Source organism: Pseudomonas sp. HLG18 (assembly GCF_051903985.1).
In the GTDB taxonomy this organism is placed as follows: domain Bacteria; phylum Pseudomonadota; class Gammaproteobacteria; order Pseudomonadales; family Pseudomonadaceae; genus Aquipseudomonas; species Aquipseudomonas fluorescens_BT.
Genome location: NZ_CP195831.1, coordinates 3291203 through 3348873 on the forward strand (window position 1 = coordinate 3291203; position 57671 = coordinate 3348873).

General features: G+C 57.4%; 53 protein-coding genes (2 of these 53 running past the window's edge). 11 read left to right on the top strand and 42 right to left on the bottom strand.

Features of this window, described 5'->3' with window-relative positions:
* The 3 genes in view from ACSPX5_RS15090 to greB are tightly spaced (at most 34 nt apart) and all read left to right on the top strand, a layout consistent with a single transcriptional unit that may run on beyond the window.
* Positions 1 to 180 carry the end of an ABC transporter ATP-binding protein gene (locus ACSPX5_RS15090; RefSeq protein WP_169431334.1) on the top strand. 504 nt of this gene lie to the left of the window's left edge, so 180 of the gene's 684 nt are visible here — the last part of the coding sequence; the start codon falls outside the window, past its left edge; its stop codon occupies positions 178 to 180.
* Entirely contained in the window at positions 180 to 2684 is a 2505-nt protein-coding gene (locus ACSPX5_RS15095; RefSeq protein ID WP_169431335.1) for an ABC transporter permease, read from the top strand. The genes ACSPX5_RS15090 and ACSPX5_RS15095 overlap by 1 nt, the downstream gene beginning before the upstream one ends.
* 34 nt (positions 2685 to 2718) lie before the next feature.
* The gene (gene greB / locus ACSPX5_RS15100) at positions 2719 to 3216 is read left to right on the top strand and encodes a transcription elongation factor GreB (RefSeq protein WP_003226818.1); all 498 of its coding nucleotides are present in this window, start codon (positions 2719 to 2721) and stop codon (positions 3214 to 3216) included.
* Positions 3217 to 3219: 3 nt separating this feature from the next.
* Here greB and ACSPX5_RS15105 read toward each other — a convergent pair whose 3' ends face one another.
* From ACSPX5_RS15105 to ACSPX5_RS15115, 3 genes are all read right to left on the bottom strand, one after another.
* The gene (locus ACSPX5_RS15105; protein ID WP_169431336.1) at positions 3220 to 3528 is read right to left on the bottom strand and encodes a class I SAM-dependent methyltransferase; all 309 of its coding nucleotides are present in this window, start codon (positions 3526 to 3528) and stop codon (positions 3220 to 3222) included.
* Between the two features lie 250 nt (positions 3529 to 3778).
* The gene (locus tag ACSPX5_RS15110) at positions 3779 to 4213 is read right to left on the bottom strand and encodes a DoxX family protein (protein WP_007950955.1); all 435 of its coding nucleotides are present in this window, start codon (positions 4211 to 4213) and stop codon (positions 3779 to 3781) included.
* A gap of 107 nt (positions 4214 to 4320) precedes the next feature.
* Entirely contained in the window at positions 4321 to 5742 is a 1422-nt protein-coding gene (locus tag ACSPX5_RS15115; RefSeq protein ID WP_169431337.1) for a transglycosylase SLT domain-containing protein, read from the bottom strand.
* 236 nt (positions 5743 to 5978) lie between these two features.
* Here ACSPX5_RS15115 and ACSPX5_RS15120 point away from each other — a divergent pair, with 236 nt between their 5' ends.
* From ACSPX5_RS15120 to ACSPX5_RS15130, 3 genes are all read left to right on the top strand, one after another.
* On the top strand, positions 5979 to 6785 hold the full coding sequence (locus tag ACSPX5_RS15120) for a TatD family hydrolase (protein WP_207865488.1): 807 nt from the start codon (positions 5979 to 5981) through the stop codon (positions 6783 to 6785).
* 106 nt (positions 6786 to 6891) lie between these two features.
* Complete coding sequence (locus ACSPX5_RS15125) at positions 6892 to 8373, top strand: methyl-accepting chemotaxis protein (protein ID WP_169431339.1); 1482 nt, start codon at positions 6892 to 6894, stop codon at positions 8371 to 8373.
* A 144-nt stretch (positions 8374 to 8517) separates the two neighbouring features.
* Positions 8518 to 8883, top strand: coding sequence for an Mpo1-like protein (locus ACSPX5_RS15130; protein WP_207865490.1), 366 nt, complete (start codon positions 8518 to 8520; stop codon positions 8881 to 8883).
* A 1-nt stretch (position 8884) separates the two neighbouring features.
* Here the strand turns inward: ACSPX5_RS15130 and ACSPX5_RS15135 are convergent, their stop codons facing one another.
* The 3 genes from ACSPX5_RS15135 to ACSPX5_RS15145 form a co-directional block, all read right to left on the bottom strand.
* On the bottom strand, positions 8885 to 9679 hold the full coding sequence (locus tag ACSPX5_RS15135; protein ID WP_439819843.1) for an acyl-CoA thioesterase: 795 nt from the start codon (positions 9677 to 9679) through the stop codon (positions 8885 to 8887).
* A 171-nt stretch (positions 9680 to 9850) separates the two neighbouring features.
* Positions 9851 to 10621 (bottom strand): CHAD domain-containing protein, encoded by a 771-nt coding sequence (locus tag ACSPX5_RS15140; protein ID WP_439819844.1) that lies wholly within the window; start codon positions 10619 to 10621, stop codon positions 9851 to 9853.
* A gap of 77 nt (positions 10622 to 10698) precedes the next feature.
* Positions 10699 to 10977, bottom strand: a complete 279-nt coding sequence (locus ACSPX5_RS15145) for a hypothetical protein (protein WP_041069470.1) — start codon at positions 10975 to 10977, stop codon at positions 10699 to 10701.
* 219 nt (positions 10978 to 11196) lie between these two features.
* On the opposite strand from ACSPX5_RS15145, the gene ACSPX5_RS15150 reads away from it, so the two are divergent.
* Entirely contained in the window at positions 11197 to 12234 is a 1038-nt protein-coding gene (locus ACSPX5_RS15150; protein ID WP_169431343.1) for a patatin-like phospholipase family protein, read from the top strand.
* Here ACSPX5_RS15150 and ACSPX5_RS15155 read toward each other — a convergent pair.
* The 6 genes from ACSPX5_RS15155 to kdpF all read right to left on the bottom strand — a co-directional run bounded on the left by ACSPX5_RS15155 (position 12231) and on the right by kdpF (position 20304).
* A complete protein-coding gene (locus tag ACSPX5_RS15155) occupies positions 12231 to 12929 on the bottom strand; it encodes a response regulator (RefSeq protein ID WP_439819845.1) in 699 nt (232 codons plus the stop codon). The genes ACSPX5_RS15150 and ACSPX5_RS15155 overlap by 4 nt on opposite strands.
* A gap of 48 nt (positions 12930 to 12977) precedes the next feature.
* Positions 12978 to 15629 carry a sensor histidine kinase gene (locus ACSPX5_RS15160; protein WP_169431345.1) on the bottom strand — a complete coding sequence of 884 codons (2652 nt, stop codon included), beginning with the start codon at positions 15627 to 15629 and terminating at the stop codon, positions 12978 to 12980.
* A 34-nt stretch (positions 15630 to 15663) separates the two neighbouring features.
* The gene (gene kdpC / locus ACSPX5_RS15165) at positions 15664 to 16209 is read right to left on the bottom strand and encodes a potassium-transporting ATPase subunit KdpC (RefSeq protein ID WP_169431346.1); all 546 of its coding nucleotides are present in this window, start codon (positions 16207 to 16209) and stop codon (positions 15664 to 15666) included.
* Between the two features lie 234 nt (positions 16210 to 16443).
* Positions 16444 to 18501 (bottom strand): potassium-transporting ATPase subunit KdpB, encoded by a 2058-nt coding sequence (gene kdpB, locus ACSPX5_RS15170; protein WP_207865494.1) that lies wholly within the window; start codon positions 18499 to 18501, stop codon positions 16444 to 16446.
* A gap of 10 nt (positions 18502 to 18511) precedes the next feature.
* Complete coding sequence (gene kdpA, locus ACSPX5_RS15175; protein WP_439819846.1) at positions 18512 to 20206, bottom strand: potassium-transporting ATPase subunit KdpA; 1695 nt, start codon at positions 20204 to 20206, stop codon at positions 18512 to 18514.
* Positions 20207 to 20214: 8 nt separating this feature from the next.
* On the bottom strand, positions 20215 to 20304 hold the full coding sequence (gene kdpF / locus ACSPX5_RS15180; protein ID WP_007899818.1) for a K(+)-transporting ATPase subunit F: 90 nt from the start codon (positions 20302 to 20304) through the stop codon (positions 20215 to 20217).
* 421 nt (positions 20305 to 20725) lie between these two features.
* Between kdpF and eat the strand changes: the two genes are divergently transcribed.
* The gene (eat, locus tag ACSPX5_RS15185; RefSeq protein WP_085710789.1) at positions 20726 to 22090 is read left to right on the top strand and encodes an ethanolamine permease; all 1365 of its coding nucleotides are present in this window, start codon (positions 20726 to 20728) and stop codon (positions 22088 to 22090) included.
* 118 nt (positions 22091 to 22208) lie between these two features.
* Positions 22209 to 22376, top strand: a complete 168-nt coding sequence (locus ACSPX5_RS15190) for a DUF2897 family protein (protein WP_065257130.1) — start codon at positions 22209 to 22211, stop codon at positions 22374 to 22376.
* Between the two features lie 45 nt (positions 22377 to 22421).
* On the opposite strand, the gene ACSPX5_RS15195 is transcribed toward ACSPX5_RS15190, so the two are convergent.
* Positions 22422 to 23273 carry an urea carboxylase-associated family protein gene (locus tag ACSPX5_RS15195; RefSeq protein WP_169431350.1) on the bottom strand — a complete coding sequence of 284 codons (852 nt, stop codon included), beginning with the start codon at positions 23271 to 23273 and terminating at the stop codon, positions 22422 to 22424.
* Positions 23274 to 23448: 175 nt separating this feature from the next.
* On the opposite strand from ACSPX5_RS15195, the gene ACSPX5_RS15200 reads away from it, so the two are divergent.
* Positions 23449 to 24006: a TetR/AcrR family transcriptional regulator gene (locus tag ACSPX5_RS15200; protein WP_169431351.1), complete on the top strand. Its 558-nt coding sequence runs from the start codon at positions 23449 to 23451 to the stop codon at positions 24004 to 24006.
* On the opposite strand, the gene fabF is transcribed toward ACSPX5_RS15200, so the two are convergent.
* The 4 genes from fabF to ACSPX5_RS15220 form a co-directional block, all read right to left on the bottom strand.
* Positions 24003 to 25277: a beta-ketoacyl-ACP synthase II gene (gene fabF, locus ACSPX5_RS15205; protein WP_439819847.1), complete on the bottom strand. Its 1275-nt coding sequence runs from the start codon at positions 25275 to 25277 to the stop codon at positions 24003 to 24005. The genes ACSPX5_RS15200 and fabF overlap by 4 nt on opposite strands.
* 32 nt (positions 25278 to 25309) lie before the next feature.
* Positions 25310 to 26104: an SDR family NAD(P)-dependent oxidoreductase gene (locus tag ACSPX5_RS15210; protein ID WP_169431353.1), complete on the bottom strand. Its 795-nt coding sequence runs from the start codon at positions 26102 to 26104 to the stop codon at positions 25310 to 25312.
* 217 nt (positions 26105 to 26321) lie between these two features.
* A complete protein-coding gene (locus ACSPX5_RS15215) occupies positions 26322 to 26660 on the bottom strand; it encodes a ComEA family DNA-binding protein (protein WP_439819848.1) in 339 nt (112 codons plus the stop codon).
* A 112-nt stretch (positions 26661 to 26772) separates the two neighbouring features.
* Positions 26773 to 28767, bottom strand: a complete 1995-nt coding sequence (locus tag ACSPX5_RS15220; RefSeq protein WP_169431355.1) for a polysaccharide biosynthesis protein — start codon at positions 28765 to 28767, stop codon at positions 26773 to 26775.
* 393 nt (positions 28768 to 29160) lie between these two features.
* On the opposite strand from ACSPX5_RS15220, the gene ACSPX5_RS15225 reads away from it, so the two are divergent.
* Positions 29161 to 29925, top strand: coding sequence for an SGNH/GDSL hydrolase family protein (locus tag ACSPX5_RS15225; RefSeq protein ID WP_439819849.1), 765 nt, complete (start codon positions 29161 to 29163; stop codon positions 29923 to 29925).
* A gap of 8 nt (positions 29926 to 29933) precedes the next feature.
* Here ACSPX5_RS15225 and ACSPX5_RS15230 read toward each other — a convergent pair whose 3' ends face one another.
* The 25 genes from ACSPX5_RS15230 to ACSPX5_RS15350 all read right to left on the bottom strand — a co-directional run.
* A complete protein-coding gene (locus ACSPX5_RS15230) occupies positions 29934 to 31673 on the bottom strand; it encodes a glycosyltransferase (protein WP_439819850.1) in 1740 nt (579 codons plus the stop codon).
* Between the two features lie 396 nt (positions 31674 to 32069).
* Entirely contained in the window at positions 32070 to 33086 is a 1017-nt protein-coding gene (locus tag ACSPX5_RS15235; protein WP_439819851.1) for an MraY family glycosyltransferase, read from the bottom strand.
* Positions 33083 to 34054 (bottom strand): UDP-glucose 4-epimerase family protein, encoded by a 972-nt coding sequence (locus tag ACSPX5_RS15240; protein WP_439819852.1) that lies wholly within the window; start codon positions 34052 to 34054, stop codon positions 33083 to 33085. The genes ACSPX5_RS15235 and ACSPX5_RS15240 overlap by 4 nt, the downstream gene beginning before the upstream one ends.
* Before the next feature lie 199 nt (positions 34055 to 34253).
* Positions 34254 to 35633: an FAD/NAD(P)-binding protein gene (locus ACSPX5_RS15245; RefSeq protein WP_323161293.1), complete on the bottom strand. Its 1380-nt coding sequence runs from the start codon at positions 35631 to 35633 to the stop codon at positions 34254 to 34256.
* Positions 35630 to 36223, bottom strand: a complete 594-nt coding sequence (gene cysC, locus ACSPX5_RS15250) for an adenylyl-sulfate kinase (RefSeq protein ID WP_169431360.1) — start codon at positions 36221 to 36223, stop codon at positions 35630 to 35632. Before cysC ends, ACSPX5_RS15245 begins: the two co-directional genes overlap by 4 nt.
* A gap of 169 nt (positions 36224 to 36392) precedes the next feature.
* Entirely contained in the window at positions 36393 to 37739 is a 1347-nt protein-coding gene (locus ACSPX5_RS15255; protein WP_439819853.1) for a glycosyltransferase, read from the bottom strand.
* Positions 37740 to 37793: 54 nt separating this feature from the next.
* Entirely contained in the window at positions 37794 to 38726 is a 933-nt protein-coding gene (locus ACSPX5_RS15260) for an NAD-dependent epimerase/dehydratase family protein (RefSeq protein WP_169431362.1), read from the bottom strand.
* Positions 38727 to 38820: 94 nt separating this feature from the next.
* Positions 38821 to 41028 (bottom strand): glycosyltransferase family 4 protein, encoded by a 2208-nt coding sequence (locus ACSPX5_RS15265; protein ID WP_439819854.1) that lies wholly within the window; start codon positions 41026 to 41028, stop codon positions 38821 to 38823.
* Positions 41029 to 41036: 8 nt separating this feature from the next.
* Positions 41037 to 42185 (bottom strand): acyltransferase family protein, encoded by a 1149-nt coding sequence (locus ACSPX5_RS15270; protein ID WP_169431363.1) that lies wholly within the window; start codon positions 42183 to 42185, stop codon positions 41037 to 41039.
* A 19-nt stretch (positions 42186 to 42204) separates the two neighbouring features.
* The gene (locus ACSPX5_RS15275; protein WP_169431364.1) at positions 42205 to 42660 is read right to left on the bottom strand and encodes a hypothetical protein; all 456 of its coding nucleotides are present in this window, start codon (positions 42658 to 42660) and stop codon (positions 42205 to 42207) included.
* Between the two features lie 107 nt (positions 42661 to 42767).
* Positions 42768 to 43826, bottom strand: a complete 1059-nt coding sequence (locus ACSPX5_RS15280; protein ID WP_439819855.1) for a glycosyltransferase family 2 protein — start codon at positions 43824 to 43826, stop codon at positions 42768 to 42770.
* 1 nt (position 43827) lies between these two features.
* Positions 43828 to 45522: a sulfotransferase family 2 domain-containing protein gene (locus tag ACSPX5_RS15285; RefSeq protein ID WP_169431366.1), complete on the bottom strand. Its 1695-nt coding sequence runs from the start codon at positions 45520 to 45522 to the stop codon at positions 43828 to 43830.
* A 160-nt stretch (positions 45523 to 45682) separates the two neighbouring features.
* Positions 45683 to 47008: an ABC transporter ATP-binding protein gene (locus tag ACSPX5_RS15290; RefSeq protein ID WP_439819856.1), complete on the bottom strand. Its 1326-nt coding sequence runs from the start codon at positions 47006 to 47008 to the stop codon at positions 45683 to 45685.
* On the bottom strand, positions 46998 to 47816 hold the full coding sequence (locus ACSPX5_RS15295) for an ABC transporter permease (RefSeq protein WP_439819857.1): 819 nt from the start codon (positions 47814 to 47816) through the stop codon (positions 46998 to 47000). The genes ACSPX5_RS15290 and ACSPX5_RS15295 overlap by 11 nt, the downstream gene beginning before the upstream one ends.
* A 54-nt stretch (positions 47817 to 47870) precedes the next feature.
* Positions 47871 to 48860: a glycosyltransferase family 2 protein gene (locus ACSPX5_RS15300; RefSeq protein ID WP_169431369.1), complete on the bottom strand. Its 990-nt coding sequence runs from the start codon at positions 48858 to 48860 to the stop codon at positions 47871 to 47873.
* A gap of 176 nt (positions 48861 to 49036) precedes the next feature.
* A complete protein-coding gene (locus ACSPX5_RS15305; RefSeq protein ID WP_323161299.1) occupies positions 49037 to 49957 on the bottom strand; it encodes a glycosyltransferase in 921 nt (306 codons plus the stop codon).
* A 55-nt stretch (positions 49958 to 50012) separates the two neighbouring features.
* On the bottom strand, positions 50013 to 50903 hold the full coding sequence (rfbA, locus tag ACSPX5_RS15310; protein WP_169431371.1) for a glucose-1-phosphate thymidylyltransferase RfbA: 891 nt from the start codon (positions 50901 to 50903) through the stop codon (positions 50013 to 50015).
* A complete protein-coding gene (gene rfbD / locus ACSPX5_RS15315) occupies positions 50900 to 51793 on the bottom strand; it encodes a dTDP-4-dehydrorhamnose reductase (RefSeq protein ID WP_439819858.1) in 894 nt (297 codons plus the stop codon). The genes rfbA and rfbD overlap by 4 nt, the downstream gene beginning before the upstream one ends.
* Entirely contained in the window at positions 51790 to 52866 is a 1077-nt protein-coding gene (rfbB, locus tag ACSPX5_RS15320; protein WP_207865509.1) for a dTDP-glucose 4,6-dehydratase, read from the bottom strand. The genes rfbD and rfbB overlap by 4 nt, the downstream gene beginning before the upstream one ends.
* Before the next feature lie 225 nt (positions 52867 to 53091).
* Positions 53092 to 53331, bottom strand: coding sequence for a LapA family protein (locus ACSPX5_RS15325; RefSeq protein WP_207865510.1), 240 nt, complete (start codon positions 53329 to 53331; stop codon positions 53092 to 53094).
* A gap of 27 nt (positions 53332 to 53358) precedes the next feature.
* Positions 53359 to 53655 (bottom strand): integration host factor subunit beta, encoded by a 297-nt coding sequence (gene ihfB / locus ACSPX5_RS15330; RefSeq protein WP_169431375.1) that lies wholly within the window; start codon positions 53653 to 53655, stop codon positions 53359 to 53361.
* Positions 53656 to 53809: 154 nt separating this feature from the next.
* Positions 53810 to 54088 carry a hypothetical protein gene (locus ACSPX5_RS15335; RefSeq protein ID WP_439819859.1) on the bottom strand — a complete coding sequence of 93 codons (279 nt, stop codon included), beginning with the start codon at positions 54086 to 54088 and terminating at the stop codon, positions 53810 to 53812.
* A 204-nt stretch (positions 54089 to 54292) separates the two neighbouring features.
* Positions 54293 to 55978, bottom strand: coding sequence for a 30S ribosomal protein S1 (gene rpsA, locus ACSPX5_RS15340; RefSeq protein ID WP_007950918.1), 1686 nt, complete (start codon positions 55976 to 55978; stop codon positions 54293 to 54295).
* Between the two features lie 120 nt (positions 55979 to 56098).
* Positions 56099 to 56788, bottom strand: a complete 690-nt coding sequence (cmk, locus tag ACSPX5_RS15345; protein WP_439819860.1) for a (d)CMP kinase — start codon at positions 56786 to 56788, stop codon at positions 56099 to 56101.
* Positions 56785 to 57671: the 3' end of a bifunctional prephenate dehydrogenase/3-phosphoshikimate 1-carboxyvinyltransferase gene (locus ACSPX5_RS15350; protein WP_439822033.1), read on the bottom strand. The gene runs 1321 nt beyond the window's last position; only the last 887 of its 2208 coding nucleotides appear in the window; its start codon lies off the right edge, out of view; its stop codon occupies positions 56785 to 56787. The genes cmk and ACSPX5_RS15350 overlap by 4 nt, the downstream gene beginning before the upstream one ends.

Genomic DNA, 57671 nt, shown 5'->3' on the forward strand with positions numbered 1-57671 from the left:
GAGCCCACCGGCAACCTTGACAGCCATACCGGCGAGCGCATCAGCGACTTGCTGTTCGAACTGAACAAGGAACGCGGCACCACGCTGGTGCTGGTGACCCACGACGAACGCCTGGCCCATCGGTGCCGGCGCCTGATCCGACTTGAAGCCGGCCTGCTGGTCGCCCCCCTGGAGCCTTGATGGCACGTCTGCCGCTGTTGCGCCTGTTCAGCCTTGCCCTGCGCCAGCTCCTGCGCGATGCCCGCGCCGGGGAGTTGCGGGTGTTGTTCTTCGCCTTGCTGGTGGCCGTGGCGGCAAGTACCGCCATCGGCTACTTCGGCGCCCGCCTGAATGGCGCAATGACGTTGCGCGCCACCGAGTTTCTCGGCGCGGATCTGGTACTCGAAGGCAGCTCACCGGCGCGACCGGAACAAATCAGGAGCGGTACCGATCTGCGCCTCGACCACGCGCAGATCGTCGAATTCTCCAGCGTCATCGCCACCGACAACGGCATTCAGTTATCGAGCATCAAGGCCGTCGACCGTGCCTATCCGCTGCGCGGCGAGCTGAAAAGCGCCCCCTCCCCTTTCGCTGCCGAAGAAGCCGGTGGCGAACCGCAGCCGGGCGAAGCCTGGGTCGAATCGCGCCTGCTCACCGCACTGGACCTGAAGATCGGCGACAGCATCGACGTCGGCATGAAAACGTTGAAACTGACGCGAGTGCTGACTTACGAACCGGATCGCGCCGGCAACTTTTACAGCCTGACGCCACGCGTGCTGATCAACCTCGACGACCTCGCCGCGACCGGCGTCGTCCAGCCCGGCAGCCGGGTGAGCTATCGCGAGCTGTGGCGCGGCGAACCCAAAGCGCTGGAAACCTATCGCCAACTGATCAAGCCGGGACTTGCCGCCAACCAGCGGATTCAGGATGCCCGGGACGGCAACCGGCAGATCGGTGGCGCCTTGGGCAAGGCCGAGCGCTATCTGAACATGGCCAGTCTGGTCGCCGTGCTGTTGGCCGGTGTGGCCGTGGCGCTGTCGGCAAACCGCTTCGCCAGCCGTCGTTTCGATGCCAGCGCCCTGCTCCGTTGCCTGGGACTGTCACGCCGGGAAACCATGGTGCTGTTCAGCCTGCAACTGGCGGTACTGGGTCTGCTCGCCAGCCTCGGCGGCGCCCTGCTTGGCTGGCTTGCTCAATTGGGTTTGTTCGCGCTGCTGCATGATCTGTTACCGACCGACGTACCGCCGGGTGGCTTGCTGCCGGCGCTGGCGGGGATCGGCACCGGACTCGTGGCACTGGCCGGTTTCGCCCTGCCACCGCTCGCTGCGCTGGGCCGCGTGCCGCCGCTACGGGTTTTGCGCCGGGACATGCTGCCGATTCCGTCGAGCACCTGGATGGTCTACGGCGCTGCACTCGGTGCACTCGGATTGATCATGTGGCGCCTGAGCCTGGATCTGCTGCTGACCTTTGCTTTGCTCGGCGGTGGTGTGGTCGCCGCCCTGGTGCTCGGTGGTTTGCTGTTGCTACTGCTCAACAGCCTGCGTCGCCTGCTGGCTCGCGCCTCGCTGCCATGGCGCCTCGGCCTGGGTCAGTTGCTGCGTCATCCGCTCGCAGCAGCAGGACAGTCCCTGGCATTCGGTCTGATCCTGCTGTCCATGGCACTGATCGCTTTGCTGCGCGGCGAACTGCTCGACACCTGGCAAAACCAGTTGCCGAAGAATGCTCCGAACTATTTCGCCCTGAACATCCTGCCGGCGGACAAACAGGCCTTCACCGATCACCTGATCAATGTCTCGGCCCAGGCCGCGCCGTTGTATCCGGTGGTGCCGGGACGGCTGATCAGCATCAACGGTGAAGCAGTGCAGCAAATCGTCAGCAAGGATTCGGCCGGTGATCGGGCGATCCAGCGCGACCTGAGCCTGACCTGGGCTGCCGATTTGCCGGCGGGCAACAAGATCACCGCAGGTTCGTGGTGGAGCGGGCAACCCTCGGACGAGGTTCCGGGTGTGTCGGTGGAGGGTAAGGTCGCCGAAAGCCTCAAGCTCAAACTTGGCGATCACCTGGTGTTTACCGTTGGCGGAGTGAACCGCGAAGCGAAAGTCACCAGCCTGCGAGAGATCAACTGGGACAACTTCCAGCCGAACTTCTTCATGATCTTCCAGCCCGGCACCCTGAAGGATCTGCCGGCGACCTACCTGACCAGCTTCTATCTGGCGCCCGGTCACGACCAGCAGATCGTCGAGCTGTCGCGAGCATTCCCGGCGGTGACCATCCTGCAGGTCGAAGCCTTGCTCGAACAGCTGCGCAGCATCCTCGCCCAGGTCACCCTGGCGGTGGAGTACGTATTGTTGTTTGTGTTGGCGGCCGGGATGGCGGTGCTGTTTTCCGGGTTGCAGGCGACGCTGGATGAACGCATCCGTCAGGGCGCGCTGTTGCGTGCGCTGGGGGCGGAACGGCAGTTGCTGGTCAAGGCGCGGAGGATCGAGTTCGGCCTGCTGGGCGCAGTCAGCGGGTTGCTGGCGGCCCTCGGTTCGGAAGTGGTGAGTCTGGTGTTGTATCGCTTTGCGTTCGACCTGCCCTGGCACCCGCACCCTTGGTTGCTGTTGTTGCCGTTGATCGGTGCGGCGCTGATCGGTGGCGCCGGCGTGTTCGGCACCCGTCGGGCACTGAACGCGAGCCCGCTGACAGTGCTGCGCGAGGGTTGATAGACTCCAGCCCTCAATACCACAAGAAGTAGCCATGAGCCGTTATCGCCCTCCCCGCACTGCCGGCACCGCGCTGATCACCCCCGAAGGTGAAGCGCGGATGCGCGCCGAATTCCATGAGTTGTGGCACGTACGCCGTCCGCAGGTGACGCAATCGGTCAGCGAAGCCGCGGCTCAGGGCGATCGGTCGGAAAATGCCGAGTACACCTACGGCAAGAAGATGCTGCGCGAGATCGACAGCCGCGTGCGTTTTCTCACCAAGCGACTGGAGGCGTTGAAAGTCGTCAGCGAAAAACCGAGCGATCCGAACAAAGTCTACTTCGGCGCCTGGGTGACCATCGAGGATGAGGACGGCAAACAGTCGCGCTACCGCATCGTCGGCCCGGACGAACTGGACCTGAAACTGGGCCTGATCAGCATCGACTCACCGCTGGCCCGCGCCCTGATCGGCAAGGCGCTGGACGCCGAAGTACGGGTCCAGACGCCAACCGGCGAGCAATTCGTTTACATCGTGGCAATCGACTATCCCTGACGCTCAACGCCGTGCAATCAGTCCCTGACGGGCAACGCGGGTCAGTTGACGGATCATTTCCGGAGCGTCTTCAGCGCTGGGCGACTGGATCACTGCGAGGTCGAAACTGTCATTGGCAAAACGCGCCAGCGACTCGCCGTCTTCGACAAACTGGATCAGGAATGCGGCAGGACCGCCGCTGCGACGTGGCCAGCCATCGAGATAACGCAACAGCGTCGGCTGATGTTTACCGCCAAGCAGGATTTTTGGGTTGCGCTGAGTGACATGTGCCGTGATTGGCGCGGGGCGTGCTGGAGGGCGAAGTGCATTCATCGTGTCGTGTCTCTGCCTCAAAAGTCTGCATGGCAGGTGAGAGGCAACACCGAACCAGCGCTTTAGCGGTATTTCGAAGCCCTGTTCCGGCTTCTGACGGCAACTGAAGAATAGTCACCTGGCGCCCCGCAAGTAGCTGTTTAAATCGGCGCATGAGCGGCATCCTAGAGAACGTGACCGGCCAGTGTCAAGAATCAGCCGCAACAAAAAAGGCCCGCACAATGCGGGCCTTTTGCTTGAGCCAGAGCGGTCAACCGGCGATGGCGCGATCCACCGAAAGCTTGCCGGCACCTTCGATCAGCACCGCAAGGCTGCCACCGAGCAGGGCCAGGGCGAACTCGTAACCGTTGTTGGCCATGAACAGACCGTTGCTGATGTGCACGGTGAAGATGGCCACCAGCGACAGGAAGGTCAGACCCAGTGCCGCCGGACGTACCAGCAGACCGATGATCAGCGCCAGACCAGCGAAAAACTCAGTGCCGCCTGCCAGGGTCGCCATCAGATAACCAGGCGTCAGACCGATGCTTTCCATGTATTGCGCGGTGCCGGCCAGGCCGTAGCCACCGAACAGACCGAAGAGTTTCTGCGAGCCGTGGGCGGCGAAGATCACGCCGACAGCAATGCGCAGAATGGTCAGACCGTAGCCGGCGCGGGTGAACAGGACTTTGTTGATCAGAGAGCTCATGTTGCGTTTCCTTGTTGTCAGAAGGGCTTGTTGGTTGGTCGCCATATTAATCAGTTAAATTTATGTTAAAAGCGCAAATATTCCGCCATAACAATCAATTTATTAGATCATTTGCGTGAGACAACTTTCTGTCCCCCGGGCTCCAACGACTCCCGCTCCCGGTCGAACGCCAAGTAATACTTGTTCACACTATTAACATAGCTGACGGCGCCCATCCCGACCTGCTCCATGGCAATGCGCTCGACCTGGAAGAACCACTGATTAGGGTTCAGACCACGACGCCGGGCCTCGGCGCGCATGCCCTGCACGCGCTCCGGGCCGATGTTGTAGGCGGCCAGGGTAAACGCCATGCGCTCGCGCTCATTGAGCTTCGGACTGTTGAAGAACTTGCGGCGGATCATCGCCAGATACTTGGCCCCGGCCTGCACATTCGCATCGAGATTCTGGATGTTATTGACGCCGACCCGCTGCGCGGCGGACGGCGTGATCTGCATCAGCCCGGTAGGCCCGCCACCGCTGCGCGCAGCGGGTTGCAGCGCCGATTCCTTGAACGCCAGCGCGGCCAGATTGAGCCAGTCCATGTTCTGCGCTTCGGCATGCTTTTGCAGGGTTGGACGCAGTTTTTCCAGACGCTGGCGGTCAGCCTTGGCCAATGGATAGTGGACTTGATAGAGGCGACGGTAGATCCGCAGAAACGCTGCGTCTTCGTTCGACGGCGTCTTGTAGCCGGTCAGGAAACGGTCGATGCTCGCTCGCAGCATCGAAGCATCTCGCCGCACGAACCAGTACTCCTCGCCCGGCTCGCTGATCATCAACTGCCGGTCAACACGCAACTTCGGCAGGATCTTGCCCCAGCGCTCGGCAATCGGTTGCTCGACGATGGTCAGGTGGAAGATGCCGCCCTGGACCATCTCCAGCACGTCCTCGACGGCCAACGTAGGATCGACCCATTCGATCTTGATCGGCGCCAGTTTGTGCAGCGCCAGTTTCTGGTTGAGTTGACTGACCGCCTCCCCCGCCGCACTGCCGGTGGGCAGTGCCAGGGTTTTGCCGGCCAGCTGCTCGACTTTGGTGTAGCGTTTCTCGCCCTTGATGCCGACCAGCACCAGCGGCACATTACTGGCGATCGGTTCGCTGCTGGCGACCGCATGGCCCGGTTGCAGATCGAGCAATTCGCCCGGCGCCACCAGATCGCCCTCGCCACGCTGTAGCGCGCCGAGCAATTGATCCTTGGCTTTGGGAATGATCTTGAGGGTGATTTCCTGACCGTCGCGGGCATGGCCATTGAGGTACTGCTCGAAGGCGCGCAAACGGTGATATTCGACGCCAATGGTCTGGCCCTGGACTTCGCCGGAGCTGTTGCGGCTTTGATTGACGAGCACCCGCAACACACGGCTGCTGCGGATCTCGGTCAGGTCGCGAACCTTGGCAGCCGGCACGGCTTGCAGCGGCCCGGGCAAGCGCGCAACCGCCGTCATCGGCAGCAGCAGCGAACCACACAGCAGGAGCAAAACCGAGGGACGAACCATCCACTCTCCGGAAAGAATACGGGGCGTTTTCACCGCTGAACGGTCGCAAAACACCGACGAAAACAGAGCGCCAGGAGCGCTGATAAAGTGCGAGAGACTGGCACAGTGATGGCAATTCTGCCAACCCGTGTTGCCTCGCGGCCTCAACAGACAGTCATAAGCCGTTGTAGTTCTTGGCTTTTCTGATAAATCTACAGCTCTGATATGCTTTCCGGCCTTCGGCCCGAGGTAGCACCATGCAACTCATCGATATCGGCGTCAACCTGACCAACCCCAGTTTCGCCGACAAACATCAGGTCGTGCTCGATCGCGCCTACGCTGCCGGGGTCTGCCAACTGGTGCTGACCGGCACCAGCATCGAGGGAAGCGAACAGGCGCTGGAGTTGTGCCAGCAACTGGATGCGGACGGCCAGCGACTGTTCGCCACCGCCGGCATTCACCCGCATTCGGCCAGTGACTGGAACGCCGACAGCGCACGGCGTCTGCGCAGTCTGCTGAAGGAATCGAACGTGGTGGCAGTGGGCGAATGCGGGCTGGATTTCAACCGTGATTTCTCGCCACGACCGCAACAGGAAAAAGTCCTCGAAGAACATCTGGCCCTGGCCGTGGAGCTGCAACTGCCGGTGTTCCTCCATGAGCGCGACGCGAGCCCGCGTCTGCTGGAGATTCTCCGTGACTTTCGCGACCAGTTGCCGGCCGCCGTAGTGCATTGTTTCACCGGCGAGCAGAAAGCGTTGTTCAGTTACCTCGACCTGGATCTGCACATCGGCATCACCGGCTGGATCTGCGACGAGCGTCGCGGCACCCATTTGCATCCGTTGGTGAAGGAGATCAAACGCGGGCGTCTGATGCTGGAAAGCGATGCACCGTATCTGCTGCCGCGCACACTACGACCGAAGCCGAAGAACGGACGAAACGAGCCGGCCTATTTAACCGAAGTGTTGCGTGAAGTGGCGCTGCATCGAGGTGAGACCGAGGAAGATCTGGCGAGCCACACCACCGCTTGCGCCCGGGCGTTCTACGGTTTGCCTGCCCTGCCCTGAGCCGGGAACTCATTACTTGTTGATGCACATCAAGATCCGGGCACCTGCGTAGCGGCACAATAATGGCACCTTGCCAAAACTGTTTCCGCTATCAGAGAAGACCTCCATGGGTGCCTGGCTTAGCAATATCTCGCTGAAATACAAATTCTGGGCGGTCAACGCGGTCGCCTTCGTCACCACCTTGCTGTTAGTGCTGTACGCGGTGCAGCTCGAACAGCAGGCACGCAGCCACGCCGCACAGGCGTCGGCACAGGCGCAAGCGCAATTGCTCAAAGCCTGGCCCGCAGGTCAGGCCCTGCCCAAGAGTGATCAGGTGCTGACGTTCAAACGCGGTGAAGCGCCTCGCCTCAACGATCAACCGCTGCTGGAAATCACCGACAGCAACGGCTGGATCGACATCAGTCACTTGCCGTTTTTCGGCGAAAACCCGCTGCTCGGCGCCGAGGTATTCAGCCGTGCCGATGGCCAGCAGGTCGCCGTGATCGCCTACGCCCCCAGCCTCAGTCAAGTGTTCAGCGAACGGTTCGCCAACTACGCGGTAGCGGTGTTCATCCTGATGCTGGCGATGCTCGGTGCCTCGCAGTTGCTGATCCGCTTCTTGCTCAGCCAGCTCAACACGCTCAAGGACGTAATGCTGCACGTCGAAAAAACCGGCGATCTTTCCGCCCGGGTGCCACTGGCCTGCAAAGACGAAGTCGGGCAGATGGCCAATGCCTTCAACGCGATGCAGGCCGGCTACCAGCGCGTGGTCACCACCGTGGCCAACACTGCACGACAACTGGACGTCGGCGCGGCACGGCTGGCGTCGAGCATGAACGAGGTGCGTCACGGCATGCTTGGCCAGCAAAGTGAAACCGATCAGGCCGCCACGGCGATCAACGAAATGACCGCCACCGTCTACCACATCGCCCAGCACGCTGGTGCCACTCGCGATCTGTCGCAGACTGCCGACGGCCTGGCCGGCAGCGGCCAACAAGTGGTCACCCGCGTCCAGCATTCGATCGCCGGCCTGTCCAGCGGCGTACAGCAGACTGCCGAGATGATCCAGCGCCTGGCCGAAGACAGCCAGAAGATCAACGGCGTGGTCAGCGTGATCCACAGCATCGCCGAGCAGACCAATCTGCTGGCCCTCAATGCAGCCATCGAAGCAGCCCGCGCCGGGGAAATGGGCCGCGGGTTCGCGGTGGTCGCCGATGAAGTGCGCAACCTCGCCAAACGCGTGCAGACGTCCACCGACGAAATCACCACCATGGTGTCGGCGCTGCAGGCCGGGACCCGCGATGCGGTGGACTTCATGCAGGAAAGTTCGTACAAGGCTGACGATTGCGTGCAGCAGGCCCAGGAGGCCGGTGAAGCGCTGGCAGAAATCACCGGCGCGGTGGCGCAGATGCGCGAGAGCAACACGCAGATTGCGGTGGCGGCAGAACAGCAGAGTCAGGTTGCCGAAGAGATGAACCGCGCGGTGGTGAGCATTCGCGACGTGACCGAGAACACCGTGCAGCAGACGGTGGACTCAGCGACCACCAGCAATGAGCTGGCGACGCTGGCCGGTGAACTCAACAAGGCAATTGGTCAGCTTAAACTTTGAGGGACTGCTGGCGATGGCGTCAGGCCGGGAACATCGAATCCGGCGATGACGCCTATCGCGGCAATAGCCAACCTTGATTCGCCGCCCTCCCTGCCCGGGCCTATTCTTCAACCATGAACCAAACATGGAATGAGGAGCAGCAACATGGGCAAACGTCACCCCAACCTTCCCGCCTGGCAATGGCGCGCCTACCCGAATAATCACCAGCATCCGACCAATCTGGTGCTGCATCTGATTGCCGTACCGCTGTTCATCGTTGCGTTTCTGTTGATCGTCTCGGGGGTGTTCAGCCTGAGCCTGGCGAGCGTGGCCATCGGCGTGATCGGGATTGTCGCAGCGCTGGGTCTGCAGCGTCACGGCCACCGTCTGGAGGCGCAAGCCTCCGAGCCGTTCAGTGATCGCATGGACGCCGTTTCGCGTCTGCTGGTCGAGCAGTTTCTGACCTTCCCGCGCTTTCTGCTCAGCGGCGGCTGGTACCGTGCCTGGCGTGAACGCCACCGCCGTCATTGAGTCAGGCGAAGATCGTCACCGTCTGCCGGCTCATGGCGATCAGTTCGCCCTCGGCGCTCCACAGTTTGGCGGCAACATGACCATAACCGTCGGCGGCGTACTCGATGTCCGCCAGATATTGGCACCAATCCAGCGTGCTCAGCGTCCGTAACGGCTGAACGAATTCGATGGTCCAGGTCAGCGTGCTGCCCGGCGCCGGCTTCTTCAGATACGGCAACAGCGCAGGCGGCCAGGCATCGACCAGCGCCAGCAGATGCGCTTCGTTGACCGGTTCCTCTTTCACATCCCCACGCAAGCGCACCCAGCCGCCCATCAACCGTGATTGAATGCCGGTGAACGGCATGCCGCCGACACTCCAGCGCATCGCCAGATGACGCATGAACTCCGGGGTGACACCTTTGATGTACGGCAGCTCCTGGCAGTCGTCCCAGTGTTTCATCTCCGGTGCCGGGTACGCTTCAACGGCCACTTCCGACGGACGTGAAGCACCGAAGCTGCCTTGCACCATCGTCACCACCTGACCGTTCTGTACGGCGCGCCCCAGCACCTGAATGACCGCTTTGCCTTCGCGCAGGATTTGCACCTCAAAGCTCACCGGCACTTCGGGCTCGACCGGACCGACGAAGGTGATTGCCAGCGAACGCACCGGACGCTCCGACGGCACCCGCGCACGCATCACTTCGTATTGCAACGCCGCCACCAGCCCGCCGAAGCTGGCGCGCCCCTGGCCCCACTCGGCCGGAATGACGACCTCCGGTTGACGACGGACTGCATCGATCAGATCGCAAAAGCGCATGGGAACCTCGGACACGAAAAAGACAATGACCGGATCTTAACCAGCGCGGCAGAGCGGCGCAGCGTCCATTCCGGTCAAACAGGCTGACAGATAGGCCTTGCGCCGGTTTAAGACACAATAAAAAACCTGTGGAAGTCAGACTGCTGGCTTCTACCGGTTTTGAAGTGCGTTTCAGGACTTTTTAAAACAAGTCGTGCTGAGTTTTTCCAGCACCCGGTCAGCCTTGATTTCGGCCTCGACCATGGTCGCCTGCCAGGTGGCGACGCAGGGTTGCAGATCCGCTTCCAGTTCGGCCTTCGCCAGCCATTGCCAGCAATCGTGCCAGTCACCCAGTGCGCCTTGTGCGGACTTCAGACGTGGCAACGCGACCTTCGGCAGACGATCGAGCTCGGGGTAGGCTTCGATCCCGTAGCGCACCCGTTTGATCAACAGGCGCAGACGATGACGATCGTGTGCCGGATCGTGCAGCGCCACGTCGAGGTTCTTCCATTGCTTGCCCAGACGCTTTTCGATGCGCTTGTCCAGGTCATCGAGCAAGCCCTGACGCTGGGACGCTCGCAGGAAACGTGGAAACGCATCGAGGATCATCAGCAGCGAGGCCACCTGCGCACTGGCCGCCAATGCCGGATAGGCCTCGGCCATCTGCGCCATGCGCCGCTGCGCGGCCTCAGGCTGGCCATGTTCGGTCAGCCAGGCCGCCAGCACCTCGCGGTCACGCCACGGCGTGGTCAGTTGCCCCACCGACGCCGCCGCGTCTTCCAGTTGCTCGACGCCAGGCAAGCCACGCAGCGGCCTCAGCAGACTGCGCAAGCGACGCACCGTGGTCCGCAGATCGTGCAGCGCCTCCGGGTCGGTACGTGCGGTCAGACGTGCCTGACAGGCCAGCAGCCTGACCTCCAGGCTCAGGACATGAGCCACCAACCGGTCAACCAACGCAGACATCGCTTGCTCCTGACTTCAATCCCATTGCATGAGTGTGCACCGGTGTGGCTGATCCGCCGTTGCGCTAAGTCAGCAGCTTAGCGTCCGGCGCGGGATTCGCGAATGTAGAAACGCGCCTTCTCGGCTTTTTTGCTGCAACCCTCGAAGCCTTCGAATTGCTGCTGGGTCTTGGCCGCCGTCAGCAACGACAGGGCCTTGGAGTAGCTCACCGTACCGGCAAAACCCTCGGCCTTGGCCAGATCCAGCTCATGCCACGCCGCATCGAGCTGGCTGCCGCAGCTGTCGCGGTAGGCGGTCTTGCCGGCGCAACCGGCCAATGCCAGGGCAATCAAGGGCACACAGATCCAGGCTTTCATCACTTACACCTCAAAGATAGGTCAACAGTCGTGCAATTAAGACGTTGGGGCGGTGAAAAAGTGCCTTGTGCCCCATGAATCCAACGCACGGCAAAAGATAACGCCAGCGGGTCAAGAAGTATCGAAAAAACGACGCCAGTGCCGCCCCGAACGACCCCGGCGATTGTAGCCCGGCCCTCGATGGGTGCATTGTGGAAACCTGTCGGGGGAGGAAGTCTGATGAAAAAGCGTGTCGCACTGGTACTGGGTTCCGGAGGCGCCCGGGGCTATGCCCATATCGGGGTCATCGAAGAGCTCGAACGGCGGGGTTACGACATTGCCTGCATCGCCGGTTGTTCGATGGGCGCAGTGGTCGGCGGGATCTACGCCGCAGGGAAGCTGGACGAGTACCGACGCTGGATCGAAAGCCTGGATTACCTCGATGTGTTGCGACTGGTGGACGTGAGTTTTCGCCTCGGGGCGATCCGTGGCGAAAAGGTCTTTGGCCAGATCCGCAAGATCGTCGGCGAAATCAATATCGAAGAGCTGCGCATCCCTTATACGGCGGTCGCCGCCGACCTTACCAACCAGCAGGAAATCTGGTTTCAGGAAGGCTGCCTGCACCAGGCGATGCGCGCCTCGGCAGCGATTCCCAGCCTGTTCACGCCAGTGATGCAAGGCAACCGGATGCTGGTGGACGGCGGCATTCTCAATCCGTTGCCGATCGTGCCGGTGGTGTCGAGCCACTGCGATCTGATCATCGCGGTCAATCTCAACTCGACCAACCAGCGCCATTACAAATTGCCGGTGATCCAGCGCCCCGCCGCGTTCCGTACGCGCTTTGACAGCCTGATCAGTTCACTGGGTTCGAAGATGCCGTTCCGCCGCAAACAGGCCGAGCAACTTCTGTTATTGGAACAGGAAGCGCTGCGCGCCGAAGCCGCAGACATCAATCCGTGGGTCGAAGGCGCCGAGCCGCAAGCCCAGCAACCGGCCGCCGCCCCTGAACACGATGGCGCGCCGAAATCCGCCACCGGTTCGTTCATCATCGATAATGTCGGGCCGGCATCATTGCTCGACCTGATCAACCAGAGTTTCGAGGTGATGCAGACCTCGCTGGCCCAGTACAAGATCGCCGGGTATCCGCCGGACATCCTGATCAACGTGCCGAAACGCGTCTGCCGGTTCTTCGAGTTCTACAAGGCGCCGGAGCTGATCGCGCTGGGTCGCGAGATTGCCCGGGATACGCTGGATCGCTACGAGAGCGAACAGAACTAAAGGCTGCTCTCGCTCAACAAGCGATAACCGACGCCCGCCTCGGTCACGATAAACCGGGGCCGGGTCGGATCGTCCGCCAGTTTCTGTCGCAGATGGCCGACCACGATCCGCAAATAATGGCTGTCCTCGGTGTGAGTCGGGCCCCAGATGTCCTTGAGCAATTGCTGCTGGGTGATCACCCGCCCCGGATGCCGCGCCAGTTGCGCCAGCACGGCGTATTCCTTGCGGGTCAGGGCCACTTCAACGCCGTCGAGCAGCACTCGGCGATAGGCGAGATCCACCGTCAGCGGGCCGAAGGCCAGCGCCGCTTGTTGCGCCTCTCCGGCCGGGGCCTGGCGCAACAATGCACGGACCCGAGCGAGAAACTCCTGAATGCCAAACGGTTTGGTCACGTAGTCATTGGCGCCGCCATCCAGCGCCTGGACTTTCTGTCCTTCGCTGGCGCGCACCGACAGGACCAGCACCGGCGCCGTGGCCCACTCGCGAAACTCGCGCAGCACTTGCTGGCCATCCATGTCCGGCAGGCCGAGGTCGAGCACCAGCAGATCGGGTTTGTTCAGCGCCGCCTGGGCCAGGCCCTCGGCCCCGGTGCCGGCCTCCAGCACTTTGTAGCCTTGTGAGGCGAGGCTGATACGCAGGAATTTGCGGATCTGCGGTTCATCGTCGATAACCAAAATGGTCGCGGTCTGGCTCATGGGTTCACATCAATACAAAAGATTGGCAAGAGAGTAGCGCAGGCGGATTCAGGCTTCACCGTCCATCCCCGGTTGCGTCTGCAAGGGCAGGTGCAGAGTGATGCAGGTGCCGCGTCCGTCGATGCCGTCACCGACACTGATCCGCCCGCCATGGGCGCCGACCATGCCCTGACAGATCGCCAACCCAAGGCCGGTGCCCTGACCACCACGATCACCCCGGGCAGCGGTGTAGAACATGTCGAAAATCTTCGCCCGCTCATCGACCGGAATCCCCGGCCCTTCATCGCTCACCGAGAAAAACACTTCGCTGTCATCCGCTCCGGCGCGCAATTGCAGACGGCCGTGGGATGGCGAGAATCGGGCGGCGTTTTCCAGCACGTTCACCAGCGCTTGCTCGATCAACGCGGCATGCACGTACAACAGCGGCAACTCGGCCGGCACATCGGTGCTGACTTGCAACGACGACAGCACGGCGCGCAGACGATTGAGCGCACTGCCGACGATGTCCGCCGGCGATACCCAGTCCCGCGCCAGTTTCAGGGCGCCGTGGCCGAGTCGGGTCATGTCCAGCAGGTTCTGGATGTAACGGTCCAGACGCTCGGCCTCATCGCGAGTGCCTTCGAGCAACTCACGACGATCCTCCAGCGGGATCGCTTCGCCGAGTGCCAGCAGGCTGTCGATGCTGCCGCGCATCGAGGTCAGCGGCGTGCGCAGATCGTGAGACACCGAGGCCAGCAAGGCGCTGCGCAGTTGCTCGGTTTCGCCATGCAGACGCGCGGCCTCCAGGTCATCGGCCAGTTGCGCACGGGCCAGTGCCTGCGCCAGCGGCTGGCTCAGCGCGGTCAGCAAGCGACGACGCTGGCCGCTCAATGTCTGACCTTCTTTGGCACACACCCCAAGCAGTGCCAGCGGCCCGTCTTCCACCGACAGCGGCCACCACCACCAGCGCCCGAATGGCAACGTGCCGGTCCCCATTCCCGCCGGTTGGTCGTGTTGCCAGGCCCAGTCGGCAGCGGCGCGTTCGGATTCAGTGAACTGCAACGGCCCGCCGGTTTCGACTTTCCAGCCGCCCTGCCCATCACGATTGAGCAGGCACAATTGCAGATCGCTCCAGCCATTGAGGTGCTGCGCGGCGGCACTGACCACGGCCTGACGGTCGGTGGCTGCAGTGAGTTTGCGCGACAGGTCGAGCAACTCGGTGGTCTCTTCCTGGGTATCGCGCAACGCCTGCAATTGCCGCCGCTGACGCGCCGCCAGATTGCCGGTGAGCGCTGCCATCAACAGGAAGAACAGCAAAGTCAGTACGTCTTCTTCACGCTGGATGGCGAAGGAAAAATTCGGCGGGATGAACAGAAAGTCGTAAGTCAGGAACGACAGCGCCGCACAGGCCAGCGCAGGTCCCAGGCTGCTGCGCACCGCCACCAGCAACACCGCCGCGAGGAACACCAGCGAAATGTTCGGCAGCGGCAATACGCTGGACACCGCCCACGCCAGCGCACTGGCCAACACCGTGGCCACCAGCGCCAGTGCATAGTCGAACCACACCAGCGTTGGCGCCGTCCGCAGGCGCGGTGGATGCTGTTCGTGATCGCTGTCCAGCACGTTGATTTCCAGTCCGTGGGACTGACGCAGCAAACGCGCCGCCAGACCACCACCGAACAGGCGCCGTCGCAGGCTCGGGCGCGACTGGCCGACCAGCACCAGACTGGCCCGGCGCTCGGTGGCGTGCTGGATCAGGGTCTTGGCCACTTCGCCGGCCCGCAACAGCACCACTTCCCCGCCAAGCCGTTCGGCCAGTTGCTGGGCGCTTTGCAGGCGCAGCCGCGATTGCTCATCGCGCACACTGCCGTTGTCGACGTGCACCAGGCTCCACGGCAAATGCCGACGCTGGGCGACACGGCTGGCGTGACGCACCAGACGTTCGGCATCGGCATTGCCATCGACGCCGACCAGCAAGCGTCCGCGTACTGCCGGCGCAGCTTGACCGAGCTTGCGGTAGCCCTGCGCCAGATCGTTGTCGACCTGCGCCGCCGCAGTCTGCATCGCCAGTTCCCGCAACGCGGTGAGATTGGTCTGGGTGAAAAACGCATCGATCGCGGCCCGGGCCTGCTCCGGCACGTAGACCTTGCCTTCGCGCAAGCGCTCGAGCAATTCCCGGGGCGGCAGGTCGATCAGCAGCAGTTCGTAGGCTTCCTGCAGCACCCAGTCCGGCAGGGTTTCGCGTACCTGCACACCGGTGATGCCGCGCACCTGATCGTTGAGACTTTCCAGGTGCTGGACGTTGACCGTGGTGTAGACGTCGATGCCGGCGGCGAGCAGTTCCTGAATATCCTGCCAGCGTTTGGCATGGCGACTGCCGGGGGCGTTGCTGTGGGCGAGTTCGTCGACCAGCACAAGCTTCGGTTTGGCGGCGAGAAGGCCGTCGAGGTCCATTTCTTCGAGCGTCACGCCACGGTATTCCGATCGCACCAGCGGCAGTTGCGGCAAGCCGCCGAGCAGCGCTTCGGTTTCGGCGCGGCCGTGGGTTTCGACCACGCCTGCAATGACTTTCACGCCCTGACGCAGTTGGCTGTGAGCTGCCTGCAACATCGCGTAGGTCTTGCCCACGCCCGGCGCCGCGCCAAGAAAAACCTTGAGCCGGCCGCGTCCGTCGCGGGGCAGTTCTGCTAACAGCGCGTCGGCGCGGCCGGAGTCACTCATGCTTGAAGCTCTCTCTTCCTGATGTCATCGCGATTTACAGCTTTTCCAGCGCCATGTTCAACGCCAGCACATTTACCACCGGCGGGCCCACCAGTGGCTGTTCGATATGCGCGTCGAGCAACTGCTGCAAGGTCGCCACCGGCACATTACGCGCTGCCGCGACACGCGCCAGTTGATAGGCAATCGCGGCCGGTGGCAAGTGCGGATCGAGACCGCTGCCGGACGTAGTCAGCAGCGCCAGCGGCACGGGCCCCTGCCCGGGCACCAGCAGCTTGTTGGCGTCATCGATCACTCGAGTGGCCAGCGCCGGATTGCTCGGCGCCAGGTTGCTCGCGCTACTCGAAACGGTGGCAAAGGCACCGGCTGAAGGACGTGGATGGAACCAGGCATCGCCGACAAAATCCTGCGCGATCAGCGACGAGCCGCGCACCTTGCCTTCGGCATCGCGCACCAGGCTGCCGTTGGCCTGCTCGGGGAAGGCGACCTGTGCGACGCCGGTGACGACCAGTGGATAGGCAACGCCGGTGACCAGGGTCATCAACACCAGCAGGCTCAGGGCCGGACGTAACATTGTGGACATTTCAAAATCCTCGAATTCATTGGGCTTACAGACTTGGGGTGTCAGGGACATCTTTCCCCTCACCCCAGCCCTCTCCCGGAGGGAGAGGGAGCCGATCTCTATGCTTTTCAAAACCGGAGTCCGACTCGATATCTCAGGTCGATGTATCTCCAGAAAACACCTCGGTCAGTCCCCTCTCCCTCCGGACGGTCCGACGTTTCGGGAGGGTTAGGGTGAGGGGCTGCGATATCAGCCTCACACCAGATGCAACGCCGTCAGCAACATGTCGATTGCCTTGATCCCCACAAACGGCACCAGAATCCCGCCCAGGCCATAGATCAGCAGATTGCGACGCAGCAACGCCGCCGCACTCGCGGCCTGCACCCGCACGCCGCGCAGGGCCAGCGGGATCAGCACGACGATGATCAAGGCGTTGAAGACGATGGCCGACAGGATCGCGCTCTGCGGACTGCTCAAGTGCATGATGTTCAGCACGCCCAGCTGCGGGTAGATCGCGGCGAACAGTGCCGGCAGGATCGCGAAGTACTTGGCCACGTCGTTGGCGATGGAAAAGGTCGTCAGCGCGCCACGAGTCACCAGCAATTCCTTGCCGATCTGCACCACATCCAGCAGCTTGGTCGGGTCGCTGTCGAGGTCGACCATGTTGGCCGCTTCACGCGCTGCCTGAGTGCCGTCGTTCATTGCCATGCCGACGTCAGCCTGAGCCAGCGCCGGAGCATCGTTGGCACCGTCACCGCACATGGCGACCAGGCGACCGTCGTTCTGCTCGTGACGGATGCGCGCCAGTTTTTTCTCCGGTGTGGCTTCGGCCAGCACATCGTCGACGCCTGCTTCAGCGGCAATCGCGGCAGCGGTCAGCGGGTTGTCGCCGGTGACCATCACGGTGCGAATCCCCAGTTTGCGCAGCTCGGCGAAACGCTCGCGGATGCCCGGCTTGACTACGTCCTTCAGGTGGATCACACCGAGCAGTTTGCCGTCGGCGCAGACCAGCAATGGCGTACCACCGCTCTGGGCGATCTTGTCGATTTCCCGGGAGAGCGCCGGGGCCAGATCCTTGCGTTGTTGACCGAGGAAGGCCAGCAACGAATCCACCGCGCCCTTGCGGAACACACGGCCCTGATAGTCGACACCGGACAAGCGGGTTTCGGCGCTGAACGGCACGGCGGTCAGGGTTTCCGGCGAAGGTTCCGGCTGCGGATTGGAACCGCGCAGGTACTCGACGATGGATTTGCCTTCGGCAGTTTCATCGGCCAGCGAAGCGAACAGCGCACCTTCGGCCAGTTCACGGGCGTTCACACCCGGCGCCGCATACACGGCGCTGCAACGACGGTTACCGAAGGTGATGGTGCCGGTCTTGTCCAGCAGCAACACATGCACGTCACCCGCTGCTTCCACCGCGCGACCGGACTTGGCGATCACGTTCAGGCGCACCAGACGATCCATCCCGGCGATACCGATGGCCGACAGCAGACCGCCGATGGTGGTCGGAATCAGCGTGACCAATAACGCCACCAGGAACACCAGCGGCAGGCTGCCGTTAGCGAAGTGGGCGAACGGCTGCAGCGTCACGACCACCAGCAGGAAGATCAGGGTCAGACCGATCAGCAGAATATCCAGCGCCACTTCGTTCGGGGTCTTCTGGCGTTTGGCGCCTTCGACCAGCGCGATCATGCGGTCAAGAGTCGATTCACCGGGGTTGGCGGTGATTTTCACCAGCAGCCAGTCGGACACCAGTCGCGTATTACCGGTAACGGCGGAACGGTCGCCGCCGGATTCACGGATTACCGGAGCGGACTCACCGGTAATTGCCGCTTCGTTAACGGCCGCGATGCCTTCGATGACTTCGCCGTCGCCAGGGATCATTTCCCCGGCTTCGACCCGCACCACGTCACCCTTGCGCAGGCTGGCGGCGGGCACCACCTGAAAGCTGCCGTTGGCCAGTTTGCGTCGGGCGCTGAGGCCTTCGCTGCCGGCCTTGAGGCTGTCGGCGCGGGCCTTGCCGCGACCTTCGGCCAGCGCCTCGGCGAAGTTGGCGAACAGCACGGTGAACCACAGCCACAGCGCGATTTGCGCCGCGACGAAGGTCGGCACGATGTTGTCCGGAATGAAGCACAGCACGGTGGTGAAAATCGCGGTCAGTTCGACCACCAGCATTACCGGTGAGCGCACCAGCTGACGAGGGTCAAGCTTGACGAACGCTTGCACCAGCGCCGGACGCCACAGAGCGCTGATCGTGGTTTTCGCGTGTTCCGGCGCCTTGGCGACGACGGGTTTGATTGCGGGCATATTCATCATCAGCTCCTTAGAAACCCATGCTCAAATGTTCGGCGATCGGGCCGAGCGCCAGGGTTGGCAAGAAGGTCAGGCCGCCTACCAGCAAAATGGTCACGGTCAACAGGGTCACGAACAGCGGGCCGTGGGTCGGGAAGCTGTTCTGGCCGATCGGTGCGGTTTTCTTCATCGCCAGGCTGCCGGCCAGGGCCAGTACCGGGAGGATGTAACCGAAGCGACCGATCAACATGCCCAGGCCGAGCATCAGGTTGTGGAACGGGGTGTTGGCACTCAGGCCACCAAATGCCGAACCGTTGTTGGCACTGGCCGAGGTGTAGGCGTACAGCAACTGGCTGAAACCATGGGGACCGGGGTTGCTGATGGTCGCCGCCGGGCCTGGCAGGGCAGCGGCAATCGCGCCCAGCACCAGCACGCCGACCGGCATCACCAGCAGGGTCACGACCAGCAGTTGCACTTCGCGGGCCTGGAGTTTCTTGCCGAGGTATTCCGGTGTACGGCCGATCATCAGGCCGGCGAGGAACACCGCAATCAGCACGTTCAGCAACATGCCGTAGAGCCCGGCACCGACGCCGCCGAAGATCACTTCGCCGACCATCATGTTGACCAGCGCCACCATGCCGCTGAGCGGGTTGAGGCTGTCATGCATGCCGTTGACCGAACCGTTCGACGCCGCCGTGGTGGTCACCGACCAGAGCACGGTGGCAGTGGTACCAAAGCGCGACTCCTTGCCTTCCAGCGGCGCGGTCTGTTCGACGGCCACGTTGTTCAGCGCAGGGTTCGGTTGATACTCGGCCCACATCGAAGTAGCACCGCCGATCAGGAACAGCGCGAGCATGCAGCCGATGATGGCGCGGCTCTGACGCAGGTCCTTCACGTAGTGGCCAAAGGTGAACACCAGCGCCACCGGGATCAGGATGATCGACGACACTTCGAGCAGATTGCTCCACGCGGTCGGGTTCTCGAACGGATGCGCCGAGTTGACCCCGAAGAAGCCGCCGCCGTTGGTGCCCAGTTGCTTGATCGCAATCTGGCTGGCCGCAGGACCGAGCGGAATCACCTGGTCGACGCCTTGCAGGGTCACCGCATTCACGTATTGCGCGAAGGTCTGCGGCACGCCCTGCCACACCAGGTACAGCGCCAGCAGCAGGCACAGCGGCAGCAGACCGTAGAGGGTGGCACGGGTCATGTCGGCCCAGAAGTTGCCCAAGGTCTTGGTGGATTTGCGACCGATACCACGGCACAACGCGACCAGCACGGCGAGGCCGGTGGCGGCGCTGACGAAGTTCTGCACGGTCAGGCCGACCATCTGGCTCAGGTAACTGAGGGTCGCTTCACCGCTGTAGGACTGCCAGTTGGTGTTGGTCATGAAACTGACCGCAGTGTTGAACGCTTGCGTCCATTCCTGGCCCGGCAGGTTTTGCGGGTTCAGCGGCAGGTGGTCCTGGAACAACAGGATCGCGAACAGCAACAGGAAACCTGCGAGGTTGAACGCCAACAGCGCCAGCGTGTACTTCTGCCAGCTCTGTTCGTCCTGCGGATTGACCCCCGCGAGGCGGTAACAGCCGCGCTCGACCGGGCCGAGAATAGGCGTCAGCCAGGTGCGCTGACCTTCCATCACCTTGTAGTAGAAGCGCCCGAGGAACGGCGCCGGCAGCAACACCAACGCGAAAAACGCGAGGATCTGCCAATAGTCATAACTGTGCATAGCCGCTCCTAGTTCCGGTCCGCGCGCAACAGCGCAACCAACAGATAAATGAACAGCCCCACTGCTAGCAGCAGGGACACCCCGTCCAGAACGCTCATGGAAGATCTCCGTGTTACGGCGTATTGCCGCGTGTGGAGGCATTGTCGGAAAAGTGGCTGTAAAGGAACGAGGCCGAGGGTGCGGGCGGGGCATAAAGAAAGCGTAAAGAGTGGGTTTACGCGGGCGTTACAGCAGAGTTTCGCGTTGCCTGGGCGGGCCTCTTCGTCGGATCGCCGCCCGGACCAAGCCCGCTCCCACAGAATCAGTGTCGATCACCGCTGAACCTGAGGGAGCGAGATTGCCCGCGAAGACGGCTGCACAGACAACATCGCACCCAACTGGCGCACAACTTTGTGGGCATTGCGCCGCGAACATCCCCGATACGACGCCTTTCAGCCCATTACGACTCGCCAATACAAAATGGCACGCCCACTGCACACGCCCTCCCCGGGCTTTCCAAACCGTTCAGGGAGCAAACGCATGAACACACAACTCAAACCCACGCTGGGCACGTTGCACCTGTGGGGCATCGCGGTGGGGCTGGTGATTTCCGGGGAGTATTTCGGCTGGAGTTACGGCTGGGGCGTCGCGGGAACCCTGGGCTTTCTGGTGACCTCATTCATGGTCGCAACCATGTACACCTGCTTCATTTTCAGCTTTACCGAACTGACCACGGCGATCCCGCACGCGGGCGGGCCGTTTGCCTACAGTCGTCGGGCGTTCGGTGAAAAAGGCGGATTGATCGCAGGACTGGCAACACTGATCGAGTTTGTCTTTGCCCCGCCGGCGATTGCGCTGGCGATTGGCGCCTATCTGAACGTGCAGTTTCCTGCCCTCGATCCGAAACACGCAGCAGTCGGTGCGTACATCGTCTTCATGGGGCTGAACATCCTCGGCGTGAAACTGGCGGCGACCTTCGAACTGATCGTCTGCGTGCTGGCCGTCGCCGAACTGTTGGTGTTCATGGGGGTGGTCGCCCCGGCCTTCAGTTTCAGCAACTTCGCGCTCAATGGCTGGGCCGGCGCGGACGTATTTGGCGCACCGGCGATTGCCGGGATGTTCGCGGCGATTCCGTTTGCGATCTGGTTCTTCCTCGCCATCGAAGGCGCGGCCATGGCGGCCGAAGAGGCCAAGGATCCGAAACGCACGATTCCCAAGGCTTACATCAGCGGCATTCTGACCCTGGTGCTGCTGGCGATGGGTGTGATGTTCTTTGCGGGAGGCGTTGGCGACTGGCGTACCCTGTCGAACATCAACGATCCGTTGCCGCAAGCGATGAAAGCGGTGGTCGGCGACAATTCCGGCTGGTTGCACATGCTGGTGTGGATCGGTCTTTTCGGTCTGGTGGCGAGTTTTCACGGGATCATTCTCGGCTACTCGCGCCAATTCTTCGCCCTCGCCCGCGCCGGTTACCTGCCCGCCTCGCTGGCGAAGCTGTCGCGCTTCCAGACCCCGCACCGGGCGATCATCGCCGGCGGAATCATCGGCATTGCTGCCATTTACAGCGACGGACTGATCAATCTCGGCGGCATGACGCTCACGGCCGCAATGATCACCATGGCCGTGTTCGGCGCCATCGTGATGTACATCATGAGCATGCTCAGTCTGTTCAAGCTGCGCAAAAGCGAGCCGAATCTGGAGCGGACTTTCCGCGCGCCGTGCTACCCATTGATCCCGTTCATTGCGCTGGTGCTGGCGATCGTCTGCCTGGTGGCGATGGCCTGGTTCAATGCGCTGATCGGCCTGATTTTCCTGGGTTTCATGGCTGTCGGCTTCGGCTACTTTTTGCTCACCGGACAATTGCGCGCGAATGCTCCGGCGGACGCCATGCTGACCGGGCTTTAACCGCACCGGGCATAAGCGGCCTAGAATGGAACCACTGCGATTTCCCATCGCTCAAACGTGGTAAGCAGCATCGCCGGCGAAATCCTCGCCCGGCGACCTGCCATTAAGGAGAGCCGCTATGCCCTGGTATGCCTGGTTGATTCTGGTCGTTGCAATCGGCTCGATCGTGGGGGGTCTGATGATGCTGCGTGACACCGCCAACAAGGTCGAACTGACCGAAGAACAACGTCAACGCGTTGCCGAGCGCAATGCCGAAGCGGACATCAAGGACGCTCAGGATCGTTGAACGAAAAACCCCGCCTGAATCGGCGGGGTTTGTTTTAGACGGCGGTTATTTTTCCCACTCGGCCTTGGCAATGTGCAAACCATGCAGGCCTTTGTACGCGGCGCGTTCCGGCGAACTCCAGCCTTCGAGTAACGATTCGTCCAGCCGATAGATTTCCACCCCCAGCGGACGGCACACACTCAGCGGATCCTGCGCATCCGGCCCCCACATCGCCAACGACAGATCACCGCCGGGGCATGTCGACAACGCACACAGCAAGTCGATTTCCGCAAAGAACTCCAGATAATCGCCCTTCTGCGCCGGGCAGGCCTTCATGAAATACAAGTCATCGTGATTCAGGCCCGTGCACTGAAAGATATTCAGCACGTCGTGCACGTCGAATTCGGTCAGACCATGGGGCAGCACAGCGCGGGTCAAGTTGGAATGGCAATGATGATGAAAGTCTTCGCCGGTGAGCATCTTGTTCACATAGGGATCACAGCGCGTACCGAGCAAATCATGCAGGCGACCGCCGTGCTCGTCGATGCCGTAACCGGCCAGGCTGTCATCAGTGATGGTGATCAGCGGCCGAAGAAAAGGCAAGTTCGACCAGAGGCGATCATGTGTGCTGACATGGGCGCCCTGAAGTTGCCGGGTCCGGGCCGCCCACATCCGCTCGCGTGGATCGTGGGCATTCCACACATTGAAATCGCCCACCTGCGGCCCCACCGGTGTGGTGACACGAAACACATGTCCCGCCGGAACATGCCAGGCGCGACCGGTGCGGATCGGCACTTCGAATTGCTCGATCAGGGTTCGCGCGCCCTTTTCGTCGCGAATCCGCTCGTAGAACGGTGCATTGACCTGCAAGGCCGAGCCTTTACTGACTTGATAGGCGGCCGGATAGTCTTTGTACATGGTTCTCCTGCTCCTTGGGTGATGGCAACTTTGTGAGCTGCAACCACTATCCGTGCCAACCGACATCCGCTGACAGGATCATCTTGGATTCACACGCAGGCTTTTTAGAAGTAGAAGTACAGTCACCATTCAATTTTCATTGGTTAAGATGGTGGTCACGTTGCGGAGAGTTTAAATGCGTTACTCGCAAGATCATAAAGCCCAGACCCATCAGCGCATCATCAAGGAGGCGTCCGAACGGTTTCGCAAGGACGGCATTGGTGCGACCGGCCTGCAGCCCTTGATGAAGGCACTGGGACTGACCCACGGCGGCTTTTATTCGCATTTCAAATCCAAGGACGACCTGGTCGAAAAAGCCCTGCAAGCTGCCGGCGATCAGGTGGCAGGCCTGTGCGAAGAACTGTTCGCCCAGGAAAAACCGCTGGAAGCCTTCGTCGATACGTACCTCTCCGAATGGCATCAGACCTCTCCACATGAAGGCTGCCCGCTGTTGACCATCTCTTCTGAACTGGGATTGCGCGGCCAGCCGAGTCCGACCAGCGATCTCGTGCTCAAGGCTCGCCTGGATCAGATCCAGAACACCCTCGAAGGCGAAAACGCGGCCGAGCGCAGTATCGTCATCATGGCGACACTGGCCGGCGCGCTCCTGCTCTCACGCAGCGTCGCGGATGCCGGGTTGGCGCAGCAGATCCTCGACGTCACCCGCGAACACCTCAAGCGTTCCGAAGACTAATCCTGCCAACGCTTGAACAGCACACTGGCATTGACCCCACCGAATCCGAATCCGTTGGACAGCGCGTACTCGATCGGCATCGACCGCGCCGGACCGTGGACAATGTCCACGCCTTCGCTGGCCGGATCGGGATTGTCCAGATTGAGAGTGGGCGGAACGACCTGATCGCGGATCGCCAACAGCGTGAAGATCGCTTCAAGACCGCCGGCAGCGCCCAACAAATGCCCGGTGGCGGATTTGGTCGAGGTCACGGCGATCTTGTTCTGCGTCCCGAACACCGACTTGATGGCCGCCAGTTCGCCAAGGTCACCTACCGGCGTCGAGGTTGCGTGCGCATTGAGATGCTGCACCTGATACGGCGTGATACCCGCCTGAGCCAGCGCCAGCGTCATGGCTCGCCGGGCACCGCTGCCGTCTTCCGGCCCGGCAGTCAGGTGATAAGCGTCGGCGCTGGTGCCGTAGCCAACCAGTTCGACCAACGGTTGTGCACCGCGCGCCAGCGCATGCTCCAAAGATTCGATCACCAGCAGCCCGGCGCCCTCGCCCATCACAAACCCGTCCCTGCCACTGTCAAACGGCCGCGAAGCGCGTTCGGGCGTGTCGTTGTAGCCGCTGGATAAAGCACGCGCTGCCGCAAAACCGGCAAGGCTGACGCGGTCGATGCAGGCTTCCGCACCGCCGCACAACGCGATGTCGGCCTCGCCGGCGCGAATCAGCCGAGCGGCGTCACCGATCGCCTGCACGCCGGCCGCACACGCGGTGACTGGCGCACCAAGCGGTCCCTTGAGCCCGTGCTGGATCGAGACATTACCCGCCGCGAGATTGACCAGAAACGATGGGATGGTGAAGGGCGACAAGCGACGCGGACCACGGTTGTCGGTGGTGCGCACGGCTTCGGCGATTGCACCGAACCCGCCGACACCCGAACCGATAATGGTCGCAGTGCGCTCCTGAGCGTGAGAGTCGGACGGATGCCAACCGGCCTGCTCAAGCGCCTGACGGGCAGCCTCCATGGCGAACAGAATGAAACGATCCATTTTCTTCTGCTCCTTCGGCGGCGTCGCCCGATCCGGATCGAAACCGGCTTCGGCATCCTCTTCCATCGTCGGCACTACACCGCCGACCCGCGTCGGCAGATCGGCAATGACCGCTTCCGGCAGGTTTCGCAATCCCGAACGCCCGGCCAACAAACGCTGCCAGACGACTTCGACAACGCTGCCCAAGGGCGACACCAGGCCCATACCCGTGACAACTATTCGACGCTGATCCATATCGGGTTGACCTCTCACGACTCAGAAGTTTTTTATTTGTATCGGCTGGCCGCCGAACTGTGGGACAGGTTGGGAGCCATCACGTGACGCGCAGCCACGAAGGCTTGCCATTCCCCGGCGTCGGGCAGCGAAGGAATCGTGACGAGCTCGCCCTGATCCAGACCGGACAGCGCTGCATCGACCATCTCACCCGCCTCCATGACCATTTCCGCCGGAATACCGCTGGCGTCAAAGCCTGAACGCTCCCAGATCTCGGTACGGGTCACTCCAGGCAACACCGCTTGCACCTTGACCCCGGTGCCTTCCAGTTCCGTATTGAGCGACTGAGTGAGACTCAAAACATAAGCCTTGCTGGCACTGTAGGTCGCATTGAAACGTTCCGGGAACAAGGCGACGACCGACGCGATATTGATGATCGTGCCGCGCCCGGCCTTGGTGAACGCGGCTGCGGCTGCCGAGGCCAGCCGGGTAAGGGTCGTGACGTTCAGTTGAATCAGGTTTTCCAGTTGGTCCGGGTCGGCATTGGCCAGCAATCCGTTCACTGCAACCCCGGCATTGTTGACCAACAGATTGATGCTGGAGTCGCTGCGCAGGCGTTGCTCGAGTTTGAGCACTTCAGCCTTTTGCGTGAGATCGGCCTTCAGCACGTCGACCCGGACACCATGAGCGTCCCGCAACTTGCTGGCCGCCGCTTCCAGGCGCTCCTGATCTCGGGCGACCAGCAACAGATCAAAACCACGCGCAGCCAATCGTTCCGCATACACGGCACCGATGCCGGAGGACGCACCGGTGACAAGCGCGGTGCCCTGGGATTTCGAGGAATTCATGGCAATACTCCTGAAGCAAATGGGAAGGGTCGCATCTGAAGGCGAGCCTGTGCCTCAGTGTCGACGAATATATTATAGGCATAATCTCAAGCTTATATGATAGCCATAATTTTCGACTGCCCGACAGGAGGGCTACGACCATCCACCGCACTTCATCTTTCGGCCGAAAATGAAAAGGGCCGGTCAATGACCGGCCCCTTGGCGTCTAACAATCAGCTTAGTTCACTTCCAGCTTGTCGCGATTGCGATCCAGGATCGCTTTGCCGATGCCCTTCACTTCCAGCAATTCTTCTACCGAGGCAAATGGCCCATTAGCATCACGGTAGGCAACAATCGCCTTGGCTTTCGCTTCCCCTACACCGGATAACTGCTTTTGCAAGGTAGCGGCATCGGCGCCGTTGAGATCGACCTTTTCAGTCGACGCCAACCTGTCGGTCACTTCCGCGACCACTGTCGCCTTCTCCGTTTGAGAGACGGCAAGAGGGGCAGCAACAGTGGCTATTGAGGCGCTGGCAAGCAGTGCAAAAAACAGAGAGTAGAAAAAACCGTTACGCATAAATGACGCTCCATGACATCGATTGAGAGAGCAGCTTTTCCCAAGCTGCCTCCCAAACTTAGGTCATGTCTGGCGAGAGTCAAAAGTGTGTCTATTACAGGATATGAAACAATCAGGGTTCAAGCCTGCGCTGCTGATAAATCCAGTCGACGATCTCGCCGTCAGGTGCGTAGCCGCTCACGGTTTCGCGCAGTAATTGACGAACCCGGGAATAATCATCGCGATCAAGGGCTGCAAGCAATTCAGTCAATCGTGACTTCAATAGGTCCCACGGCAAATGATCTTCATTGGCGGTCATGATCATCGGATGCGGCGTGGCAGCTACGTTGTCGCCTATCAAAAGCTCTTCATAGAGTTTTTCACCAGGGCGCAGTCCAGTGAATTCAATCGAAATGTCACCCTGCGGATTGCGCTCGGAGCGAATGCTCAGACCGGAGAGATGAATCATTTTCTCGGCGAGTTCGACGATTCTGACCGGCTCCCCCATATCGAGTACGAATACATCGCCACCTTGTCCCATCGACCCCGCCTGAATGACGAGTTGTGCGGCCTCAGGGATGGTCATGAAATAGCGGGTTATTTTCGGATGAGTGACAGTCAGCGGACCGCCCGATTTGATCTGGCTGTGAAACAGTGGAATCACTGAGCCGGAGGAGCCCAGCACATTGCCGAAGCGCACCATGGTAAAGCGGGTTTTATTGACCCGGGATACGTTGGCGTTGTCTCCGAACAATACCGGCGCGGTCTCGCGGCTCAAAGCCTGCAGCGTCAGCTCCGCAAGACGCTTTGTACTGCCCATGATGTTGGTGGGGCGCACCGCCTTGTCAGTGGAAATAAGCACAAAATTCGAGACGCCGGACTGAAGTGCAGCCTGTGCCGTGTTGAGTGTGCCGATCACATTGTTGAGCACACCCTCCGCGATATTGTGCTCAACCATTGGCACATGCTTGTAGGCTGCCGCGTGATAGACGGTGTCCACCTTCCAGGTTTTCATCACATCGAGCAGCTTGTCCTCATTACGGATGGAGCCGAGGATCGGCAACAGGCGAACGGGTGTCGACTCCCTGCAACCACGATGTTCGAGTTCCGAGAGAATGCTGTACAGGTTGAACTCGCTGTGTTCGTAGAGCACCAGGGTCGTCGGACCCAGGGTGAAAATCTGCCGGCACAGTTCGGCACCGATAGAGCCACCAGCTCCCGTGACCATCACAACCTTGCCATTGATGCAACGTGCCAGCAGATCCGGCTGAGCCGGTACCGAGTCCCTGCCCAGCAAGTCGGCAATATCGACTTCCTGAATGTCTTCGACCTTGACCCGGCCACTGGCCAGATCCGTGAAGTTCGGGACACTGCGCACGTGAAGAGGAAAACCTTCCAGCAGATTGAGAATCTCCCGACGCCGGGCTCGGGTCGAAGACGGCAATGCCAGGAGCATTTCCTGAGCGCCGGTCACGTCGATCATCTGTTGAATGTTTCTGGGCTTGTAAACCTGGAGCCCTGAAATCGAGCGATCCGAGATGTCGGGATCATCGTCAATGAAGGCTACCGGACGCATGACCCGACCCATTCGAAGGGCAGCGACAAGTTGATTGCCAGCAACACCCGCCCCGTAAACAGCTACCTTGATCAATCCATCATCACGACTGGTGAACGGCACATGTTGAGCGGCGGTGAACCAGTCCCCCATGAAAAACTGACGCATGCAAAGTCGCAAGCCGCCAATGATCATCATGCTCAACCACCAGTAGTTGAAGATGATCGAGCGCGGAACCACGGATTCGTGATTGCTGTACCAGTAAACGACCACCGCCAGAATCAGCGAGGACAGACTGACTGCCTTGACGATGGCAATCAGCGCGTCATTGCCGAAGTAACGCATGACCGCTCGATACATGCCGAAGCGTATGAACAGCGGAATGGCGATAACGGGAGCGCAGGCGAAGAGCCAGATGTGTGCCTTGAACGGGTTATACATATCATCGATACCCAGACGCACGATGAACGACAACCACAGGGCGACCCATACCAGAACAATGTCGGTAGCCACCTGAAGCAAACGTTTCTGTTTGCGAGGCAAACCCAACAGAACAGTACGCACTTTATCCATTCACTCGTTCGAGCACTTGGCTCCCTCCTTCGACAGTCGACGACCCGCATTGTAACCTCAATGCAGGAGGCACTATCTGAATATTGACCGGCTACAGCCCGTGAATTGGTACGGCATTTCGACATCAGCATTTCGAACGGTTCAAGCGCTTTACAGTCGACAAAAAGCGGATTTGATCCCCCAAAAGCGAGCCCGTGAATTGTACTGTCGGCATGATTCGACAAGAGTCCCGGATCAATGACTTCAGACAGTCACCTCCAGACATCGACAGACTGCTCAAGGTGCTCGCTGAGCAGACTTGTGACTCAACTAGGCGCACATGCCCTGACCCTATAGAATTTCGCTCTGGTCAATGCACCACCTCAAATCACTGAATCAGGAAGCTCTCAGACAATGACCCCTGTACTAGTACTCGGCGACTCTCACGCGTCAGTTTTCAGTTCGGATGAAATGAGAACGCTGCTGTCCGAGTATTCGTTCGAGGTCATTTCCGTCGGAGGAGCAACTGTATCGGGATTGAAAAATCCAAATGCCGTCACTCAGGCGATGCCACAATTCAAGGCCGCACTGGATGCGACGCACGCCAAGACAGTCATCGTCATGCTCGGCGAGGTCGATACCGGATTTGTGATTTGGTATAGAGCACAGAAACACGATAGCTCAGTTGAGCAAATGCTGCAGTTGGCCCTTGATAACTATCAAAAGCTTCTGAAAGACATTGCTCGGACGCATCAAGTAATCGCCCTCAGTACGCCCTTGCCGACGATTCAGGATGAAATGGAATGGGGTGAAGTTGCAAACCTGCGAAAAGAAGTAAAAGCGTCACTGGCTGACAGAACTCGATTGACCATTGAGTTCAACAACCGCATGGAAGAGTTTTGCCGCCGTGAACGCTTCAGTTACTTGAATCTCGACAGTCACTCGATAGATGCATCCGGACGCCTCAAGGAATCCTTGCGCAACCCTGATCCCAGTGACCATCACTATGACCCATCGGCCCACGCTCTCATGATCGCGCCCTGCTTGGCGCCCCTGCTTGAACACTGCCGGCGCATGGAGCACGAAGGCATTGACAGCCTGGACGCCAATGCCGCCGATAGACCTGACCGTTGTAATCTCCTCAGTAGACTGTGGCGAGCAATGTCGAGTAAAAAATAAGTCAGCGGCTACCCACACCTGTCCCAAACGCCTCGAGGGCTTCCCGCACGAAGGTAGTCGGCAAAGGGATCGGATCCGGCGACCGCCAGACCGCGTTCGGACACGTAGGCGTCAGGCTGAAAACCCGCAACGAGTGGCGGAACACTCATACCCCGCGCCCTTCCCCGTATATTGCTCAAGACATCTTGAACGACGGTTGCTCCATTGCCTCCGACCAACAGGCCCGACTCGACGATGGTATCGACATCCTGCTTTTCCTGTCGGGTTCGTCTGGATGCACTTACACCCAACGCTTCGATTTTTCTGACATAGGAATCCATGTCGAAATAGGTCGCCGCCGCGTCATAACTCAGATTGACTGCTTGCTCATACAACGAACTCGAATCAGCCAGCGCGAATATCTTCTCGGCGGCACTGGTGACATCCAGATAATTGGCAACACACACATCCCGCAATCCGCAGGACGAAAGAAAATCTGAAATCCCGCTCGCCTTGTCGAAACAGACTACCGGCAGCCGCTCCGCAATGGCATCAATGGCGACGTTAGGCAATGGATCCAGCCTTGAGGAAATGAACAGCACATCCGCTTCTTCATATGCGGTGCTGATTGCGGAGGTCTCCCCCAGTATCACGAACCGGTCTCGCAAACCCGATCGTTTGATCTGATCAGCGAGATAGACCGAATACCCATCTTCGGCACCCTGCATGTAGCCCTGACCAATCCAGACAAAACGAAACCGCTCTCCCCCGGGGCTATTCATGGCCTTGATCGCACATTGGATAAAAAGATCTACGCCCTTACGAAAATTGACATACCCGGCGCCAAATACAACAAACTTTCTGTCAGTGTCACTTTTCGGTCGAATTTGTTCCCGAAGCTTATCCGCCTCCATCCGTGCTTGATCTTCACTGCCTTTTTGCTCGGTAAGAACGCACCGCCCTTGTGGAAGGATATGCGTGGGGAAGTGCTTAAATGCCGGAAATGAATCCTGTGCGTTCTCCTGCGTCAACCCCGCAGAAAACACAACTTCACTACTCCACAATAATGTATCCGACAACAAAGCCTGTGAATTGGGGTAGGCAGAGGCAAACTCATGAATCAGATAAACAGATGGAATAAAGTTCCTGGCAAGCGGTTCAAGAACGAGATTGCACTCCATACTATTGACCAGTGCAAACTGGAAACGGAACTCGACACTCAACTGTTGTATTGCAAGTTGCACATACTCAGCATTATGTCTGAGTGCGGGACTGCTCACGGTTGCAACAGCGGCATCCTTAAACGCCCCCAGGAGCGGGCCATTTCCAAGCAGTAATACAACCACGTTATATCGAACCGACAAGCGCTCGACGAGATTGAGCGCCAGAATGGGGGCTCCCGAACGCGATGCCTCATGACTGACAACCAGGATGGTGTCCAGCTCAGGATTAAAGGCATGCGTCTCGGAACGATGCACTAGCGGCAACGTCACGACCCGCCAGGCATCATGCCGACCGTGGTTCAAGTAATGATGGACAGGGTCAGCGGCGCCCAGGTCAGGGTTCATTCGTAAATAGAATGCCGGATCAAAATTCTCAGGAAGCAGGCTCGCATCGTGAGTTTCTCCGATGCCAGCCGGTGACATCACCCCCGCAGCCAACGGCGAATTATTCTTTTGCAGCTTCGGAGGAAGATTGGGATTCGCCAGCCTTAACCGTGCAGCATTCACAAACCCTAGAAGTTTTGACAGGAAGATACTGCGAGACAAAATCTGCTCCTCTCCGATCGCTTTATTCCAAGAACAAAGCATCATTAGAAATACTGTTATACACCTGATGAGTCAAATCACTTACCGGACAAAGCCAGCCCCAGTGTTGATTCCGACCCGACGTAGACACCAAACGTTCCATCGACGAATTCAGTATTAATTTCGAGGACTTCAGTCCTCGAGGCGGCATTGCGGTTGCCGTTGTACGCGCAGGGATACACACTTTTTACAATTTATGGATCAGTCTTGGCCATAGGCACTCGCTTTTCTGCGGTGACAGAGCGTATTGGCGTTTCAGATCGCAATGAGGATGTTGCGTGCAACTCGTCCCACCTGCCCCGCTCTGGCAGGTGGGACGCACGCCTGCACAGCAAATGCCATGCGCACCAAGGTTGCTCAACTGGCTTCCAGCTGGCCTGCTTGATACTTTACCGCCAGCCAAACAAGAGGCACGTATGCCATCACCAATGCGAGTACGCCATCAACCTTGAAGCAGACGACACAGAGTGCAATCGGCAGCAGCCACAGGAGATTGATCAGTCCGACCACGGAAGTCACCGGCAAATGACTGCCGACCCGACGGGACGCAAACTGATAGGCGTGACTGCGATGCGCCTCGTAGACCTTATCCCCGCGCAACAACCGACGTAACAGGGTAAATGTCGCATCGACAATGAACACACCTAACAATATCAGCCAGGCCCACAGCAAGCCTGGCTCCACCCAGGCAGCCTGGAGTGACAGGACACCCAGGATGATTCCCAGAAATCCGCTGCCCGCATCCCCCATGAAAATTTTTGCCGGCGGGAAGTTCCAGCACAGAAAACCACCTGCGCAAATTGCGAGCAAGATGGGTGGCCACGCCAGTTCGGGCAAGCCGATCACCCAATACAACAACCCCGCACCCAAGCCGATCGTAACGGCTTCGACACCGGCAATACCGTCAATGCCGTCCATGAAGTTGTACAGATTAAGCATCCAGACCAGGTAGATGACGGCCACAAGATGCCCCAACCAGCCCAGTTGAATACTGAAGCCGCCGATCATCACGGGTGGCAGCCCACCAATCCAGTAAACACCCCATGCTGCTGCAAAAAAATGAGCCAGAAGGCGCCAGCGCGCAGCGACATGACCATGGTCGTCCAAAAAACCTATAACAGCGGTGATACCGCCTGCCCCCATTAATGCAATCAATGCTCCTTGGCCAATAAGCCCGACCTGGAACAGCACCAACAATGCAAGGATGAACACCAGCACGATGGCGACCCCTCCTCCTCGCGGAGTGGGAACCGAATGGGAACTGCGCTGATTGGGTATATCCATCAGACTTCGCGACAGCGCGTAACGGCGCAGACAGGCGGTCAGGACGAAAGATAGCCCGGCCACCGCCGGGATGAGCCACCAATGATTCATGGTTTTCGGGTTTCCAGAAATGGTTTCACGGTGGCGGCCAGACCCTGCTCAAAGCTGAATGGCGGAACCCAACCCAGCAAACGCTGGTTCTTACCGATATCGACCTGGAGCGAACCGAAAACTCGCTGGGCAACCGCACCTCGCCCCACCAGTCTTGCCATGGCACTCACCAGACTGACTGGCAATGGGAGCAGTACAGCGCGCTTTTTCAGGGCGGCGGCGATACTACGCAACAACTCCGTGGTTGATACATCATGCCCGTCACTGGCCAAAAAGACCTGACCAGCCGCAGCGGGATGTACAAAGCACGTCACGATCAGATCAATCAGGTTATCAAGGCTTACCAGGCTTCGTCGGTTGTGTACCGCGCCCAATGGCAGAGGAATTCCGCGCTGCAACCAGCGGATCATACTCAAGAAATTGGCTTTTACACCCGCCCCATAAACCAGAACGGGCCGGATGATCACAACTTCCATTTCAGTGGTTGTTGAGAGTTGTTTCAATCCAATTTCTGCTTCGAGCTTGGAGATACCGTAAGGATCGACGGGAGCCGGTGTGTCATCGGCAGTAAATACGCTACCCGGCTCGGTGAACTCACCATTTACCTTGATTGAGCTGATGAAGATAAAACGTTTCACACCGGCCTTTGCTGCCTGTCGGGCAAGATTCAGAGTGGCATCGACATTCACCCGCCGAAACTCCGCCAGCGGATCCGTTGCCGCCTCATCCATGACGTGCACTCGCGCACCGCAATGCACTACGACATCAATCCCGGTTAACGCATCTCGCCAATCAGCATTGGCCGTCATGTCTGCAAGCATGAAACGACGAATTTCCCGAGGCAGATCGAGACACTCCCGTCTCAAGGCGGCAACCGGCAGATAACTTTTGGAAGTTGCCAGATGTCGCAGCAAGGCCCCACCCAGAAATCCCGACCCACCCGTCACAAGCACGGATTGAACACTCATTGACAAGGCTCAACCCGAGGACGCCGAACCTTTGAAATCAAACGACAGGTGAACGGGGACGAATAACTCACGACAACGTCATCGAGACCAGACCTGCTAACCGGCACCATTTATTATTCACTCAGGCGTTGTTGATTGTTTGATCACTGTCCAAAAACGAAAGAAGTCGCCCGACCTGAAGACCGGGCGAATGCTCCCACTACCGACTGATGCTTGTAGCGACCCGCAAGGCCAGATCCTTCGCATATTTTCTCAATTCCGGGACAGCAGTGGCCTCCCAGAATTGCGCCTTGAGCATCGGGCCAACATAACTCAACCAAGGCACCGTGTTGCCGTGCGCATCCAATACGCAAAGCGATTCATCAACACGGATACCCAATCCCAGGCTGTCCAGCTTTATCAGACCTGCCTGACGCAACTGAGCGATCAGACGATCATCAACGCGGGCAAGGTTTGAGTTCGGTCCGGTGCAATTGATGACATGCGAAACGTCAACGGTCTCGACCGTGGACTTTCCTCGCTGTTCAACATGAACACGCAAGCCTTTTGCCAACCGCTCGATACTCTGGATTCTTCCTGCCATTGGCCGAAGTCGGCCCTGTTCGATCTGCGCTGAAAATGCTTTGAAAGACTCAGGTGCGACTCTGTGGCGATGAGCATCCCAGTAGACTTGCAGATGACGCAGAAAACGCCGCCGCTCCACTTCATTCAAGCGGCCCCACAAGTGCGCTGTAATCGGTCGCAAGGCGCCGACAATATCGCGCCAGTCGATTTCTCTCTCAGCCGCCAGGCGAACCAGCTCGCGTATGCGGCGAAGGTAACCCAAAGCAGTCGGAGAAGCGGACTGCAGGCTCTGAACGACCTCGCCTGCAATGGACTCGACATGGCGAGAGGCACGGTGTGGCAATGGCCGGACACCACGCCGGGAGAGCATGTACACCAACCCCCGATGCCCCTGTTGATCCAAAGTCAACGCCACATCCAACGCAGTCAATCCGGCTCCCAACAGCAGAATCGGAGCTTGCGGATCGATCGGTTCTTCGATGGCCCCCGACCAGGGATCAGCCAGATAACGACCGGCGTCTCGGGCAACCGAGGTGATGGATGGGTTGAACGGTGAAAAATTTCCGAATGCCAGGATCACATGATCGGCAATCAGATTGCGGCCATCAACCAAGCTGATCCGGGCCTTTCCATCTTGATACTCAAGACTGTTGGCCTCGCAAGTGATCCGCTCGAAAGTCACCCCCTCTCGACAATTGTGCCCGGCATCGGCCAATAACCATGAGAGGTAGTCGCCATAGAGCTTTCGCGGCACAAAAGTAGATGACGTCGTACCCGGCAGGCGACCTTCGCAAAAGTGCAAAAAGTGATCTGGCTGATCGACCAATGCCGACATGTTGCCGGCCGGCACATTCAGCAAATGCCTTGAACTACTGGTGCCATACGCCAAACCTCGAGCCATTTCACCGGACCGGTTGAGCAGCACCACATGTGTACCAGGCTCGCAGACTTGCAAGAACTGCACGGCCGTCACCGCACCACTGAATCCCGCACCGATAATGACCAGGGTCTTCAATGATCCTTCCGCCCTTCCATAAATTGCATGATTTTTCTTACAGCCTCTGGCACATCATCCTTGAGTGTATTGATGTGAACATCCGGCGCTTCCGGCGGCTCATAGGAAGAATCGATACCGGTGAAGTTTTTCAGCTCGCCCGAGCGCGCCTTGGCGTAGAGCCCCTTTGTATCGCGGCGCTCGCACTCTTCCAAGGATGTGTCGATATGGACTTCAATAAAAAAAGCATCACCGATCACCTGCCGAGCCAATGCCCGGTCACGCCGAAACGGCGAGATGAACGCACTCACCACAATCAGCCCGGCATCGACGAACAACTTGGCAACTTCTGCAACTCGCCGGATATTTTCCGTACGGTCCTGATCGCTAAATTTCAGATCACGACACAGACCGAGACGAATGTTGTCTCCATCCAGCAGGTAGGTGTGACGATGTTCCTCCAGTAACGCCTGCTCAAGAGCGTTGGCAATCGTCGACTTACCGGCACCGCTTAGCCCGGTAAACCACAAAACCACAGGTCGTTGAGACTTGAGAGCACTACGCTGCTCCCGATCGACGACCATTTTATGAGCGACAAGATTTTCCGCCATCGCAAACACACCGCTGATATATATACATTGACTTGAATCAGGTATTTAACGCTTGAAGATGATTAATCTCTGACGTAAAAGCCCAAGTCCTGAAATAAGCGTGAAGGATAGACCGGGCCATTGCCCGCGCCAAGAAAAACCTCTACGAGCCGAAAAGAACCGACTATTCCTACATGGATGAGTTCCAAATCTGAAACAACTCATCCACATAGACAGAAACAGATTTTGGAGGCATGGAATTCGCAGACAACTCCTCCAGCAACCTCTCTTCGCCGATCAGGCGTGCGAGAGCGTGTTGGAGCCCAATAACGCTGCCTGGCGCAAATAGCAATCCGTTGACATCATGAGTAACCGCCTCGGCGATTCCGGGTACATCGGACGCCACAACGGGACAACCGGCAGCCTGAGCCGAGTAGACAACAAGCGGAGTATTTTCATTCCAGACAGATGGCACTACCAGTGCATCCAGGCCACCCAACACGTTGAAAATGTCATCATTCGAAAATGTGCCGCAGAACGTCACCGACTCATTCCCATCCGACAGACGATGCAGTTTGGCTACATATTCCGGAAATTCGGTTTGTTTGCCGTATATCTTGAGATGCACCTCGCGGGAAGAGAACTGCTGCAGCGCCTCCAGCAACACATGGCAGCCTTTATGCGAGGCGAGCGTACCGATGAAACCCAATACCAGCGGCCTATCATGCAACCTCCGCTCGCGCACCACGACAGGCTGGGCCAGGTTGATGCCATACGACGACCTGACCATTATTTCGGATCGCACGCCGTTACGCAGAAGCAGTGACTCAATCATCCGATTGGGCGCAATGACAGCCTGCAGAAGATTCAACCGACGAATGTTGCGGTCAAGACGCTTATCGAGAGCACGCACCTCACCCACGAACGAAACCGTTGGAATCCGAGGAGAACGAGCCAGACGCACCAAACTATCGCTGACACTGTCGGGAATTGCACTGACCAGAGTCGCGATTCGACCGGGCAGCAGATTGGCCGCGAAATGCACCGCACAATTTCCCGCGTCCGGACTCGGCCCGGCACAGGTCTGCCCGCCGCAGCGCAGCAACTGCCCAGTGGGACAAATACTCCAGAAGTCGGTCGGCGTGTAATAAGCAGGCACACCTGCCATCACGGCCTTTTCAATCAGTCCGGTGCCGAGGCGGTTAAGGTGAAAGAAGTGCACAACGTCCGGCTGGAACTCTTTCAGCAATTGCTGAAAAAAGTCCGCAGCCAGATGGTTATCATAGCCAATTTCGATTTTCGACGTCTGATCACCCATCGGCACATATGCGTGCCGAAATCGGTCCACCAGAAGCCCGTCGTAATGATATTGGTCGAATCGCTCTTGATCCGTCAGCGCTTCAGTGGCCGGAAAACCTGTGAAGATCCTTACCTCATGCCCCCGCCCCTTCAGCTCGCGAGCGACGGACAGAGTCAGAACTTCGGTGCCTGCAGAAAATTCCGGAAAAAACTGATGTACGGTGAGCAGTACCTTCATTCGAGGTTGCAGCCAGCATTGCTGGAGAGCAAAAGGCAGCTCACCCGATAACCCTCACTTCTGCGATTCTTTCTTGGCCCATTCAAACGTTCTGAAGATACCGTCTTTCATGGAAATCCTGGGCGACCATCCGAGATCATCCTGCGCCAATTTATTGCACAACACACTCACGGGTACATCGAAAGAACGCCCAGGCTTGTAGTTTCTGGCAACCGGGGCGCCGCTGACCTCTTCGATCATCGACATGAGGCTGTTCAAACTTGTACCGATACCCGAACTGATATTGAAAACACTGGTTTCGCCGGTGTAGGTCACCGCTTTTGCAAATGCCTCCGCCACGTCGCTGACATGAAGAAAATCGCGCTGGACGTTGCCGTCTCCCCAGATTTCTATCGGCGTGCCCTTCAATACATTATGAATGAACACACCCACAGCACCTTGGGCTGTTTCCACGCGCTGGCGCTCGCCATACGGATTGGCAACCCGCAGAGACACTTGTTTAATGCCATGAAGGTGGCTGTATAGATGCAAATATTTCTCGATGGCCAACTTGGTTATGCCATAAGAAACCTCTGGATCAGTCGGATGTTTCTCATCAATAGGAATGTACTTCGGAGCGCCGTAAACAGTCCCGCCCGACGAAATGAAAACAATTCGACCAACCTTTTTTTCAACCATGGCATCAAGCAATTGCAAAGTTGCAATTACGTTGCTTTGCACATCATAGATCGGGTTTTCATTCGAGCTTTTTGGCAAGGTCGTCGAAACAAGATGCAAAACAACATCAACGCCGTCGATTGCCTCTTTGATACTACTGATATCCGACAGATCGCCCGTCATCCACTCGACTTGCTCATCAGGCAGAAACGCACGATAGGCAGGCACTCTCGGGCGTTCGAAAACGCGGATCGAATGCTTATCCTGTAACAAACGATCAACGATAGTCGATCCGATAAAGCCGCCGCCGCCAAACACTGTGATTTTCATAAAAACTCTCGACTAACATCGAAACTGTCGAAAAAACATTGACGTTAATCTGCAATAAAAAAGACGAAAAACCTACCACACAAGCAGAAACGCGTCAAGAAACAGACACTTTCAACCTTCGCGCAACCCTCCTGATTAAAGGCCTGTTGAAAATGAACTTGGCCCAGCGATTTCGACGCACCTTCGCTATCAGGAAAGCAAGAATACCTTGATTGAATGGAGCAGCGGTCTGTGCTTCATTCGTCAGACAGTGCGTTGAGTACAGATGATCGAGATAGGAAGTGACTCGTCTGTTTTCCAACGCATTCGTCGCTATTTCTCTGGCCAACCCCAGCGGCAAAAATGGTTGAGACGAATGCTTTCTGTTGGCTCGTGCCTCATCCATGATTTCCAGCCACTGACGACTGGTTGCAGCGGCAGTATAGTTCGCCTCAATCAACTGCCGACAGGCCAGCGCCTTGCGACGACGTGTCTCGGCGTCCGCCGCCAACTCTTGAAGCACCTGCACATAACGAGCGACTTCATCCTCGCCATGCTGGACCAGGTATCCGGTTTCCGCACCCACCAACTCGTCCTGGCCACCCACATCAGCCACAACCGGAACCACACCCGCCGCCATGGATTCGATAAGCGCAACCGAAATGCCTTCATATTCGGATGGCATCAACAAGACGTCGGACACTGCCAGCAGGGAAAGCCAGTCAGCATGAGCCTTCGCCCCCAGCACCCGTACCTCTGTGCCCAGGTCATACTGCGCGATCAGACTTTCAAACGCAGGGCGCAACTCCCCCTCGCCAATGACCAAGGCATTGAAGCGAACCCCCTTCTGCTTCGCCACGCTTAAAATCTCGGCAAGCTTCAGCGGCCGCTTCTGATCGCACATACGACCGGCAAAAATAATGGTGAGAGCCTGCTCATCCAAAGCAAAACCGCGCAATACCGCACCGCGCTCGCCTTCGGACAGGGACACCGGATGAGATTTGATTCCCGTATACATCACTCGAATCTTTTCCGGATCGGCGCCGAGCCTCTCCATCCAATCGGACAAGTGACGCGTGCTCACCACATTCAGATCAAGCGCGTCCTGGTAACCAACCGCGAATCGCGGGTGCCCACCATTGAGCCAATGCATCTCTTCGGTATGGCACAAATCCACAAACGCCGTTTCAGGCGCCATGGTGCGCAAGTAAGGCAAAAGCTGATAGCCCAATGTACTGCCGGCGATCAGTACCGTGTCGATGCTCCGGGATTCAATCAGATACAAAATAAAGCGTGGAAAATCCGACAAAGACAGAAAATTCGGCAGCACGAAAACATCACGAGTCAATTCGGCAAACTTTCCGAGCCAGCGATGATCTGCTTCCAGGGTCGCGCACACAGTGACATCAGCGCCACCAGCAACCAGGCCTTCGATAAGGTCAATATTGACCCGATCAGCCCCCCCTTCAACCATCCACGGCAAGAGAAACATGACCCGCCGGCCACTTGCATTGCGCTTGAGCGGGTTGCGGAAAGGAAACGCAACCGGCAACGTTTCATAGGCTGAAGGAAAACGCCGATTGACCTGTGGAATTGCCTTACCGGCCTTTATCTGGTCAGAATCAACATCATGCCCCACCTCCGAGAAAGCGCACCACTGCAGATACTCGGGAATCGTGTATCCCCAATACCCCTTGTCAGCCAGGCAAGAAAGCATCGCGAGCGGATCTCGACCGTCAGACAAAATCGCGATATCGGAGAAAGTCTCCAACAACACCGAACTGCGGAATACCGCCGCTCTGACCCTCAATTGAGCACTGGCAAGGTAATGTTTACCCTCACTCAAATGATGGTTGATCAACCACCTATGCTCGCCCGGAATCATTCCCAAGGAGTTGCAAAAAGCAAATTCCGGATTCGATACCAAGGACCAGATGGCCTTTTCGATAAACGTTGATTTCAGTTGAGTTTTGGCATCCACCAGCACCACGTAATCAAATGCAGACCAAACCGCACTTGTGGATGCACACTCGGCACGTGGGCGTAAAAGAACGCGCTCATCTTTCGCAACTTCAGCAATAAACGCCGCACTCAACTGTTCATCCGAGTTGCCGTCGTAACAAACTAGCCACTGCCAACTTTGAAAGGTCTGCACCCGCAGTGACTTGTAAACACCTGACAAATCACATGCGCGCTCACTTGCCAAACTGACAACAAGAACAGGCGCAGCCTGCCCCCCTTCGGCTTGAGCAGCTACGTAATCATTAGCCAGTGCGACCGTACCACAATAGCTGGAGAAATCCGGCGGTGTTGAGTTTTGCATAACAAGACCTACTTCCCTGCGCCAAGACGCTGGAGGCTCTTCAGAAATTTTACGAATGAAAACCCATCGACATCTCGAAGCTTCAGGAACGGCTTCTCAACCAAGCGATAAGTCAAATAAGCGAGCAGGTAAACACACAGAGTGAATATTGGATAAACGATCCAGGGATTATTATATATAGCCTCATGCAACCCAAATCTGTTCAACACCGAAATCACCAGGGTAAAGGCAAAAATATGCCCAAGGTAGATCGAGTAGGAGACCAGGCTCGTAAACTTGACAAAACGGTTGAGTAATTGCGAACGCGAAGGACGCAAATGGAAGAATGCGGGAATCAGAGCAGCAAAAAAAATCGCGGAACAGGAGAAAAACACTGACTGCAAAACTTTGTCATTTAACGTCCAAGGCACTCCCTGCTTTGTCAGAACAATGATGCCGACTACAAATGCCAAAGGGATATACCAAAAGCGGATAATCCGATCAAACAACGGTTTATGCCACGTATAGAGATAAGCCACCAGCACACCGAACCCAATGGCATCCAGACGATAGAGAACCACATAGCGGGCATCGTCATACCTGACCGGCTGGATTGGCATGCCAACACGGGCAAGAAACGGAACCACGATAAAAACCGCGATCGTTATCATCGCCGCCCGTTTTACGCTGGCGCCAAAACCGATCATCAGCAATATGAGCAAAGGGAACGTATAGTAAAACCATTCTTCTACAGCCAAGCTCCACGACAATCGATAAAAGTCTGTCATGGTCCAGGCGAAATTCTGAGCAAACACCAAGTATCGAAATTGCTCGCCGAAGGTCGTTGCACCTTGCCAGTCAAACTTCAACGAAACAAAGAAAAAGAACACGTAAAGCGGCAATGTTCTCATCCATCGGCGATACCAGAAGTTCGTGAGCCCTGCCGTTTTCGTTTCACCCCAACGCGCGGCCTCTTTAAGCAGAATTCGACCGATCAGGAAACCACTCAGGCAAAAAAACAAATCCACACCAAAAATGGCCAGAAATGCGAAATTTGACAGAATTGGGCTGGGAAGAGAGTGCCCCAGCATATGCCCGAATACGACAAGCAGGCATGCAAGCGTCCGACAGACATCAAGTCCGAAAGAACGATTGGGATCCGCAACAGCTGTGCTCATATCAATTCACTACCGAAGACTATTTGTTAAAGGAGACCTGCTTGTCCCAGAGGATTTCGCAGCAGTTGCCCTGCGGCGAACGGAACTGGCCAACCGCAACCCGATCAACGGTTGAAAGCCCGTACGCAACCTCATAGCGACAGTAAGCAATCCCCGATCGCGTCTCCGTGGACGTAGGCTTGAGGGAATTCAGGTTGAAATCCTTGTTGATAAAGCCTTCTGCCCCCGCCTTTGAAGTGTCTCGTGGATAAATATGGAGAAAAAAGTTATCCGGAACCTGAGCAACATCGCAGCCTTTGAGCTCCAGCTTGAGGGCATTGCTGACGACATCCAGCGTCACGTGATCCGAAACCGCTATCGACGCAGCACGTTCAACAGGCGCCTCGGTATCTCCCCAACGGGTAAAATACAAAACGCCGGCCGCCAAACAGATAAAAAAAGAAACAGAACTCAGAATCTTCAGGTCAATTTTCACTCAGTGCCTCTACTTCACAAACAATAAAACCAGCGACACCCTCGGTTCCATATCAAAGAGAGTCACTGGTTACGGCGCCGCAGCGCTGGAAAATTCGGTGCACCGCGTCAGACGGCGCCTAGCTTACGAAGAAACTTACCCACCAGAGCTCGCCATCCAGTAGCAACAGCAACCGCAGGCTGCTCGGTGATCACTGCCGGGCTAAAAAAATCTTCTTTACCCGTAAGCCCGATGAAGTCCAGGTAATTGAAGCCATGCAGCGCTTCAATCTGCACCTGGGATTCGGCGTCCGTCATCAATCGATAAAGCAATTCGATACCGAAGAGCCTCGTACCTGAACAGGTGCCTGCATGAATTGCAACCATTGCCAACAGAAACTGGGTATTTGCACCCTGAGGCGTTACCCATTGCGCAGCTTCCGGAAAGATCTCAAGAATATCCGCTTGTGGCAAATCGACATAGTGTTGTTTCTGCAGATGCCATTCCAGCTTCAAGCGGGCTCGTCTATCCGGACGATCACCACTGGCATTGGACTGATCAGAGAAGATCCGGTGCAATGTCAGCTTTTCCTGAACGACATGGATATCGGACACCTTCAACAAACGGGTCCAAAGCTCCGCGTCATCGATCTGAGCATGCGCACACTTGTACAGTTCGCTTTGCTCGTAGGCACTGCGCCTGACCAGAGCACTCGGATGGCACAATCTGTTCTCGTTGAAAAACAGCGCACGCAACCAGGCCGCTCGTGACTTGTTTGGCTGATTGAACCAATCGATAGACAATGGTTGATTGTTTTCGTCAATACATTGCACATGGGAGAACACAGCACCGATGTGCGGATTGGCATCCAGCACAGCGACTTGCTTCTCTAACTTGTCCAGCGCCCAGGCATCATCCGAATGATGAATAGCGATGTAGTCACCGGTGCTCTGCGATTGGATAGCGCGATTAATATTGTAAATATAACGGCGAGTTCGATCATTTCGAACCTTGATAATCCGCGGATCATCATAGCGCTCGATAACTTCCCAGGAAGCATCTGGCGAAACATCATCAACGACAATCAGTTCCCAGTCACTATAGGTTTGATTGAGAACAGTATCAATCGCCTGCCCAATATACTTATCGTGATTATAGGAAGTCAGTACAACCGAAACCTTTGCCACCTTAATCTCCCTTGCGCCTTTTCATAATATGCACCGTCCTGCGCAATCGAGCGACGATTTTTGCATCAATATATTTGTAGGAGGTTAGATAGCGCTTGTGCTTAAGAGCAAACGCTTCACGCTCAGAAACAAGTGAGGCCACCTCCAACCGCGACCGCTCAAGATCAGCCCTCAACTGTGCTGACTCGGCCTTAGTCTGCTCGTGTGCAACTTTCGTCCGCTCGTGCTCGCCCTTCGTGTGTCCATGGTCGACCTGAGACTGATCGAGGAGTGATTTCAACTGACTAAAATCAGTCCTCAATTGTGCCAGCTCGCCTCTTGTCTGCTCGTGCGCAACTTTAGTCTGCTCGTGCTCGGCTTTCGTCTGTTCGTGGTCGACCTGCGCCTGTTCGTGCAGTAACTTCAACTGAAGAAAATCAGTTCTCAAATTTTCCAGTTCGGCTTTTGCCTGCTCGCACACAACTTTCGTCCGTTCGTGCTCGGCTCTTGCCTGCTCGTACTCAACTTTCGTCCGTTCGTGCTCGACTCTTGCCTGCTCGTACTCTGCTTTCGTCCGTTCGCGCTCGTCCCTCGCCTGCTCAATTACGAATTTCAACTCGTCAAGTTCAATCCTGGACTGATCGAGTTCCTTTTTTGAGAACTCAGTCTCTGCCTTCGAGCGCTCCAGCTCTATCCTGAGTTGCTGGCTTCGATCCGCCTCGACCTGCCCTGCCTGTTCGCTAAAGGCAGCCTGGAGCGCAAATAGCTGATCTTCCTTGCTCTTGCCGAAATCCATCCATGTCAGACGCTGCTCTGCGAGCCACTCCTTATCTTTCAACAACCCGGAAATTTGCTCAATGAAATACCGGCGCATTTCTCCAATGCGCTGATGCCGCCCACGCAGCAATTCAATCCCCTTGAGCGCTACCGTCAACTGCTCTTGCGAGAACGCTTCTTTCGCAGGAGGGATGGAAGTTGAGTAGTTATAGAATTCGAAGTCTTTCGCATAGAGCTCATCGATCACTGCCTTGGATCGCGGACTGATGAACTGCGGAAGATAAGGGATCAGGCTTTCGTTTGCTCTGGCCTTACTGAACGGACTGATGTACCCGTCACCGAGATGGCTGCGCAGCGCAGCATTGAGCGCTGCGGTGTCCTCGATTTTGGAAACGGCACTGTAGGAAAATATATCCGGCTGTAGCAAATCATATTGCGGTGTCCAGTGGGCGTCCTTGAAGTCGTTTCGTTCATTGGCGAACAGAAACTCAAGAAAACACTCGAAAGACGCGGTCACATCCGACATGGTCTCGACCGGAAAATCCACAAACGCCTGGCCTTCATACGGCTCGACTTGCAAAGGCTCGCGCAAAAGGATCTTCGACTGCCATGCAGAAAATATTCGCTTGTAGGGATTTCTCACCAGGGCAAAACTGAAATATCCCTCTGCCCTGGCACGCTCAAGCTGCTCGGGAGAACGCACGAGCAATTGAGGAGCAACGGCCAGCAACGTGTCATGAATCACCAGTTCGGGATCCGTCTCGGAGCTGATCTTCAATTGCTTGACAGCCTCAGCAACCCCCTCAAGCTCCGCGAACCACCACTTCAACGAGGTGCAGGCCACCTTCGGCGTAGCGATGTAGAGCAACTTGCGCTCATCCGAAACACAGCTATTCCAAGAAAAATAGTCCAGCAAGCGCTGGTGATCACTGCTCGTCATTACCGTCTACTCAGGCTTGTTTTTTTTCTTGGGAATGGAAATTTTAGCGGCATTAATGCACGTTATCTGCGTATCCGCCTGACAACCCTCAAATTCAGGCATGCTGTCAGCTGGCGTTTGAAACAATCCAACATTCCGGGGCTGAGCAAACGCTTTGCCTTCAGAACAGCTCAAGCGCTGGCTCATCGATAGACGCATCCATATAACCGAAAGATCTCGCACCTTGATCCGATACGAGCCGGAACATGATCGCATCCAGAATTCTGTGGCACAACGTGGGCTCAGTCTCCGACCAAACTCCACCACCGACGAAGTATACGCCGGGCAGCATCACCATCTGAAAGCTGAAAGTGATTCTGAATGCCCGCTCGGCACCTTCACATTCAAAATATTTTCCTTCCTCGGGAAAACGCTGACCCGTAATCACCACACCCGACACTGTACGAACATGCATGGCGAAGAAAATCCGTGATACGTTTTCGGTGATGACACCACGCATGACGATATCGTATTCCCCACCAGCCTTAAGCACATTGCAGCGTCGCCCCTGCTTGTCGAAAATTTCGAAGGCGTCGATCCGGGCACCCTGCTCCGGATAAACGGTAGTCGATTCAGGCACCATTCCCGCATCGAAGAACTGATCTTCCGGGGGAGCGTACTGCGTCACCTCCACCTCCCGGGTCTCGGCGACTATCTTGTCGGAGCCAATCGACTTGAACTCTTCAATCAAGCGCGGCTGCTCTTCGACTGGAGCGTAGATGAGCTTCTGATAAGCCCGTACGACTTCCATCGGCGATCCCGTGCAGATCCGCTCGCCGCGCTCCATCAAGATCGCCCGATCACACAGCTCGACAACTTGAGGCCCCGAGTGGGACACAAACAAAATTGAAGTGCCCTTGGCCTTCAACTCATCGAGTCTCGCAAAGCACTTGCGCTGAAAGCGCTCATCTCCGACAGCCAACGCCTCATCGACAATCAGGATGTCCGGGTCAACCATCGCCTGAACGGCAAATGCCAAGCGTACGATCATGCCACTCGAGTAAGTCTTGACCGGTTGATGAATGAACTCGCCAATGTCGGCAAAAGCGGCAATGTCATCATAGCGCTCATCCACTTCTGCGCGGCTCAATCCGAGAATCGCGGCATTCATGTAGACGTTCTCATGCCCGGTGAACTCCGGATTGAACCCCGACCCAAGCTCAAGCAGGGCACCGATCCGGCCCTGGGTCTGAACATCGCCGACACTCTGGTTCAACGTTCCACAAATGACCTGAAGCAATGTCGACTTGCCGCTTCCGTTACGGCCGACGATACCGACGGTTTCGCCTTTCTTGATATCGAAGGAAACGTTTTTGAGCGCCCAGAACTCACGGTAATACTGCTTGCGCTGACCGGCGAACATTTGCAGGAGCCGATCACGTGGCTTGTCATAAATGTGATAACACTTACTGACATTCTGAAGATTAATCGCAATTTCAGAGGACATCGGCAAACCCCTTTCTGGTCTTCTGGAAGAAGGCGAACCCGAGGTAAGCCACCGCAATAGCCACGCCTGCGTAGATGCCGAGCGCCTGCCAGTCGGGCTCCTGTCCAAAAAACAGAACGGCCCTGACATTTTCGACAACAATGGTCAACGGATTGAGCGCCAGAAGACCTCGATAGTCCTCCGGTACAGCCGTCGCAGGATAAAAGATCGGTGCAAGAAACATCAGGCCGCTTGTCACCAGTGCGATGAAATGCGCGACATCCCGCATGTAAACGCCTATGGAGGCCAATCCCCAGGAAAGTCCAAGGATGATCAACAGCAAAGGCGCAACAACCACTGGCAGGTAAAGAGCCGTAACCGGCGGCAAGCCAAAAAACACCGCATAGGCAAGCAGCCAGACTATCAAGCTGACGAACGCGTGAAACACGGAGGATCCTGCAATCACGCAGGGCAATATTTCCAATGGAAACACTACCTTTTTTACGTAATTGGCATTCGAAATGATCAGGTTTGGCGCTCTGGTCACGCACTCGGAAAACAGGTTGAAAACCATCAAACCCGCAAACAGTATTAGAGCGAATTCCGCTTTTGAACCACTAGCACCGGCCCAGCGAGAATTGAAAACGTAGCTGAATACGAACGTATAGATGGCAAGCATCACGATCGGATTGAAGAACGACCAGAGAATGCCCATGAAGGAGCCTCGATAACGACCGATGACCTCCCGCTTGATAAGCGCAACAATAAGTGCGCGATTTTGCCAGACGCCGGTAAACATGGCGCCAGGTGCCGCCGAAAATTTCTGCATTAACCCGCGACCTCAAAAAAACTCATCTTCAACCCCTTTTGAAAGCACTCATTCTCAAATTCCTTTGAAAATGGTTGCCACTATCAGTCCCAGATTACCGAGGAGCGTCTGTCGATAAACGCCCGAGCGCCACATCTTGATCAAACGACCAGGCATGCTTTGACTACGAGCCGCCTTGAATCGACGAAGCACCTCGCGATTTTTTTCTGTAAGAAGAAATTCGACAGCATCCAGAGCGCAGATGTTCTGATCGATCCAGCCTCTGAGACGCCCTTGAAACAGCTTGTGAATGCGCATCAATGCCGCCATGAAACCAGCATTGGCACCAATAGAGTTTGACTGATGCTGACGGTAGAAAAGACGCGGAACCTGATCGAAATAGAACCGCCCCCCCGCTCCAGTCACAAGCAGATAGGCCCACCAGTCATGAGCCACAATGCCCTGAGACGGTCCAGCCTTCAGCAGCTCATGCGTCGCCCGGTTGAAGACCATGGTATTTCCGGCAGCGACGTTCTGCACAAGCGCATTGGGAAAGCCGAAAGCGCGGGAGAACGCTGGCGTACTGCCAACATCCGCACCGGACTCATTGACCACCGTTGTCCGAGAGGCGTACAGCGCAGGCACCTCAACCGGCACCTGGCGCAACCACGCCAAAGCGGAACTCAGCTTGTCGCGAGACCAGATATCATCCTGATCCGACCAGGCGTAGAAATCAGCACTGACCGTTTCCAGACAGGTGACCGACATGAAATTATCGGCGAACCCTGTTTGAGGCCCGGAAAGCAAAGAGACTTTTTCTTTTCCATGGCGCGCCTGAAAAGCCTTGAGAACATCCAGTGTCGAATCGGTCGAACCGTCATCGGAAACAAACAAGTGCCACCGCGTGTGATCCTGATGCTCAATAGACGCCAATTGCTCAGCAAGGAATCGATCACCATTGTAAGAGCACATCAGGATCGCGACAGATTCATCCTTCGATGGCACTTCGACTGCGCCAAAATCCGGACTGGAATTCGCCGCATCCGCTGATATTGGGCTTGACACTGTATGCTCCATTTCAATTAAACGCCGGCCACGGGCCCCGAATCATCTCCAGTGCCTCACGCCACACCTGCTCCATTCGATCCTTTCACGAAGCGCGCGATTATAGAGAACTTTCATCATCGATTGTTAGGCTTCAAGCACGCCCGTTAAAAACACAAAAGGCATTCAAGGCCCGATCAGGATTTCGTACCGATCACAGCCGTAAGACAGCACACAAAAAAGAATAAAACCTTGTCCCGAAACCGGCGCCGGCACTGCCCTCCCCGGACCGAAAGCAATAGCAGATCGCGCCGCCTCAACTTCAACCAGCTTCTGACAAATGGCGCATTACCTACTCCGACAAGCTGCGCGATTGTTCTGACCTGCTTGAACCACCACCCTTCATGAATAGTGACATAGCGCTGAAACAACGATGCCAACCCCGTATTGGCCCCGACCTGATTATTCTCGTGCTGCCGATAAAGCATGCTGGAGTGGGAATCGATAAACCATTCGAACCCATGACTTCGGGCAAACGCATAGCTGTACCAGTCATGCAGCGTGACCTGCTGCAACGACTCCCAGTCGCAAACGACCTGCTGGCGCAGCGAACCCGCGAGCGCCGGGCTGAACACGTAGGTACAGCCCGGCCCCGCTGCCTCGAACAGAAAATCCCAGGCAACTTGCGGCTGGCTCTTGTCAAGAAGGACCGTTTTTCCATCCGGCCAGAAGGCCGTGACATTGCTTGAATAAGCATCGACACCGCGAGAAGCGATCTGCTGAGTCGCACGCAAAAGCTTGTCGGGTTGCCAGATATCATCCTGATCGGCAAAGGCTACCGCATCGTAACCGTGCGGATCGACATCGCGAATCAAGCGAAAAAAGTTGCGTGCAGCCCCACCAAAACGACCGGCGGGCGGCAAGAGAATCACGCGACAGTCGAGAGCTGCGAATGCCTCGCACCACGCTTCGGTACCGTCATCGGACAAGTCAACACTGATATATACAGTGACATCGACGCCAGACTGGTCAAGGATCGAGGCCAACTGCTCCTCGATCCACTGCATACCATTATAGGCTGCCAGCAAAACCGCGATCTTCGGATGTTTTACTGGCATGCCATTCCTGCTTGCAGCATTTGTACGCATCGATTGAAAGCTCTTCGCTTTCAAATCAGCGAGAAGGCGAGTCCAGCAGTTTCTGCAAATACTGGCCGTAACCTGTTTTCTTCAGTGCATCCGCCTGAGCCTTCAACTGCTCGGCAGTGATCCATTTGTTGTTGTAGGCAATCTCTTCCAGGCACGCCACTTTCAAGCCCTGACGCTGCTCGATGGTATGCACGAAGTGACTGGCTTCCAGCAACGAGTCGTGAGTACCGGTATCAAGCCAGGCGAATCCACGACCAAGCATCTCGACGTTGAGCGACTTCTGATTGAGATAGGCGCTGTTCACATCGGTAATTTCCAGCTCGCCACGCTCGGACGGCTTGATATTCTTGGCGATCTCGACAACCTGATTGTCGTAGAAATACAGCCCCGTCACCGCGTAGTTGGACTTCGGCTTCAACGGTTTCTCTTCAATGCTCAGCGCCCGACCCGTTTCATCGAATTCGACCACACCGAAGCGCTCTGGATCGGATACGTGGTAACCGAACACGGTAGCACCGGACTGCTGCGAACTGGCAGAGCGCAGGTTGTCCGAGAAATGCTGGCCGTAGAAGATGTTGTCACCCAGAATCAGGCAGCAAGGGTCCTTGCCGATGAACTCTTCGCCGATGATGAACGCTTGCGCCAGACCATCCGGGCTAGGTTGTTCCGCATAGGTCAGCTTGATGCCGTACAAGCTGCCGTCACCGAGCAGCTTTTTGAAGTTCGGCAGATCTTCCGGAGTGGAAATGATCAGGATTTCGCGCATGCCCGCAAGCATCAGCACCGACAGCGGATAGAAGATCATCGGCTTGTCGTAAATCGGCAGCATCTGCTTGGACACACCCAGAGTAAGCGGGTGCAGGCGAGTGCCCGATCCGCCAGCGAGGATGATGCCTTTACGATTTGTCGTTATCATTTGTTTAGAACTTCCCTAAGCATTCGAGTTACACCACTTTGCCAGTCCGGCAAGTGTAGAGAAAAATTGGTGCGCAGTTTCTGAGTATTCAATCGCGAATTCAGCGGACGACGAGCGGGAGTCGGGTAGGCGACGGCATCGATCGGATTGATCATCTGAACAGCCAGCTCTTCACCGCTGGCCTTGGCAAAATCAAGCACATGCCGGGCGTAACCGTGCCAGGAAACCTCCCCTGCGGCGGCCAGATGATACAAACCCGCCAGCTCAGGCCGGGTCAACGCTTGCTGCAGCGCAAGGGCGGTGACATCAGCGATCAGTTCAGCACCGGTCGGCGCCCCCACCTGGTCATTGATGACATTCAGCTCTTGACGCTCCCTTGCCAGACGCAACATGGTCTTGGCAAAGTTCTGGCCTCGCGCTGCAAAAACCCAACTGGTGCGAAAAATCAGGTGCTTGCACCCCGACGCCTGGATCGCCATCTCTCCAGCAAGCTTGCTTTCGCCATAGCGATTCAACGGCGCGGGAACATCGCTTTCCTGCCATGGCGTCTGACCCTTGCCGTCAAACACATAGTCCGTGGAATAGTGAACGAGCCAGGCTCCCAGGCGCACAGCCTCTTCGGCCATCACCTGGATCGCCTGACCGTTGACCCGCAGAGCCAGCTCGGATTCCGACTCCGCCTTGTCAACCGCATTGTAGGCGGCTGCATTGACGATCACATCCGGCCGGACCTGATCGATGGAGTCACGCAAGGCCGACAGATTTGCCAGATCACCGCACAAGCCGTCAATCGTCTGCCGATCCAGCGCAATCAGCTCGCCAAGCGGAGCAAGTGAGCGTTGCAGCTCCCACCCCACCTGCCCATTCTTACCCAGCAGAAGAATCTTCATGCCTGATTCGAGCGATCCGCATAATTCTGATCGATCCACTGCTGATAGCTGCCGCTCTTGACGTGCTCCACCCACTCAGAGTTGTTCAAGTACCACTCAACGGTCTTGCGGATGCCGGAATCAAAGGTTTCTTCCGGGGTCCAGCCCAGCTCCCGCTGGATTTTGCTCGCATCGATCGCGTAGCGCTGGTCATGGCCCGGACGATCCTGAACGTAAGTGATCAGCTTGGCATGTGGGCGATGCAGGGAATCAGGACGCAACTCGTCGAGCAGAGCACACAAAGTGTTCACCACTTCGATGTTTTGCTTTTCGTTATGACCGCCGATGTTATAGGTCTCGCCGATAACGCCTTCAGTCACGACCTTGTACAGGGCGCGGGCATGATCCTCGACATACAGCCAGTCTCGAACCTGATTACCCTTGCCATAAACCGGCAAAGGCTTGCCTTCCAGCGCATTGAGAATGATCAGCGGGATCAGTTTCTCCGGGAAGTGGCAAGGGCCATAGTTGTTCGAGCAGTTGGTAACCAGGGTCGGCAGACCGTACGTACGGGCCCAGGCACGAACCAGGTGATCGGAGCTGGCCTTGCTGGCCGAGTACGGCGAACTTGGCTGATACGGGGTAGTTTCGGTAAAGAGATCCTCTGGACCTTCCAGGTCGCCGTAAACCTCATCCGTAGAAATATGATGAAAACGGAAAGCAGCCTTGCGCGCATCATCCAACGCTGCCCAATAGTGGCGCGCAGCCTCAAGCAACGTGTAAGTACCGATGATATTGGTCTGGATGAACTCCGAAGGGCCGGAAATCGAGCGATCAACGTGGGACTCGGCCGCGAGATGCATGATGGCATCCGGCTGATGCTCACGCAGAACACGGTCGATCTGCTCGCGATCGCAGATATCGACGCGCTCAAACGCATAACGCGAGTTCTGACTCACCTCGGCCAGCGACTCCAGGTTACCGGCGTAAGTCAGCTTATCGACGTTGACGACAGCGTCGTTAGTGTTGGAAATGATGTGACGGATGACAGCCGAGCCGATAAACCCGGCGCCGCCGGTAACTAGAATTTTCACGCGAAACCATACCCTTGAGCTGCGGACTGCGCTCCCAAACGAGCGCTGTCTAATCCATGAATGCAAAAGCCGTCAAAGATACGGCCTCTGTCAAAGTCAGTCTGAATCGATGCGGGGTCAAGCCACTATCGAACAAGGGATGCATTTTACAGCTTAATTAACGTTTTACTAATGGATAAAGCCATGCGACGGAGCAATTCGACAAACGCCCCGCTGCAATCAGCTCTATACCAGACGCTTTCTCAGAATTCTGGACGAACGTCCAAGAAGCCACCCCAGGATCGGCCCGATCAGCATACCGACGAGCAACGCCGTGACGACTATCAAGGACACTGGAAGTGCAGGCCCCGACCACCCGAGAAACAACAAGGAAACCGATTGCTGATTCTCAAGGACAAAAGCCAGAATCACCAACACAAGTAAAAGAATGAAAATACCCAGAAACAGGCGCTTGAAGTTACGCATAAGCAACTCCCGGCTTGATAGCGGCCGTCAAACCCCCTCCTCCTCTTCGTCATTCACTCGATCACGCAGCTCTTTTCCAGGCTTGAAATGCGGAACGAACTTTCCGTCGAGACTGACAGACTGACCGGTCTTTGGATTACGCCCCACGCGCGGTGCGCGATAGTGCAGGGAAAAGCTGCCAAAACCACGGATCTCGATGCGATCGCCAGTGGCCAGACATTGGGACATTTGCTCAAGCATAGTCTTGATGGCCAACTCCACATCCTTCGATGAGAGCAGCCCTTGATGGGTGACAATTCGTTCGATCAACTCCGACTTCGTCATATTTTTCCCTTCTTTTTCAAGCAGCTAGATCAGCGCTTGAAAGGTTTTAGCACGCCCGGAAGAATTTGAACAGCCCAGGGGTTGACATATCTTTCACCGCATCGAAAGGCCTGTTTTCCGGACACCCAACCACTCCGGACAGATCAGCCCGAACCTAACGACAAATCACCAGCATGGTTCGAGTCACGAACCCTGCAGGATTGAAGCCGAACGGAAACCCATCCTCATCCTTCGCATCATCGGATCGAGTAACAACCTTATAGCCCGCCCCCTTACACTCCTTTGCCGCGCGCTTTTGACACTTCTCCCAGCCAGACCCCAGACCGGAGCAATCAACTTCGATACCGCTGACTCCACGCGCCACGTGAGTCTTTGCATTTGTGACGCAACCGGCCAATGCCAGTGCACCCATCAAGACAATCAGCTTGTTCATTCATTTCCTTATGCCAGGCCGGCAGCCCGACTACTGCGATCTCAAACCAAGCCTAGCTGCTAACAGGCGATTGATCCCAATAAAGAAACAGACCACTTAGAAACTCGATTGGTTTCGCTGGCGCACCACACCCCTGACCGACCACTGAATCGCAGGCACAAAAAAGGGCGACCGAAGTCGCCCTTTTTAATGATCAGACAGAACTCAGTTCTGTTTGGCCATTGCTTGACGCAGCAGTGCCGCCATGGTGGTGTCAGCTGCTTCACCTTCCGGAGCTGCTTTCAGGCTCTGGATGGCTTCTTTCTCTTCAGCATCATCTTTCGACTTGATCGAGAGCTGGATTACGCGGCTCTTGCGATCAACGCTGATGATCTTGGCTTCTACTTGCTGGCCTTCTTTCAGAACGTTGCGCGCGTCTTCAACGCGGTCACGGCTGATTTCGGAGGCTTTCAGAGTCGCTTCGATATCGTCGGCCAGAACGATGATGGCGCCTTTGGCGTCAACTTCTTTCACGGTGCCAGTAACGATTGCGCCTTTGTCGTTAACCGAGACGTACTCGGAGAACGGATCGCTTTCCAGCTGCTTGATACCCAGGGAGATACGCTCACGCTCCGGGTCAACCGACAGGATAACGGTGTCCAGCTCGTCGCCCTTCTTGAAACGACGTACGGCTTCTTCGCCCACTTCGTTCCAGGAGATGTCGGACAGGTGAACCAGACCGTCGATGCCGCCGTCCAGACCAATGAAGATACCGAAATCGGTGATCGACTTGATGGTGCCGGAGATCTTGTCGCCCTTGTTGAACTGGCCAGAGAAGTCTTCCCATGGGTTCGACTTGCACTGCTTGATGCCCAGGGAGATACGACGACGCTCTTCGTCGATGTCCAGAACCATGACTTCCACTTCGTCGCCGACTTGTACGACTTTCGAAGGGTGGATGTTCTTGTTGGTCCAGTCCATTTCCGAAACGTGTACCAGACCTTCAACGCCTTCTTCCAGCTCAGCGAAGCAGCCGTAGTCGGTCAGGTTGGTTACACGAGCGGTAACGCGAGTGCTTTCTGGGTAACGGGCTTTGATAGCAACCCATGGATCTTCGCCCAGTTGCTTCAGGCCCAGGGAAACACGATTGCGCTCGCGATCGTACTTCAGAACCTTGACGTCGATCTCGTCGCCAACATTGACGATTTCGGAAGGGTGCTTGATACGCTTCCACGCCATGTCGGTGATGTGCAGCAGGCCGTCCACGCCACCCAGATCGACGAATGCGCCGTAATCGGTGAGGTTTTTGACGATACCTTTGACTTGCTGGCCTTCCTGCAGGGATTCCAGCAGAGCTTCACGCTCGGCGGAGTTCTCGGCTTCCAGGACGCTGCGACGGGAAACGACAACGTTGTTGCGCTTCTGGTCCAGCTTGATGACCTTGAATTCCAGCTCTTTGCCTTCCAGGTGCGTGGTGTCGCGCACTGGACGGACGTCAACCAGGGAACCTGGCAGGAACGCACGGATGCCGTTAACGTCGACAGTGAAGCCGCCTTTAACCTTACCGTTGATAACGCCCTTGACCACTTCCTCAGCTGCGAAGGCTGCTTCCAGAACGATCCAGCATTCAGCGCGCTTGGCTTTTTCACGGGACAGCTTGGTTTCACCGAAACCGTCTTCAACCGAGTCCAGAGCAACGTGAACTTCGTCACCGACGTTGATGTTCAGTTCGCCAGCGTCGTTGTAGAACTGCTCCAGAGGGATCAGTGCTTCGGACTTCAAGCCAGCGTGAACGGTTACCCAGCGAGCCTGGTAATCGATATCAACGATAACACCGGTGATGATGGAGCCTGCCTGAAGGTTCAGGGTCTTTAGGCTTTCTTCAAAGAGTTCCGCAAAGCTTTCGCTCATTTTAATTCCTGTTGATTAGGGCGAAAAAGTACGCCCATCTCCACATCCCAGACAATGTGGGTTAGTTTCATTAAAAAGAAGCACCGCAGGACTATGACTGGTCCCCTGTGGCCTTCTTGGTCACCCGGCGATATCGCGAATGGCGATCTCGCTCATGATGCGTTCAAGCACCTGATCGATGGACAACTCCGTGGAATCCAGCTGTATGGCGTCGGCCGCCGGCTTGAGCGGGGCCACCGCTCGCTGGGTGTCACGCTCGTCGCGCGCACGGATCTCATCTAGCAGACTCGACAGACTAACACCCTCGACTTTGCCCTTCAACTGCAAATATCGACGGCGCGCCCGCTCCTCGGCACTGGCGGTCAGGAAAATCTTCAAAGGCGCATTCGGAAACACCACCGTTCCCATGTCGCGACCATCGGCCACCAGACCCGGCGCTTCCTGGAAAGCACGCTGGCGCTGAAGCAGCGCCTCGCGCACGGCCGGCAATGTTGCCACCTGGGAAGCGCCGGAACCGACGCTCTCGGTGCGGATGACATCGCTGACTTCATCACCTTCCAGAATGATGCGCTGCAACTGACCGTCGGTCGCTGCAATAAACTGCACATCCAGATGAGCGGCCAGTTTCTTCAGCAACTCTTCATTGGTCAGGTCGACACCATGGTTGTGCGCAGCAAACGCCAACAGGCGATACAGCGCTCCGGAATCCAGCAGATTCCAGCCCAGACGCTTGGCCAAAATCCCGGCTACGGTGCCTTTGCCCGAGCCGCTTGGCCCATCGATGGTGATGACCGGAGCAATGTTGTTCACGACTGAGCCTCTTGCGCCACACGAATGCCGACCTGCGCGCACAGCGCCAGGAAGTTCGGGAACGATGTCGCGACGTTGGCGCAATCATGGATGCGGATCGGTGCAGAGGCGCGCAACGAGGCCACGCTGAAAGCCATCGCGATACGGTGATCGCCATGACCGTGCACTTCGCCGCCGCCGATCTGGCCGCCGTCGATAATGATGCCGTCCGGGGTCGGTTCGCACTTGACGCCCAGCGCCAGCAAACCGTCCGCCATGACCTGGATACGATCCGATTCCTTGACCCGCAGCTCTTCGGCGCCAGTCAGCACGGTGCGCCCTTCGGCACAGGCTGCAGCCACGAACAGTACCGGGAATTCGTCGATGGCCAGTGGAACCAGCGCTTCCGGAATCTCGATACCCTTGAGTTTAGCTGCTCGCACGCGAAGATCCGCTACTGGCTCGCCGCCCACTTCACGCTGGTTTTCCAGGGTGATATCGGCGCCCATCAGACGCAGGATGTCGATCACACCGGTGCGGGTCGGGTTGATGCCGACGTGCTCGAGCACCAGCTCGGAACCTTCGGCGATCGACGCCGCCACCAGGAAGAACGCCGACGACGAGATGTCGCCTGGCACTTCGATGTGGGTCGCAGTCAGCTTGCCGCCGGACTCGACCGATGCCGTCGCACCGTCGACGCTCACCGAATAGCCGAAGCCGCGCAACATGCGCTCGGTATGATCACGGGTAGGTGCCGGCTCGGTAACAGTGGTCTTGCCTTCGACGTACAGCCCCGCCAGCAGCAGGCAGGATTTCACCTGAGCACTGGCCATCGGCATGGTGTAGGTCAGGCCTTTGAGCTTGTGACCGCCGCGAATGGTCATCGGCGGACGACCGTCGGCAG

Bases quoted from the DNA above. Each gene is read 5' to 3' on its own strand.
- ACSPX5_RS15160 (WP_169431345.1), bottom strand. From the start codon at position 15,629: ATGAGTGACTCCGGCCGCGCCGACGCGCTGTTAGCAGAACTGCCCCGC.
- ACSPX5_RS15200 (WP_169431351.1), top strand. From the start codon at position 23,449: ATGCGTTACTCGCAAGATCATAAAGCCCAGACCCATCAGCGCATCATC.
- greB (WP_003226818.1), top strand. From the start codon at position 2,719: ATGAGCCGTTATCGCCCTCCCCGCACTGCCGGCACCGCGCTGATCACC.
- ACSPX5_RS15295 (WP_439819857.1), bottom strand. From the start codon at position 47,816: ATGCAGAAATTTTCGGCGGCACCTGGCGCCATGTTTACCGGCGTCTGG.
- rfbD (WP_439819858.1), bottom strand. From the start codon at position 51,793: ATGAAGATTCTTCTGCTGGGTAAGAATGGGCAGGTGGGGTGGGAGCTG.
- ACSPX5_RS15125 (WP_169431339.1), top strand. From the start codon at position 6,892: ATGGGTGCCTGGCTTAGCAATATCTCGCTGAAATACAAATTCTGGGCG.
- ACSPX5_RS15135 (WP_439819843.1), bottom strand. From the start codon at position 9,679: ATGCGCTTTTGCGATCTGATCGATGCAGTCCGTCGTCAACCGGAGGTC.
- ACSPX5_RS15290 (WP_439819856.1), bottom strand. From the start codon at position 47,008: ATGTCCTCTGAAATTGCGATTAATCTTCAGAATGTCAGTAAGTGTTAT.
- eat (WP_085710789.1), top strand. From the start codon at position 20,726: ATGAACACACAACTCAAACCCACGCTGGGCACGTTGCACCTGTGGGGC.
- ACSPX5_RS15190 (WP_065257130.1), top strand. From the start codon at position 22,209: ATGCCCTGGTATGCCTGGTTGATTCTGGTCGTTGCAATCGGCTCGATC.
- ACSPX5_RS15150 (WP_169431343.1), top strand. From the start codon at position 11,197: ATGAAAAAGCGTGTCGCACTGGTACTGGGTTCCGGAGGCGCCCGGGGC.
- ACSPX5_RS15260 (WP_169431362.1), bottom strand. From the start codon at position 38,726: ATGAAAATCACAGTGTTTGGCGGCGGCGGCTTTATCGGATCGACTATC.
- ACSPX5_RS15115 (WP_169431337.1), bottom strand. From the start codon at position 5,742: ATGGTTCGTCCCTCGGTTTTGCTCCTGCTGTGTGGTTCGCTGCTGCTG.
- kdpA (WP_439819846.1), bottom strand. From the start codon at position 20,206: ATGCACAGTTATGACTATTGGCAGATCCTCGCGTTTTTCGCGTTGGTG.
- ACSPX5_RS15195 (WP_169431350.1), bottom strand. From the start codon at position 23,273: ATGTACAAAGACTATCCGGCCGCCTATCAAGTCAGTAAAGGCTCGGCC.
- ACSPX5_RS15210 (WP_169431353.1), bottom strand. From the start codon at position 26,104: ATGAATTCCTCGAAATCCCAGGGCACCGCGCTTGTCACCGGTGCGTCC.
- ACSPX5_RS15155 (WP_439819845.1), bottom strand. From the start codon at position 12,929: ATGAGCCAGACCGCGACCATTTTGGTTATCGACGATGAACCGCAGATC.
- ihfB (WP_169431375.1), bottom strand. From the start codon at position 53,655: ATGACGAAGTCGGAGTTGATCGAACGAATTGTCACCCATCAAGGGCTG.
- ACSPX5_RS15240 (WP_439819852.1), bottom strand. From the start codon at position 34,054: ATGAGTGTTCAATCCGTGCTTGTGACGGGTGGGTCGGGATTTCTGGGT.
- ACSPX5_RS15130 (WP_207865490.1), top strand. From the start codon at position 8,518: ATGGGCAAACGTCACCCCAACCTTCCCGCCTGGCAATGGCGCGCCTAC.
- fabF (WP_439819847.1), bottom strand. From the start codon at position 25,277: ATGGATCAGCGTCGAATAGTTGTCACGGGTATGGGCCTGGTGTCGCCC.
- ACSPX5_RS15285 (WP_169431366.1), bottom strand. From the start codon at position 45,522: ATGACGAGCAGTGATCACCAGCGCTTGCTGGACTATTTTTCTTGGAAT.
- rpsA (WP_007950918.1), bottom strand. From the start codon at position 55,978: ATGAGCGAAAGCTTTGCGGAACTCTTTGAAGAAAGCCTAAAGACCCTG.
- cysC (WP_169431360.1), bottom strand. From the start codon at position 36,223: ATGGCGGAAAATCTTGTCGCTCATAAAATGGTCGTCGATCGGGAGCAG.
- ACSPX5_RS15335 (WP_439819859.1), bottom strand. From the start codon at position 54,088: ATGAACAAGCTGATTGTCTTGATGGGTGCACTGGCATTGGCCGGTTGC.
- ACSPX5_RS15255 (WP_439819853.1), bottom strand. From the start codon at position 37,739: ATGAAGGTACTGCTCACCGTACATCAGTTTTTTCCGGAATTTTCTGCA.
- ACSPX5_RS15220 (WP_169431355.1), bottom strand. From the start codon at position 28,767: ATGGATAAAGTGCGTACTGTTCTGTTGGGTTTGCCTCGCAAACAGAAA.
- ACSPX5_RS15325 (WP_207865510.1), bottom strand. From the start codon at position 53,331: ATGCGTAACTTCAAGCGCCTGTTTCTGGGTATTTTCATTCTTTTACTT.
- rfbA (WP_169431371.1), bottom strand. From the start codon at position 50,903: ATGATAACGACAAATCGTAAAGGCATCATCCTCGCTGGCGGATCGGGC.
- kdpC (WP_169431346.1), bottom strand. From the start codon at position 16,209: ATGTCCACAATGTTACGTCCGGCCCTGAGCCTGCTGGTGTTGATGACC.
- ACSPX5_RS15120 (WP_207865488.1), top strand. From the start codon at position 5,979: ATGCAACTCATCGATATCGGCGTCAACCTGACCAACCCCAGTTTCGCC.
- ACSPX5_RS15265 (WP_439819854.1), bottom strand. From the start codon at position 41,028: ATGCAAAACTCAACACCGCCGGATTTCTCCAGCTATTGTGGTACGGTC.
- ACSPX5_RS15225 (WP_439819849.1), top strand. From the start codon at position 29,161: ATGACCCCTGTACTAGTACTCGGCGACTCTCACGCGTCAGTTTTCAGT.
- kdpB (WP_207865494.1), bottom strand. From the start codon at position 18,501: ATGAATATGCCCGCAATCAAACCCGTCGTCGCCAAGGCGCCGGAACAC.
- ACSPX5_RS15105 (WP_169431336.1), bottom strand. From the start codon at position 3,528: ATGAATGCACTTCGCCCTCCAGCACGCCCCGCGCCAATCACGGCACAT.
- ACSPX5_RS15095 (WP_169431335.1), top strand. From the start codon at position 180: ATGGCACGTCTGCCGCTGTTGCGCCTGTTCAGCCTTGCCCTGCGCCAG.
- ACSPX5_RS15270 (WP_169431363.1), bottom strand. From the start codon at position 42,185: ATGAGCACAGCTGTTGCGGATCCCAATCGTTCTTTCGGACTTGATGTC.
- ACSPX5_RS15305 (WP_323161299.1), bottom strand. From the start codon at position 49,957: ATGCCAGTAAAACATCCGAAGATCGCGGTTTTGCTGGCAGCCTATAAT.
- kdpF (WP_007899818.1), bottom strand. From the start codon at position 20,304: ATGAGCGTTCTGGACGGGGTGTCCCTGCTGCTAGCAGTGGGGCTGTTC.
- ACSPX5_RS15140 (WP_439819844.1), bottom strand. From the start codon at position 10,621: ATGTCTGCGTTGGTTGACCGGTTGGTGGCTCATGTCCTGAGCCTGGAG.
- ACSPX5_RS15215 (WP_439819848.1), bottom strand. From the start codon at position 26,660: ATGCGTAACGGTTTTTTCTACTCTCTGTTTTTTGCACTGCTTGCCAGC.
- ACSPX5_RS15145 (WP_041069470.1), bottom strand. From the start codon at position 10,977: ATGAAAGCCTGGATCTGTGTGCCCTTGATTGCCCTGGCATTGGCCGGT.
- ACSPX5_RS15110 (WP_007950955.1), bottom strand. From the start codon at position 4,213: ATGAGCTCTCTGATCAACAAAGTCCTGTTCACCCGCGCCGGCTACGGT.
- ACSPX5_RS15235 (WP_439819851.1), bottom strand. From the start codon at position 33,086: ATGAATCATTGGTGGCTCATCCCGGCGGTGGCCGGGCTATCTTTCGTC.